Here is a 56,988-nt window from a genome sequence, read left to right as displayed (position 1 = left end):
GCGTCGATCCTGAAGGTCGGGGTGGGGCCCGGCGCGATGTGCACCACCCGCATGATGACGGCCGTCGGCCGCCCCCAGTTCTCCGCGGTGCTGGAGACCGCGCAGGCCGCCGCCGAGCTCGGGGCCCACGTCTGGGCCGACGGCGGCGTCCGCTATCCGCGCGATGTCGCGCTCGCCCTGGCGGCGGGGGCGGCATCTGTCATGATCGGCTCGTGGTTCGCCGGCACCATCGAAGCGCCCGGGCAGCTGCAGGTCGATGAGGGGGGCCGCGTCTACAAGGAGTCGTGGGGCATGGCGTCCACGAAGGCGGTCCAGGGGCGGTTCGGTCGGCTGGACGCCTACGAGCGTGCGCGCAAGGAGGTGTTCGCCGAGGGGATCTCGTCGTCGAAGATCTACCTCGATCCGCTGCGGCCGTCGGTCGAGGACCTCGTCGACATGATCACCTCGGGCGTGCGCTCGTCGTTCACCTACGCGGGGGCGTCGACCGTCCCCGAATTCCACGAGCGTGCCACGGTGGGACTGCAATCCGCGGCCGGCTACGAAGAGGGAAAGGCCCTGCCTGTCAGCTGGTGACAGCCCGCGGCATCCATTCCCGCTCGCGCGGCCGAAATCGGCTCGCGCTGCGTTGATTTGAGGAGCCGATGCCGATACCGGCAGCGCGAGCGCGGTCAGCGCAACACCGGATCGCGGGAATGGGGCCGCGGCTTGGTGCTGCACAGGCCGTCGGCGGTGAGGATGTCGTAGACGCGTTGCGGGCGGTCGGCGTCGGTGGCTTCGAGGCGCGAGAACCCGCGCACCTCGCGGCGGATCTCGTTCTCACGGTTCTTCTCGTCGATGACGATGGCCGCAGGCGTCCGCCCCGCCGTGTACTCGGGACTGAGATACTTCCCGCGCCCGTCGATCTCGAGCCAATGATCGGCATCCGGGAAGTACAGATCGCCGTACACCAGCCGACCGCTGCGCAGCACGCGCCGCTCCTGCAACCGCGTCGGCGGAAACCCGAGCGCCGCCACCAGCAGCCGCACGTGGGTCTCGCGGACGTTTGCCGACAGCGGTGCCGACGATGCGAGCGCACGGCGCGCACGAGCATCGCCCCGCACGGGCCTCTTGTCGTCGAGGAGCGCTTCGATCTCGGCCGCTGTCGTGAGCGCTCCTCCGGCGCGTCCGGTCCACAACGCCTGATCGATCGCCGTCACTGCGCGCAGGAACGGCAGCAGACGGGCGATATCCAGCGCGGTCTGGGCGGGAGTGGTGATCCGGTGGCGCCCGAACGGCACCGACATCCGTCCATCGCGCCCGAGCGCTCGCCGAGTGATCGCTCCTCCAGAGCGACCGCCTGTGGCGCGGTCCACCGTCACCTCGACCCGCGTCGGCCAGGCGCCGAGCACATCGATGCCCCACACGGCCGCCGCCGCGAAATGCGAGACGAGCGCGGGAGTGCGTACCCGCGCCATCACCTCCTGGACCCGAAGGCAGTGCTGCGCCACGGGGGACAGCTGCCGCCAGTCGGCGCCCATGACGAATGCTCCCGGCGCGACGCGCACCCAGGTGCCGTCCGCCAGCATCCGCCGTGCGTGCCGATCGTCCAGCGGTTCGCGCAGTTCACGTCGGCGCAGAACCGCGATGCCCACTGAAGCCGTCATGTGTCGACCCTCGCAGGCGCCGACGCCCCGGCATCCACGCCGACCGGACCCCGTGGACACCCGCGCCCGCAGCCCTGCCGGGGGAGGAGGCTGTGTGCTCCCTTTCGCGCGGTCGAAATCGGCTCGCGTGGCGTCGATTTCGGGCGCCGATGCCGATTTCGGCAGCGACTGCCCGGTGGATGCCGAGCCGCGGCATCCAGCCCCGACACGGGCCGGGTGCCGTAAACTTCTTCGCACCATGGACGACCCTCCCAGTTGCAGACGATCGCCCCACCGACCCTCCCCGAGCATGATCGGGGGTGACGTGTGATGGAACTCGTCATGCTGGGCGTGGGGCTCCTGCTCACCATCGGAACCGGCCTTTTCGTCGCGAGCGAGTTCGCGCTCGTCAACCTCGACCGCGCTGACCTCGAGGCCCGCCAGGCGGCCGGGGAATCGCGGTTGTCGCTGACCATCAGCGCGTTGCGGATCACCTCGACGCACCTGTCCAGCGCGCAGCTCGGCATCACGCTGACCACGCTGCTCACCGGCTACACGATGGAACCGGCTCTCACCACCCTGCTCAGCCCCGTGCTGACCGCGTGGGGCGTTCCCGACGCGGTGGTTCGCGTCGTCGCCACGACCGTCGCCATCGCCGTCGCCACGACGTTCTCCATGATCCTGGGTGAGCTCGTGCCGAAGAACTTCGCGCTGGCCATCCCGCGTCAGACCGCGAAACTCGTCATGCCGTTCCAGGTCGCGTTCACCACGGTGTTCCGTCCCGCGATCACCGTCCTGAACGGCTCGGCCAACGGCATCCTGCGGGGGATGGGGATCGAACCCAAGGAGGAGCTCTCCGGAGCACGCACGGCAGAAGAGCTCTCCAGCCTGGTGCGACGCTCGGCCAGTGCCGGTGTGCTGGAGGAGGACACCGCCTCGCTGCTGGATCGCACGCTCACCTTCGCACGACTGACGACCGCGGATGTCATGACGCCGCGTCCCAGCATCCATGCGGTCGCCGCCGGCGACAGTGTCGAGGACGTCATCCAGCTGGCCCGCCGCACGGGTCACAGTCGCTTCCCGGTGTTCGACGAGTCGATGGACGACATCACCGGGATCGTCCACCTCAAACAGGCCGTCAGCGTGCCGCGCGAGCGTCGTGGCGACGTTCCCGCGGCCGCCATCGCGGAAGAGCCGCTGCGCGTGCCCGAAGCCGTCCACCTGGATGCCGTCATGTCGGAGCTGCGCTCGCGCGGCTACCAGATGGCCATCGTCGTCGACGAGTACGGGGGCACCGCGGGTGTCGTTACCCTGGAGGATCTGGTCGAGGAGATCGTCGGCGAGGTGCTCGACGAGCACGACCGCTCGCGCGCGGGCGTCGTGCGGGTCGCCGGCGCCGTGACGTTCCCGGCGGAGCTGCGTCCCGACGAGGTGCTCGATCGCACCGGCATCCGAGTGCCCGAGGGCGACGTGTACGACACCGTCGGCGGCTTCTTCATGTCGATGCTGGAGCGCATTCCCGTCGTCGGCGACCGCATCGATCTGGAGGACGGCACGCTGGAGGTGCAGCGCATGGACGGCCGGCGCGTCGACCGCGTCAAATTCACGCCGCACCCGCTGCCCCACGCGGCGCTCGACGGTGCCGATGCGTCCGACGCGGCGAACGAGGCAGGTGAGGGTCGATGAGCGACTGGGCCGGAATCGCGTGGCTGGTGGTGCTGCTCGCGTTCAACGCGTTCTTCGTCGGTGCCGAGTTCGCCGTCATCTCCGCGCGCCGATCGCAGATCGAGCCGCTCGCCGAGAAGGGCTCCAAGACCGCGGTGACCGCGCTGTACGCGATGGAGCACGCCACGCTCATGCTCGCCACGAGCCAGCTCGGCATCACGATCTGCTCGCTGCTGATCCTGAACGTGTCGGAGCCGGCGATCCATCACCTGCTCGAAGTGCCCCTGGGACTGACGGGCTGGAACGAGGCGGTCATCGGCGGCGTCGCGTTCGCGATCGCCTTGATCCTGGTGTCGTACCTGCACGTGGTGTTCGGCGAGATGGTGCCGAAGAACCTCGCGTTCTCGCTCCCGGACCGGGCCGTGCTTCTGCTGGCGACACCGCTGGTGTGGACCTCGAAGCTCTTCTACCCGATCATCGTCGCGCTCAACTGGCTGGCCAACCACATCGTGCGCCTGTTCCGCGTCGAACCGAAGAACGAGGCGGCGTCGACGTTCACCCTCGACGAGGTGGCCACGATCGTGAACCAGTCGCGGATCGAGGGTGTGCTCGATGACGCCTCCGGCGCCGTGACGGCCGCGCTGGAGTTCACCGACAAGAAGGCGGGCGACGTCGCCGTGCCCCTGTCGGAGCTCGTGACGCTTCCCGAGTCGACGACGCCCGAAGAGATCGAGCGCGCGGTCGCCAAGCACGGATTCTCGCGCTACGTGATCGTGGATGCCGAGGGCATCCCGCTCGGCTACGTCCACCTCAAGGACGTGCTGCGGGCTGCCGAGGGCGCCGGCGCCGAGGAGAAGGTCGCTGCGCCGATCAAACCGAAGCGCATCCACCACATGGTGCCGGTCGCCGAAACGACCGACCTCGAGGATGCACTGGCCCTGATGCGCCGCAGCAGCCGGCACCTCGCTCAGGTGCGCAACGCCCGGGGCGAGACGACGGCGGTGCTCTTCCTGGAGGACATCATCGAAGAGCTCGTCGGCGAGGTACACGACGCGACGCGCCGGGGCTACTGAGCCCGTTGCCGCCGCAGGGCCGGGTGTGTGGACCCGGCCCTGCGGCGCTCGCTCACCGAACGGGAGCGATACGGGGGCGTCCGCGCTCGTACTGCGGGGGCCACAGCGCGGTGTCGGCGCCGCCGAGCTCGACCTCGGCACGCAGCGCGAAGTGCGGGTCACGCAGCCATTCACGACCGGCCAGGATCACGTCGGCGGCTCCGGACGCCAAGATCTCCTCCGCCTGCACACCCGAGGTGATCTCCCCCACGGCACCGACCGCGACGTCGGCGACGCGGCGCACCTCGGCGGCGAGCGGGACCTGATAGCCGGGGCCGGTGGTGATGCGCTGGTGGGCGACGAGTCCGCCGCTGGAGATGTCGAAGACGTCGGCACCGCGCGCGGCAGCCCATCCGGCCACGGTCGACGTCTGCCCGACGTCCCACCCGCCGTCGGCCCAGTCGGATGCCGAGAAGCGCACGAGAAGCGCGGCGTCCGGCGCCGCACCGCGCACCGCGTCGACGACCTCGAGTAGCAGCCGGGCACGGTTTTCCAGGGTGCCGCCGTACTCGTCGCCTCGCTGGTTGGACAGCGGCGACAGGAACTGGTGCAGCAGATAGCCGTGGGCGGCATGGATCTCGAGCACCTCGAATCCGGCCGCGACCGCCCGCACCGCGGCAGCGGCGAAGGCATCGACGATACGGCGGATGCCCGCGGCATCCAGCGCCTCCGGCGCCTCGAAACCGTCGTAGGCGATGGCCGAAGGGGCGAACGTGGTCCATCCACCGTCGGCGATGGGGACGGAGCCGCGGCGTCCGGAGAACGGCGACCACGTCGACGCCTTGCGTCCGGCGTGGGCCAGCTGCACACCGGCGCGCGCCCCACGGGCTCGGATCGCGGCGACGATGGGCGCCCAGGCGTCGCGCTGCTCGTCGTTCCAGAGGCCGACGTCCTCGGGAGAGATGCGTCCCTCCGGAGTCACCGCGGTGGCCTCCGCGATGACGACGCCGGCGCCGCCGGACGCGAACTGGGCGAGGTGCACGTGGTGCCAGTCGTTCGGTACACCGTCGGTCGCCGAGTACTGACACATCGGCGCGACCCACAGGCGGTTGCGGACGGTGCGTCCGGCCAGTTCGTAGGGGGTGAACAGCAGGCTCATCGCGACTCTCCGTAGGGGTGAGGACGTTCCGACGCGCGCCAGCGGCGCGCGCCCGACGACCGGGGGACGGGGACGGGTAGGGTGGCGCGCATGAGCACACCCTCGCCGTGGACGGCACCCGAGACGGCCACCTTCCTCAGGGTGCCAACGGCGAGCGACGACAAGTATTCCCGAGGCGTCGTGGGCATGCGCACCGGATCGGAGGAGTTTCCCGGCGCGGCTGTTCTGGGCGTCGAGGCCGCGTGGCGGACGGGGACGGGAATGGTGCGCTACCTCGGTCCGCGTCGGGCCGCCGACCTCGTGCTCCAGCGTCGCCCGGAGACGGTCACGGCCGAGGGCCGTGTGCAGGCGTGGGTGGTGGGCTCGGGGACGTCGTCAGCGACGCGAACTCCCGCCGAGACCGCGGCCGTCCGGACGATCCTCACCGGAGGGGTGCCGGTCGTCGTCGATGCCGGGGCTCTCGACCTCGTCGTCGCGGCATCCGCCGTCACCGGGGATTGTGCGCCGCTCGTGCTCACCCCCCACGACCGCGAGCACGCCGCGCTGCGGGAGCGTCTGGGGCTGGCCGCGTCGTCCGATCGGGAACGGGCCGCCCTCGAGACGGCTGCCGTCACCGGAGCCGTGCTGCTGCTCAAGGGCGCGACGACGCTGATTGCAACGCCCGAGGGCACGGTGCGCTCGGTGACATCGGGCGTCGCATGGCTGGCGACGGCCGGCACCGGCGACGTGCTCGCCGGCATTCTGGGAGCGCTCGTGGCAGGGGCTCCGGATCGTGTCGCGGATGCCGCCGCGTGCGCGGCCTGGCTGCACGGCAGCGCCGGAGCTGCCGCCTCCGCCCGACACGGCGGAGGGCCGCTGGTCGCTCTCGACGTCGCCCGTGCGGTGTCGAGCATCGTGGGCGAGCTCGTCTCGGAACGCTGAGGTCGCCTCCCTAGGATGGGGGGATGATGAGGCGGAGCGTGCTGTGGGCCGCCTTCGCGATCGTTCACGTCGGTGTCGCCTGGCTCGGCTTCGTCCTGCCCAACGAGCCCATGGGAGACGTCTACCGCGTCTACGAGCCGTGGTCGACGAGCGCGCTGCAGGGGCACGGCATCGTCGGCATCGACCAGTCCTGGGTGTATCCGCAGCTCGCGCTGTTGCCCATGCTGCTGGCGCACGCGTTCGCGTGGATCGCCGGGTACACCGTCGGCTGGGCGATCGTCGTCATCGCCGCGGATGCCGTCGCGTTCGCCATCCTCATCGGGCGCGCCCGCTCGGTGGGACGCGTGACAGCGGGATGGTTCTGGCTCGCCTACGTGGCGCTTCTCGGTCCGGTCGGGTTGTACCGGCTCGACGGGTTCACCGTGGCGCTGGCCGTGCTCGGCTGCCTGTGGCTCGTCGGACGTCCGTGGGCAGCGTCGGTGCTGCTGTCGGTCGCGACATGGATGAAGGTGTGGCCGGCCGCGGTGCTGGCCGCTGCGGTCGTCACGCTGCGTCGCCGCGGCGCGCTCGTGGGAGGTGCGGTGCTGGTGAGCGCGGCGACGCTGCTCGTGATCGCCGCTCTCGGGGGTGGGGCGCACGCTTTCGGCTTCATCGGCGACCAGACGACGCGGGGACTCCAGGTGGAGGCGCCGGTCAGCATGCCCTACCTCTGGGGCGCTCTGCTCGGCATCCCGGGGTTCTGGGTGTACTACGACCAGCATCTGCTGACGTTCCAGGTCACCGGCACTCAGATCGATCCCGTGATCGCCGCGATGACTCCCGCGCTCGTCGTGGCGATGCTCGTGGTCGCCGCTCTCGGGGTGTGGGCCGTGACGCGCGGCGTGCGGTACGCGACGCTGTTCCCGACGCTCTCGCTCGCCTTCGTTCTCGGGTTCATCGTCTTCAACAAGGTGGGCTCGCCGCAGTACCTCTGCTGGCTGGTGCCGTCGGTGGTGCTCGGGCTCGTCATCGATCGCCGCCGCTGGATGGCCCCGGCGTCGACGGCGCTGTTCGCCGCGCTGCTCACGCAGCTCGTCTACCCCCTGACCTACAACGGCGTCCTCTACCCGCAGCTCGTGCCGGTGAGCCTTCTGACCCTTCGTAACCTCGTTCTCTGCGCGATGTTCGTGTGGATGATCGTGCGCCTCGTCTCCGTCGCCCGCCATGCCCCCGCCTCGACCCTTTCGACGCGGGCGCTCCCCGAGAACGCCGCGACGGGACTCGTTCCCTGATCCCGTTCCCGCCGACCCGAACCCGCCGACCCGAACCCGCCGACCCGAACCCGCCGACCCGAAGGAGCCCCATGCTCGTCGCTTTCTCCGTCGCTCCGAGCGGCACCGCCACTCCCGCCGGGGCCGCCGCCGACGGCTCTGTGCACGACGCGGTCGCCGCGGCCGTGAAGGTCGTCCGTGACTCGGGACTACCGCACCGCACGACCTCGATGTTCACCGAGATCGAGGGGGAGTGGGACGAGGTCTTCGCGGTCGTGAAGGCCGCGACCGATGCCGTCATGCCCTTCGGCTCACGCGTCTCGCTGGTGCTCAAGGCCGACATCCGCCCCGGCCGTGTCGGAGAGCTCGACGGCAAGATCGAGCGGTTGGAAACCGCGATCGCGGCCCTGGAAGCCGACACTGATGGCGGCCCGGAGGCTGCCGGCGACCGGTAGCATGAGCCGGTGATCTCCTCGACCCCGTCGAGGGGTGCGGCGATGGGGGCGCTCCTCTCCCTCGCCATCGGCTCGTTCGGCATCGGCATGACCGAGTTCGTCGTCATGGGCCTGCTCCCGAACATCTCCGCCGACCTGCTGCCGGCGACGTGGGCCTCCTCTCCCGAGGATGCCGTCGCGCAGGCGGGGTGGCTCATCACGCTGTACGCGCTCGGCGTCGTCATCGGCGCACCGACGATCGCGGGTGTCGTCGCGAAGTATCCACGCCACCGTGTGATGCTGGCGCTGGCGGCGGCCCTGACGCTCGGCAACACGCTGACGCTGCTGGCTCCGACCTTCGAACTGGTCGCGGCATCCCGCGTGCTGGCCGGGCTGCCGCACGGCGCATACTTCGGTATCGGCGCCCTTGTCGCCGCCGACGTCATGGGGCCGGGAAACCGCGCCAAGGGCGTCGCCTTCGTGCTCACGGGCCTCACGGTCGCCAACGTCGTCGGTGTGCCGTTCGGCACCTTCCTCGGCCAGCGCTTCGGGTGGCGCATCGCATTCCTCGTCGTCGCCCTCATCTTCGCCCTCGCCGCAGTGATGATCGCGCTGACCGTGCCGGCCCATGCGGGCGATCCCGGACGGACGCTCCGCGCGGAGCTGCGCGCGCTGCGGATCGGCCAGGTATGGCTGACCCTGGGGGTCGGTGCGATCGGGTTCGGCGGGTTCTTCGCGGCCTACAGCTACGTCGCGTCGATCGTCACCGATGTCGCGGGAGCTCCCGCCGCGGTGGTGCCGGTGATCCTCATCGTCATGGGCATCGGCATGACGATCGGAAATCTCGTCGGCGGCCACCTTGCCGATCGCGACCTGAAACGCACGATGCTGGCGGGCCTCGGCGCTCTCATCGTGGTGCAGGTGCTCCTCGCCCTCACGGCGGGCGCGCTGATCGCGCTCGGGCTGTTCATCTTCTTGGTCGGCTTCGTGTCGTCGGTGTTGAGCCCGTCGATTCAGACACGGCTGATGGACGTCGCGGGCGACAACCAGTCCATCGCCGCGGCGCTGAACCACTCCGCGCTGAACATCGGCAACGCCACCGGCGCGTTCCTCGGTGGCGTGGTGATCGCGGCCGGCTTCGGCTTCGTCGCACCGGTCTGGGTGGGAGCCCTGCTCGCGGCATCGGGTCTCGTGCTCGCCCTCGTGAGCTTCGGGCTCGAGTCGCGCTCCGCGCGAGCCACCGCCGCGGCAGCTCACACGATCTGATCAGCTGTGGGATCGCTCCCGTCGGCGACCCGGAAAGTCAGGCGTGACACCTGTCGAGAGTGAGCGCTAACATTACGAAGCCGACATCGATGTCGGAAGCAGCAATGACGCTCGTTCGAGAGGATCACCCCACCGTGTCGAACCCGCACACGCAGGCGGCCCCACGCCGCCGCACCACGTGGCTCGCCCTCGCGGCGGCAGCAGCCCTCATCGCTGGCCCGCTGGCGGGGCCGGCCGTCGCCGCCGCGGACCCTGGCACGGGATTGGTCGCGCACTACGAACTCGATGAGACGGGCGCCGCCACGGTGGCCGTGGACTCGTCGGGCAACCAGCGCGACGCCACGTACGTCGGAGGCCCCACGCTGACCGGAGGCGAAGGCGTCCGCCTCGACGGCGCCGACGACTACGTCAAGCTGCCCGACAACATCATGGCCGGGCTGAGCTCGATCACTGTCAGTGCCGAGGCTCTCGTGCGGCCCGAACAAGGGGGCTCCTACTTCATCTGGGGCTTCGGCAACACTGGAGGCGACGGCGTCGGCAACGGCTACCTGTTCACGACCGGCAACGACTACCGGGCATCGATCTCCGACCGCAACTGGATCGGCGAGCAGGGCGTCAACAGCGGCACGGCGCTGCCGCGCGGAGTGTGGAAAACCCTGACCTACACACTGGACTCGGCATCCAAGACGAGCCGTCTGTACCTCGACGGCGTCGAGGTGGCGAAGAACACCAACACGACGCTGACGCCCGCCGCCATCGGCAACGGCGTCACGACCGCCGACTACATCGGGCGATCGGTGTACAACGCCGACGCGCGGCTGGCGGGCAGTGTTCGCGACTTCCGCATCTACGACCGTGCCCTGAGCGCCGGCGATGTCGCGGCCCTCGTGCCCACGGCATCGGAACGGGTGACCCGCGACGCCGCCCAGCTCGACCTGGGCGCGCGGGACGCGGTGACGACGAACCTCACCCTTCCGACCTCCGCGCCGAACGGCTCGACCATCTCGTGGGCGACCTCCGACGCCGGTGTCATCTCCACCGCCGGCGTCGTGACACGCCCCACGGCAGGGCAGAACGACGCGACCGTCGTCCTGACGGCGACGCTGTCGCTGAACGGCGCGACGGAGCAGAAGAGCTTCGACGTCACCGTGAAGGCCATGCCGGATGACGCGAGAGCGGTCGACGCCGCCCTCGGCGCGGTCTCGATCCCGAGTGCAGATGACGTGCGCGGCAACATCACACTGCCGGCCTCCGCGGGCGATGTCGCTCTCAGCTGGGTATCCAGCGACCCGTCGGTGATCTCCACCGACGGTGTCGTCGTGCGCGGCGAGGCCGACACCACCGTCACCCTCACGGTGACGGCCACGCGCGGTTCCGTCAGCCGCACCCGCGACATCGTGCTCACCGTGCGCGCGGCCGCGCACATCGGCCCCTTCGCGGGCTACACGTTCTCGTACTTCACCGGAAACAGCGTGGCGGGGGAGAACATCTACTTCGCCGCGAGCAACGGCAACAATGCGCTGTCGTGGACCGACCTCAATGGGGGCCGTCCGGCGCTGACGTCGACCTACGGCGAGAAGGGCCTTCGTGACCCGTTCATCCTCCGCTCGCCCGAGGGTGACACGTTCTACCTGATCGCGACCGACCTCTCGATCGGGCGCAATGGCGACTGGGGGCGCGCGCAGCGCCAGGGCTCGAAGTACATCGAGGTGTGGGAATCGCACGACCTCGTGAACTGGAGCGCGCAGCGCCACGTCAAGATCGGTCCGGACAACGCCGGCAACACGTGGGCACCTGAGGCCTACTACGACGACCAGCTCGGCGCCTACGTGGTCTTCTGGGCGGCCTCGCTGTTCGGGGAGAACGACCCGAAGCACGAGGGCGGCTTCTACCAGACCATGATGTACGCGACGACGCGCGACTTCGTGACCTTCAGCGAGCCCAAGGTCTGGCAGGACCTCGGAGCGTCGCGCATCGACTCGACCGTGCTGAAGGTGGGCGACACCTACCAGCGCTTCACGAAGGATGAGGGCAGCGTCACCGGGTGCGCGGACATCATCCAGGAGTCGTCGAAGAGCCTCACCGCCGTCGATGACCGTTCCCAGCCCGGCTGGAGCGCCACGAACCGCAACTGGAAGCTCGTCGACAGCTGCATCGGCCGCGACGCCGGTGTGCGCGGCGCGGTCGAGGGTCCGACGATCTTCGCCGCCAATCCGGGTGACACCTCGCCGTACAAGTACTACCTCTTCGTCGACGAGTACGGCGGCCAGGGGTACATCCCGCTGGGTACCAACGACATCACCGCTCCGGACTGGAAAATTGCCGGGGGTGCCAACCTGCCGCCCAGCCCGCGCCACGGCACCGTCATGCCGGTGACGGCCAGCGAACTGGAGGCGCTGCGTGCGAACCTGCCCGCAGGCCCCGACCCGGTGACGGCGAACGAGAAGGGTGAAGTGCTGCGCTACGACTTCACCGACGGCTCGGGTGCCACGCTCCACGATCGCTCCGGCGCGGGTCGCGACGCGCAGATCATGGGGGATGCCGTGTGGTCCAACGGCAGCCTGACCTTCGACGGTGCCAACGACTACGTCCAGATGCCCGACAACGTGCTCGCCGGCGTCACCGACGTCACGGTGGATGCCGAGCTGCGCATCGATTCCGCCCAGGCGAACCCGTACTTCCTGTACGGCTTCGGCAACACCGCGGGCAACGAAGGCAACGGCTACCTGTTCGCGACCGGCGACGGCACCTACCGCGGCGCCATCGCTCGCGGCAACTACACGACGGAGCAGAACGCGCAGTCCGGCTCGGCCCTACCGCGCAATCGCTGGGTGCACCTCACCTACACCCTCAGTGGGGGCACGGCGCGTCTGTACCTGGACGGCGTGCAGGTCGCGGTGAACACCGACGTGACCGTCACGCCCGCCGACCTCGGCAACGGCTCCACGGTGGCGAACGTCATCGGCAAGTCGCTCTACGCCCCCGACAACCTCTTCCGCGGGCAGTACCGGGAGTTCGCGCTCTACAACCGCGCACTCTCGCCGCAGGAAGTGCTCGACCAGTCGGGTAACCAGGATGTGCTCGGCGCGGTGAGCCTCGCCGACGAGAGTGCGCTGAAGATGGCGCCGATCGTCGACGCGGACACGCGTACCGTGACCTTCCCGGTCGTTCGCGGCACCGACCTGTCGACGCTGCAGCCGGTGTACGCCACGGCATCCGGCGTCACGGCCTCGCCCGCATCGGGGGTCGCCCGTGATCTGCGCTCACCCTCGACCGTCGCGCTGAAGCGCGACGGCAAGGACGACGTGGTCTGGACGCTGAAGGCCGTCGAGGTGAAGAGCCCGGTTCTTCCCGGTCTCTACGCCGACCCGAACATCGCGGTGTTCGGCGACACCTACTACATCTACGCGACGAGCGACGGTGTGCCGGGCTGGGGTGGGAACACCTTCTACGTCTGGAGCTCCAAGAACCTCGTGGACTGGAAGCGCTCGGAGCAGCCGTTCCTCACGCTCGACGGGGCCGACGGGAACGTGCCGTGGGCCAGCGGCAACGCGTGGGCGCCGACGATCACCGAACGCGGTGGGAAGTACTACTTCTACTTCAGCGGTCACTCTCCGGAGCTCGACCGCAAGGTGATCGGTGTCGCGGTCGCCGACAGCCCGATCGGGCCGTTCGTCGCCCAGCCGCAGCCGATGATCCGCAACGACGAGTCGGTCGCCAGCGGCCAGGCGATCGACCCGGCCGCGTTCCAGGACCCGAAGACGGGGAAGTACTACCTGTTCTGGGGCAACGGCAGCCCGCTGTACGCCCAGCTGTCGGACGACATGACGAGCGTTGTCCCCGGCACGATCCGTCGCATCGACGGACTGTCGGACTTCCGCGAGGGCATCTTCATGAACTACCGCGACGGGCTCTACCACCTGACCTACTCGATCGATGACACGGGGTCACCGGACTACCGGGTGGGATACGCGACGTCGACGAGCATCGACGGGCCATGGCAGTACCGCGGTGTGATCCTGCAGAAGAACGCGTCGCTCGGCATCCTCGGCACGGGGCACAGCTCGATCATCAACGTGCCGGGCACCGACGACTGGTACATCGCCTACCATCGTTTCGCCATTCCCGGCGGCGACGGCACCCACCGCGAGACGACCATCGATCGTCTGACGATCGGTCCCGACGGCTCGTTCCAGCCGGTGACGCCGACGCTGTCGAGCGTCGCCCCGGAGGCCGTTCCGTCGGGTCCGACGCCGACGCCGACGCCGACCCCGAGCCCGACGGGAAGCCCGACGGCATCCCCGTCGCCGTCCGCGACGGTGTCGCCCAGCGCGTCTCCGTCTGCGTCCCCGTCGCCGCGTGTCGAGGTGTCGGCCTCGACGGTCGAGCGCGGTGGTTCGGTGCGGATCACGGTCTCGGGCCTGCATCCGGGGGAGCAGGTGACGGCCGAGTTGCACAGCGATCCGATCCGGATCGGCGGCATCCCCGTCGCCGATGCCTCGGGCCGCGTGGCGTTCGACGTGCAGGTGCCGTCGTCGCTGCCGGTGGGTGCGCACACGGTGTTCGTCTGGGACGGTGCCGGTGTGTTGATCGCGCAGGTGCCGCTGCAGGTGCTGCCCGCGGGACAGCTGGCCGTGACCGGTGCGCAGGCTCCGTGGGCGTTCGCCCTCCTCGCGGCGCTGCTGCTGATGGGAGGCGTCGGCCTGCGGGTCGTGCGTCCCGCTCGGGGCCGCACGTCGGCCTGACCCGACGAGATGCGGGTGGTGGTGCGATCTGCGCCGCCACCCGCATCTCCATGTGCAGGTCCGCGGACACCGCGACGGCGGGTGACCGACCGGCGCAGGACGGCAGGGATTCGCGAGCCACCGCCGCGGCGGCCTGAGGCCGGATCAGCTCTGCAGCAAGCGGCGCAGGTGCGCTCCGACGGCGGCCGTCTCGATGAGGAAGCCGTCGTGGCCGAAGTCGCTGGAGAGCACGACCGCGCCGTCGTCGATCGTCGAGCGGATGCCGCGCGCGATGCGGTGCTGTCCATCGATCGGGAACAGGCGGTCGCTATCGGTGCCGAGCACGAGCGTCGTCGCGGTGACACGCGCGAGGGCATCCTCGACCCCGCCTCGGTCGCGTCCCACGTCGTGGGAGTTCATGGCCTCGACCAGCGTGATGTAGGTGTTCGCGTCGAAGCGGCGCGTGAACTTGTTGCCGTGGAAGTCGAGATAGCTCTCCACGGCGAAGCGGCCCCCGTGACCGAGCGGGCTCTTTCCCGACTGCCACGAGCGCTGGAAGCGTTGGTTGAGTTCGGTGGGGCTCCGGTAGTTCAGCAGGGCCATGCGGCGGGCGAGCGCGAGGCCGCGGTGCGGTCCCTCGCCGTCGGGAGCGTCGTAGTACTCGCCGTCGGCGAAGCGCGGATCGATCTGGATGGCTTCCAGCTGCACGCCGTTGAGCGCGATCTGGTCGGCCGTCGTCGTCGGCGGAGAGGAGAGTACGGCGAGCCGCGCGACGCGCTCGGGCTGGCCCACACCCCACTCGAGCGCGTGCATGCCGCCCATCGAGCCGCCGACGACCGCGGCCCACACGTCGATGCCGAGCGCATCCGCAAGGCGCACCTGGGCGGCGACCTGGTCGCGGATGGTCAGGTACGGAAAGCGTCCCGCCCATTCGTACCCGTCGGGGGCGATCGATGACGGCCCCGTCGAGCCCTGGCATCCACCGAGCATGTTCGGGGCGACGACGAACCAGCGGTCGGTGTCGATGGGGGCGCCCGGGCCCACGATGTCGTCCCACCAGCCCGCGGTGGGATGACCGGGTCCCGCGGCGCCGCGTACGTGACTGTCGCCGGTGAGGGCATGAAGCACGAGCACCGCGTTGTCACGGGCGGGCGACAGCTCGCCCCAGGTCTCGTAGGCCAGGCGGATGCCGGGAAGCTCCCGACCGCCCTCGGTCGTGAAGGCGCCGAACGCGGCGAAGCGGCGGTCGCCGGCGGGATCGCCGTCGCGCCAGGCGCCCGTCGCCGGCGGGCGGCCGCGCAGCAGGCGCGCGTCGGCCTCCGTGATCGGTGCGCTCGGCACCGTGTCTTCGGAGGTCTGCCAGTCCATGCTCTCCCGCTACCTTTCGCCAGCTTCCAGGCTAGGTGGTCGTGTGCCCTCGGAGAGGACTGTTACGACTCGTCGGCGGCATGAGGCTCTTGCCGGCACGGATGAGCAAGCCGACTCAGAGCCCACGCGGACTGCGGGCCCGGCACCGCCCACAGCAGCCGCGCAGACGGCGTGGCGACGGAGTAGATCTGCGAGTCGGTGTGAACCTGGAGCCACTCGCCGACCGCGGGGCTTCTCGCGGCGTCGGACACGCTGAGGACACGGATCTCATGGCCGCGAAACTCAAGAAAGCCGGGACGGATACGGACGTTGCCGCGTCGCCAGGCTGTCGTCAGACCGTCGTGCGATCCCCACTCCACACGCAAGGCTGCGCGCATCTTGCCACGGCTCTGCTTGGCGCGAATGAAGGGTGCCTTGATGACGTGACCGATGACATCGCCGATGGCTCCTCCGAGGAGGGTGCCGAGCACGTCGTCAAGCAATCTGTCACTCCGCGTCCATGAACGATCGATCGATCCTACGGCCGGGTGGCGCACGCGCTCATCGTGCGCTCACGACCACCACCTCCGCAGAAACGCGCGAACTCCGCAGCGGGAAGCGTTTCCGGCTGCGGAGTTCGCGGCATCCTGCGGAGTTCGTGCACCCGTCGGGGACGGGTGTGCTGCTCCGCGGCGGGGCAGGGCTCAGGCGCGGGCGGCCTCGGAGACCTTGCGCGCGGCGGCGAGGGCCTGCTCGAGGTCGGCCTTGAGATCCTCGACGTTCTCCAGACCCACCGACAAGCGGACCAGGCCCGGGGTCACACCGGTCGTGAGCTGCTGCTCCGGCGTCAGCTGCGAGTGCGTCGTGGATGCCGGGTGGATGACGAGCGAGCGGACATCGCCGATGTTCGCGAGGTGGCTGAAGAGCTCGAGCGCATTCACGAACTCGCGACCGGCCTGGACGCCGCCCTTGAGCTCGAACGACAGCACCGCGCCCACGCCCTTCGGGGCGTAGCGGTTCGCGGCCGCGTACCAGGGCGAGGTCGGCAGGCCGGAGTAGTTGACCGAGGCGATGTCGTCGTGGTTCTCCAGCCACTCGGCGATCTCCTGCGCGTTCTGCACGTGACGCTCGATGCGCAGCGACAGGGTCTCGATGCCCTGGATGAGCAGCCAGGCGCTCTGCGGCGAGATGGCGGCGCCGAGGTCGCGCAGCAGCTGCACGCGTGCCTTGATGACGTACGCCAGGCCGTCGCCGACAGCCTGCGTGTAGATCGCGCCGTGGTAAGAGGGGTCGGGGGTGGTCAGGCCCGGGAAGCGGTCGGCGTGCTCGGACCACGGGAACGTGCCGCCGTCGACGATGGCGCCGCCGATGACGGTGCCGTGGCCGCCGAGGAACTTGGTGGCCGAGTGCACGACGATGTCGGCGCCGTGCTCGAACGGGCGGATGAGGTAGGGCGTTGCGATCGTGTTGTCGACGATGAGCGGCACACCGGCCTCGTGGGCGACGTCGGCGACGGTGCGGATGTCGAGCACGTTGATCTGCGGGTTGCCGATCGTCTCGGCGAAGAACAGCTTCGTGTTGGGGCGGACCGCGCGGCGCCACTCCTCCGGGTCGTCCTGGTTCTCGACGAACGTGACCTCGATGCCGAGCTTGCCCAGCGTGTACTTGAAGAGGTTGTAGGTGCCGCCGTAGATCGAGCTCGACGACACGAAGTGGTCGCCGGCCTCCGCGATGTTGAGGATCGCGAACGTCTCCGCCGCCTGGCCCGATGCGACGAGGAGGGCGCCGGTGCCCCCCTCGAGGGCCGCGATGCGCTGTTCGACGACGTCCTGCGTGGGGTTCTGGATGCGGGTGTAGATGTTGCCGAACTCCGCCAGCGCGAACAGGTTCGCGGCGTGGTCGGCGTTGTCGAACACGTAGGAGGTGGTCTGGTAGATCGGCGTGGCTCGCGCCTTGGTCACGGGGTCGGGCTGCGCGCCCGCGTGGATCTGCGTGGTCTCGAAGCGCCAGTTCTCGGATGCGGACATGTCGGGCTCCATCGGGTGAATCGGAAGTGGTGGGGAGCCGGGGTCGGATGCCGCGGCCACCACCGACAGTAGAGTTCGCGCCCGTTGTCAACAACGGTCGGGAAATGTGACGTAATGAACGCACTCGCCTCGGCATCCGATGCCGTGACGTAGCGTGGGGGCATGACTTCGCCGCAGGAGAGTTCTCAGGGCCATCGTCGTCGCGCCGTGGTGACGGGAGCGAGCTCCGGCATCGGTGCGGCGACCGTACGCGCCCTGCGGGCGTCGGGCTGGGACGTGGTGGGCGTGGCTCGCCGCGCGGAGCGGCTGGTCGCGCTGGATCGCGAAACCGGGTCGGCATCGTTCGCCGCCGACCTGTCGAACGAGGCCGACGTGGCGGCGCTGGCCGAGCACCTGGCGCGCACCGGGGCGGTGCACGCCCTCGTGCACGTCGCCGGCGGCGCGCGGGGCACCGACCGGGTCGAAGACGGCGACCCGGCGGACTGGCGCTGGATGTTCGAGGCGAACGTGCTGTCGGCGCAGCTGGTCACGGCGGCCCTGCTGCCGTTGCTGCGGGCAGGGATCGACGACGGCGGTCACGCCGACACGCTGTATGTCACCTCGACCGCGGCGCAGACGGCGTATCCCGGAGGAGCCGGCTACAACGCGGCGAAGGCGGGCGAGGCGATGCTCGTGCACGCCCTGCGTCTGGAGCTGAACGGCGAGCCGATCCGCGTGACCGAGGTCGCGCCGGGCATGGTCTACACCGAGGAGTTCACCCTCAACCGACTGGGTGGCGACCGCGCCACGGCCGAGAAGGTCTACGAGGGCGTCGAGCACCCGCTCACCGCGGACGATGTCGCGGATGTCATCGCGTACGCCCTTCATGCTCCCGGCCACGTCAACCTCGACCTGGTGACGATGCGCCCGGTCGCCCAGTCCGCGCAGCACCTGCTCGCGCGCGGTCGCCTCCGCCCGCGCGCCTGACCCCGCGGAAGAGGCCCGCGGCGTCAGGACGCGGGGGCGTCGGCGAACGCGACCTTCGGAACGAACACGAGCAGCAGGGCGGCGAGGAATCCGCCGCCGGCGCAGATCGCCCACACCGTCAGGTAGCCACCGAGGGAAGCCGCGGTCTGGCTGGCCACGGCGCCGGCGCCGGCCGCGAGCACCACGCCGAACACGGCTGAGGAGAACGACCCGCCGATCGTCTTGGTCGTGTTGGTCAGTGCCGTCGCGATGCCGGTCTGCCCGCGCGGGGCGGCGGCGGCCGCGGCGGCGGGAAGCGCACCGACCAGCGCGCCGCAGCCGAGCCCGGCGATCGAGAGGTTGAGCAGCACCTGCCACAGCTCCACGTGGAACGGCAGGAAGAGCAGATAGCCGATACCCACGAGCAGGGATGCCGCGATCAGTACGACCCGTGGGCTCGCCCGCCGCGAGGTCACGGCGAACAGCACGGCGCCCACGATGAGTGAGACGAGGTAGACCCCGATGATGTTCGAGCGCTCCGTGGCATCCAACCCGAGCCCGTAGCCGAGCGAGGGATCGGTGCCGGCGTACGTCGACAACGGTCCCTGCGCGCCGAGCAGGCTGATCCCGATGAGGAAGGCCGTCGCCTGCACCGGCCACATCTCGGGTCGGCGCAGCACCCGGATGTCCACCGCCGGGTCGTCCTGGCGCAGTTCGAAGCGCACGAACCACACGAACACCGCGACCCCGGCCAGCAGCAGGGCAACGACCCAGATCCAGGCGGCGGCGCCGAGCGCCAGCTCACCGATCATCCGCATCCAGGCCAGACCGCCCGTCACGAGCAGCAGTGCCCACGCGAGGAGCACGAAGCCCCTCGTGTCGAGGCGTCGTCCACCCTCCGGGGCGGATTCGGGAACACCGATCCAGATGACGAGTGCGACGAGCGTCACGGCGATCGCCGGCACGATGAGCGTCGCGGTGAGGTTCTGGCCGCTTGCGGCGAAGATCCGTCCGGCGGCGAGAGCGCCGACGATCGCGCCGACCTCCAGCCCGACGACCAGCAGACCCGCCGCGCGGCGGGTCGTCGACACTCCGCGCTGCTGCACCCGGCCGCGCTCGAAGATGAGGGCGATCTCCAACGGCAGCCAGACGACGTAGAAGCCCTGCAACGCCCAGGCGATCAGAAAGCTCCAGAACGAGGTCGCGAACGCCAGCCACCACGTCGCCCCGGCCGTGAGGACCGCGGCGATGAGCAGGATGCGCTTGTGGCCGTACATGTCGCCGAGTTTCGCGAGCACCGGGACGACGAGCGCCGACAGCAGCAGCTGCGCCGCCTCGAACCAGTTGACGTCCGAGTCGTGGATGCCGAGGGAGACGACGATGTCGCTGAACAGCGGCACGTAGTACCCCTGCAGGATACCGCTGACGATCTCGACCAGGATGAACCATCCGATGAGGCCGGCGGTGATGCCGAGGCCCCGGGGAAGGCGGGCCGAGCGGGTGCGGGGGCTCTTCGCCGTCGAGGAGCCTGCGGAGGAGGAGGTCACGGCGTTCACTCTAGCCACGCGTGTGTGTCGCGCACCGCAGTGGCGCCTAGGCTGATTGCCGTGACGAGCGAGCGCGAAGTACTGACATGGGACGGTTTCGGCGAGGCGACCCGGGCGCTGTCCCGATCGATCGTGGCGGACGGGTTCGTTCCCGACGTCGTGGTGGCGATCGCCCGCGGGGGTCTGCTGCCCGCCGGCGCGATCGCCTACGGCCTGGGGGTCAAGAGCTGCGGTGCCCTGAACGTGGAGTTCTACACCGGCATCGGCACCGTGCTGGAGGCTCCGGCGCTCCTGCCCCCCGACCTCGACCTCGGCTACCTTCCCGGCAAGCGCGTCCTGCTCGTCGACGACGTCGCCGACAGCGGTCGCACACTCGCCCTCGCGGTGAAGATGCTGCGCGACGCCGATGCCGACGTGCGATCGGTGTGCATCTACACGAAGCCCGGCAGTGTCGCCCAGCCCGACTTCTCCTGGCGCGAGACCGACCGTTGGATCGATTTCCCCTGGTCGGCAGCCGGTTCTGTGATCGAGGAGGATGCGGGCGCGGAGGCGAGCGCCTGATGGCGATGGCCCTCGACGAGCTGGCCGATGCCGGACTCATCGACGCCGATTGGGCGCACGCGCTCGCTTCGGTGGCGCCCGACATCGCGGCGCTCGGCGAACGCCTGCGCGCCGAGACCGCGGCAGGGCGGCCGTATCTCCCCGCGGGCGACAAGGTGCTCCGCGCCTTCGCGAGACCGCTCGCGGACGTCAAGGTCCTCATCGTCGGGCAGGACCCCTACCCGACCCCGGGCCACCCGATCGGGCTCTCGTTCGCCGTGGACGCGCACGTGAGGCCCCTGCCGCGAAGCCTCGCCAACATCTACCAGGAGCTGGAAACCGACCTCGGCATCGCACGGGCACCGCACGGCGACCTCTCCGCATGGAGCGACCAGGGCGTCATGCTGCTCAACCGCGTGCTGACGGTGGCCCCCGGCGCCCCCGCGTCCCACCGCGGGTGGGGATGGGAGAAGGTCACCGAACACGCCATTCGCACCCTCGTCGCCCGCGACCGACCGCTCGTCGCGGTGCTCTGGGGGCGGGATGCCGCGAACCTGCGGCCCCTTCTCGCGGGGACCCCGACCGTGGAGTCCGCCCACCCTTCGCCGCTGTCGGCCAGTCGGGGCTTCTTCGGCTCGCGTCCCTTCTCGCGTGTCAATGAGCTGCTCGTCCAGCAGGGTGCGACGCCGGTCGACTGGCGTTTAGGCTGAGCCACATGCTGGAGGAGGAGTACGACAAGAGTCGGCGGCGGCTGCCCGTGCACCTGCGCCGCAGCGAGCAGGAGCGCCCCTTCTCCTACGAGATCCGGCCCGTGCGGGACGGCGATATTCCGGACATCCGCGAGATCTACAACTACTACGTCACCAACTCGGTGGTGACCTTCGACGAGAAGAAGTGGTCGCTCGCCCAGTGGCGCGAGAAGCTCGAGCATCTCTCCAAGCTCGGCATGCCGTTCCTCGTGGCGCAGTCGCCCAGCGGGCAGATCCTCGGCTATGCACTCGTGCAGCCGATGTCGGCCAAGTCGGCGTACCGCTACAGCGTGGAGAACTCGATCTACCTCGGCCAGGCGGCGACGGGAAAGGGCCTCGGCCGCGCGCTCCTGGAGGCGCTGATCGCAGCCAGTGAGGCGGCCGGCATCCATCAGATGGTCGCGGTGATCAGCGACAAGGGGGCCGAGTCCTCCATCGCCCTGCACGAGAAGCTCGGCTTCGTCGAGGTCGGACGCATGGGACGCGTCGGCTTCAAGTTCGGCCGCTGGCTCGGCACGATCTACCTGCAGAAGCAGCTGTCGCCGGTGAAGAAGAAGCGTTCGCTGTTCTCGCGCTCGGAGCGCTCAGAGGGGTGAGGGCGCGGCGTCGCGGACCGCGTCGATCAAGGTGCGCCAGGCGCCCTCGGCGCCCGCCTCGCTGACGATCGCACGGTGGGAACGACCGTCGACGTGAGCTTCGATGGTCCAGGTGAATCGGTCGGCGCCCTGCGCGGTGGGGGCAGCGGCCGAGCTCGGGAGATGCTCGCCGCTGTCCTCGGCGTCCCAGGGGCAACGTTCCACGAGCTGCTTCCAGCGCGCACTCTCGTAGGGAGGTACCGAGAGGTGCCAGCGGCGCGTGAATCCCGCGACGCCGCCGGAGCGGACCATGCTCACGGTCAGGGCGTGCGCATCGGCGTCATTCGCGGTCTCCGGCAGATCGCGCGGATCGGGATGGTTCGTCACGGGCGGTCACACCGACGGCGTTCCACGCGGTGCGGACGGCGTCGGCTTCCTCCGATCTCTCACCGTACTCCCGCTGCGCGACCGCCGCGGTCGCCGCCGCGAACGCCGAGAAATCCGCCGTCGGCGGCACGTCGCCCTGCGTCACCGTGAGGTACCAGATGCGGCCCGCTCGTTCCCACGCGTGACCGCCGAGCGCGGTGGCGACGAGGTGGAAGGCCTTGTTCGGGATGCCGGAGTTGATGTGCACGCCGCCGTTGTCCTCGCTCGTGCGGACGTAGTCGCGCATGTGGGCGGGCTGAGGGTCTTTGCCGAGAACATCGTCGTCGTAGGCCGTGCCGGGTGCCTTCATCGAGCGCAGCGCCACGCCCTGAACGGCGTCGGTGAAGATGCCGGCCCCGATCAGCCACGACGCCTCCGCGGCTCTCTCGCCGGCGCGATGCTGCTCTGTCAGCGCGCCGAAGACGTCGGCGACGGACTCGTTGAGCGCTCCCGACTGTCCCTGGTACTCGAGACCGCCGCCGTGCTCGATCACGCCGTGGCCGAGCTCGTGCCCGATGACGCTGATCGAAGAGGTGAAGCCCCGGAACACCTCGCCGTCGCCGTCGCCGAAGACCATCCGCTCGCCGTTCCAGAACGCGTTGTCATAGCGGTCGCCGTAGTGCACGCTCGCCGCGAGGGTTCCGCCGGCGCCGTCGATCGAGCGGCGTGCGAACGCGTCCCAGAACAGCTCGAAGCTCGCGCCCAGCCCCTCGAAGGCCTCGTTCACGGCGACGTCGGCGACGGCCGGGTCGTCTTCGCCGCGCACGCGCACGCCGGGAAGCGTTTCGCGGTGCTGCGCGTCGGAGATGACGCGGTCGGGCGCCGGCTCTCCCTGCAGGATGAGGGCGTCGCCGTCGACCGACAGATCGAGCCGTGCCCGACCGCGCGCGGGCGCTGGGTGGGAAGGCCGTGCGATCGCCAGGGTCGCGCGGGCGGCCTCTGCGGCGTTCGCGAGGTGCGGCGCGTCGGTGGCGGCCAGGCGAGACAGCAGGTACGGCGGAACGATGGCGAACATGGCGTCACCCTACGCCCGGCATCCGACGTGCGCGCCTGTCCGATGCCTCGCCCACGCAACGATCAGTCCCGCGGTGGGTCGATCACCGGGATGGAGGCGAGCAGCCGACGCGTGTAGGCGACCTGCGGCGCGAGCAGGACCTTCTCCGTCGGGCCCTCCTCGACGATGCGGCCGTCCTTCATGACGATCACCTCGTCGCAGAGGTTCTGCACCACGCCGATGTCGTGCGACACCATCACGAGGGTGAGCTGTTCGCGCTGGCGCAGCTCGCGCAGCAGCTCGAGGATCTGCGCGCGTACGGTGACATCGAGCGCCGAGAGCGGCTCGTCGCCGACGAGGATGCGCGGCCGGTGCACGATCGCGCGCGCCAGGGCGATGCGCTGGCGCTGCCCGCCCGAGAACTCGTGCGGGTAGCGGTCGGCCATCGCCGCCTCGAGGCCGACCGCCTCGAGCACCTCGCGCACGCGCGCACGACGATCGCCCGGGATCTCCAGCGCCCAGAGCGGCTCGCCGATGATCCTTCCGACGCTCATCCGGGGATCGAGCGAGGCATAGGGGTCCTGGAACACGACGCCGGTCTCGCGTCGCAGCCAGTGCAGCGAGCGCGCAGAGGCCCTCGCATCCACCGTGCGTCCGGCCACCGTCACCGTGCCGGTCGTGGGCGTGTCCAGCCCCAGCAGCACACGCACGAGCGTGGACTTGCCCGAGCCCGACTCGCCGATGATGCCGACGGCGGAGCCCTCGAAGACGTCGATGTCGGCGTCCTCGAGCGCCGTGGTCCATCGTGCCCGCTCGAACAGTCCGGTTCCGCGTTGGCGGAAGCGACGGCTGACGGCCCGCGCGCTCAGCAGGGCGTCCGCACTCATGCCGCACCCCCCGGTCGCCACAGTGTCGCGGTGGCATCGCGCAGCAACCCCTGGGTCACCGGTGATGCCGGCGCGGTCAGCAGACGTGAGAGCGGACCGTGCTCGACCACGCGCCCGTGTTCGAGTACGACGGCGTGCGTGGCGATCTGGGAGAGCACCGCCAGGTCGTGCGTGATGAACACCAGCGACATGCCGTCCCTCGCGACGAGGCCGGCGAGCAGCTCGAGCACCTCGGCCTGGATCGTGACGTCGAGCGCCGTCGTCGGCTCGTCCGCGATCAGCAGGCGAGGACGGCAGGCGAGGGCCATGGCGATGGCCACCCTCTGGCGCTGACCGCCGGAGAGCTGGTGCGGGTAGCGGCGGACGATCTGGGCGGGTTCGGGAAGCCGAACCCGCTCGGCCTCTGCGATGGCGCGGGCCGCGGCATCCCTGCGTCCGAGGCCCTCGTGGATGCGCACGGACTCGGCGATCTGGCGGCCGACGGTGCGGATCGGATTGAGGGCGGTGCGCGGCTCCTGGAAGACGATGCCGATCTCATCGCCGCGCAGTCGGGCGAGCTCGCGGTCGGGCAGACCGATCAGCTCGCGTTCGTTCCATCGGATGCTGCCCGTGGCCGTGGCGGCATCCGGCAGCAGGCCGAGGATCGCGAGGGCGGTGAGTGACTTGCCCGACCCCGACTCTCCGATCAGGCCCACGCGCGCGCCGTCGGGGACGTCGAAGGAGATGTCGTCCACGACGCGGCGACCGTCGATCTCGATCGACAGATTGCGCACCACCAGGCTCACGAGATCACCGCCGTCGTGTGGGTCTGCGCCGCCGTGCGCCGACGCGTGAGGGTGGGGTCGGTCGCCTCGCGCAGTGCGTCCCCGAGGAGGTTGAGCCCCAGCACCGTGATCGTGATCGCCAGTCCCGGCCAGACGACGCTCAACGGGTGCACCGAGATGTACTGCTGCAGGTCTTTCAGCAGTAGCCCCCAGCTGGGTTCGGTGAGGGGGGCGCCGAACCCGAGGTAGCTGAGCCCGGCTTCGGCGAGGACGGCGACGGCCATGCCCCACGACAGCTGCACGATGAAGACCGGCGCGACGTTGGGCAACAGGTGCCGGTACAGGTTCTGGAAGGGAGTGAGACCGGCGGCTCGACCGGCGAGGACGAAGTCGCTGTGCAGCACGCGGCGGAGTTCCGGGCGCGTGACGCGCGCGATGTTGACGCCGAAGCCGATGCCGACCGAGACGATCACCACCCACAGCGAACCACCCCACACCGACGAGATCATCATGGCGATCAGAAGAACGGGGAACGCGATGAGGATGTCGACGAGCACGGCGACGCTCTCGCGCAGCCACCGCGCGGTGAGTGCGCCGAGGGCCGCGAGGGCGACACCGATCACCGTCGCCACGAGACCGGCGCCGAGCGCCACCCAGACCGTCGTGCGAGCGCCGGCCATCAGCAGACTCAGGATGTCGCGGCCCGCGCCGTCCGTGCCGAGCAGATGCGGCCACCCCGGCAGAGCCCACCGGCCGTCGACGTCGACCGCCTGCGGATCGAACGGCAACCAGAACCGTGCGACGAGTGCGACGACGCCGATCGTCAGCACGACGAGGAGACCGAAGCGTCCCGTCGACAGCGCCCACAGTCGACGCAGCCAGGCGAACCTGCTCATTCCGCCTCCCGCTGCCGAGGGTCGATCAGCCGGTGGACGAGGTCGACGGCGAAGCCGACGACGAGCACGAACCCGGTGAGCGCGAGCAGTTCGCCCTGAACCTTGAGCAGGTCACGCTTGCCGACGTCCTCCACGAGCATGCGTCCGATGCCGGGCAGGCTGAACAGCTGCTCGATGACGACGGCGCCGACGATGATGCCGGCCACCTGCAGCCCCAGAACCGTGATGATCGACAGACCCACCGTGGGAAGTCCGTGCCGGATGAGGGCCTGCGTGCGGGTGAGGCCTTTCGCCGCCGCGGTGCGGACGAAGTCCTCTCCCGTCGCCTGGAGGGTCGCCGAACGGACGAACCGCATGAGCATCGCACCCTCGACGACGCCGATCGTGATCGCCGGCAGCAGCAGCGCCCGCACGGCGGATGCCGGGTCGCTCCACCCCGCGCGGGGAAAGCCCTGGGCGGGCAGCCACCCGAGCCAGACGGCGAACACCAGCACCAGCATCATGCCGGCCCACACCACGGGGACCGCGGCCACGGCCTGGGCGCCGACGGAGAGGGCGGTGCCGTCGGGACGGCCGCGGCGAACGGCGGAGAGCACTCCGAACGGCAGTGCGATCAGCAGGGCGACGGTCATCGCCATCAGTCCGAGCGGAACCGTCACCTGAGCCTTCTCGGCGAGCTGGGCCGCCACGGGGGCGCCGGTCAGCAACGACTGGCCGAGGTCTCCGCGGAAGACACCGCCGATCCACGACAGGTACTGCGCCGCAAGGGGCTCTCCGAGCCCGAGGCGCTCACGGATTGCGGCGACCTGCGCCGGGCTCGCGTCGATCCCGGCAATGAGCTGAGCGACATCGCCGGGAAGGACCCGGAGCGTCAGGAAGATGAGCGCACTGGCGACGAACAGGCCCAGCGCGAGCAGGGCCAGTCGACGCGCTAGATATCTAGACAACGACCAACCATAGACGGCGCACAGCCGCCCTCAACTGAGACTCGAGCTAGGGCTGGCAGGTCTTGCTGCTGTAGTAGGCGCCCGTCGATGGAGAGACTGTCTTCACGGAGTACTTGTACTTGGATCCTGCCCACCCCGTAAAAGTGTAGTAAACGGTAACTGAAGGAAAAGCAGGATCGACGACGACTTGGTCTGCTGGAACGCATTGGAACGAGTTTGACGCGGCATTCGCGGGAGCCGCGACGCCGACCAAAGCGGCAGCCAAGAGCGCGGTCGCAAGCGATACTCCTGCAGTCTTCCGGGACAGTTTCATAGCTTCTCCAATAGCGCCTGATGGCAAGCGTGCTTATCGCGCTGCCTCCTCAAGCGCACTGAGGTTCATGCGCTCGTTGACATTCACAATAGGGAAGCCAGCTACGCCATGTCGAGTGGCCACAACCGACGCTCCGTTATAGAGCCAATCGGCGGCCTGATCTTCGGCGACGATCTTCGCAGCCTGCTTTAGCAGGCCCGCCGACGTCTGGTCGTCCGTCGCGCTGCGCGACTGCTGATAGAGCTTCTGCACCTCGGGGTTGTTGTAGGTGAAGTAGTAGTCCGGATTCGCCCAGTTCTCGAAGTCGCGCGCCTCGGTGTGCAACACGAAGCTGAGCTCATAGTTCTTGTTGGTGTAAACGTCGTTGACCCACGTCGGAAACTCAACCTGCTTGACTTTGAGAGTGATTCCGACGTCGTTGAGGTTCGATACGAGGATCTGAGAAACTGTCGTTCCGTACCAGGACGGGATGGTGAGCGTCAGCGTCAGGTCCTGTACACCGGCCTCCGAAAGAAGCTTCTTCGCAGCGGTCGGGTCGAACGGAGCGGTGGAGGACAGATCCTCGTAGCCGGGGTCCAACTCAGGGATCGGGCCGTACAAGGTCTGCCCGGCTCCGAGCGCCTTGACGATCGCGTCGTGGTCGATGGCCTCGCGGATCGCCTGGCGCACCCGCTTGTCGGACAGAGGGGCCTTCGTCGAGTTCATCGCCAGCGTGCCCTTGTCGGTCGACTTTCCGACCTCGACAGTGAACTCGCCGCTTGCCTTGATCTGATCGCTGAGGTTTGCGTCGAAGCCAGTGACGACGTCGAGTTCTCCTGCTAGGGCGCCGTTGAGCGCTGCCTGGTTGTCGGGGATGTAGCTGAACACCACCTCTTTGACCTTCGCCTTGTCGCCCCAGTACCCGTCGTTGCGGTCGAAGGTGATCGAGTCGCCCTGCTTCCAGTTCGTCAGCTTGTACGGCCCGGTGCCGTTCGCCTTCGTCTTGCGATCGGTGGGGTCGTCCTTCTTAAGCACGAGACCGGCGCGCCCGGTGAGGTTCCACAGCAGCCCCGAATCGGGCTGGCTGAGGGTCAGCACGACGTCCTTGCCGTTCGCGGCGATGCTCTGCACGCGAGAGAGCGTGTCGGAGTCGCGGTACGAAGCGTTGGCCTTCACCTGCTGCAGAGACCACACGACGTCGTCGACCGTCAGGGGCGACCCATCGTGGAAAGTCACGCCGTCACGCAGGGTGAACGTATAGGTGAGCTTGTCGGACGAGACGGTGTGGCTGGATGCGAGCGTGTCGACGATCTGCTGGTCGGGCGTGCGCGAAACGAGACCCTGGTAGACGTTGTCGATGAGGATCTGGTCGAGAGCCGAGCCCGCCGTGGTCCTGATGTCGAGGTTGCCGGGTTCCGCGACAAGACGTACGTTCACGACCGCGTCGGGGTCGGGCGTGACCGCGGTCGGGGACGCATCGGGCGTGGAGCCGCCGGAGCAGGCGGTCAGCAGCAGGGCGCCGGCGGCGAGGAGCGCGGCGGCGGCGACGGTGGTGCGGCGAAGCATGTGAGAGGTGTCCTTTCGGCAGCGCGGGCGTGCGCGTGTGCTGTGCGCAGCGGCCCGCGGACTCGGGTGCGCGTTACAGCCTAGGCTTTGCGGCGGTCGGTGCGGTCATCGGTCTTCGCTGGGGTGACACCGAGCGTCATGCGACCGGTCGACTCAGCCGCGCGCGACCTGTGCGATGAGGCGGGCCAGTTCCACCGGCTGCTCCTCCTGCACGTTGTGGCCCGAGTCGACCTCGACGACGGATGCCGTCGGGAGGCGGTGCTGGAAGTCGTCGGCATCCGTTGGCGTCACGAACCCGCGACGTCCGCGCACGAGCGTGATCGGAGCGGTGGTGGCGGCGAGATGATCCCATCCCTCGGTGGTGAGGGCGCCGCGGATCGCGTGCCGTTGTGCCTGCGCGCTCGCCGCGGCATCCGCGTCGCCGGCCATCGCGTTGGCGAGGTGCGCGAAGTGGTGCTTCCACTCGACGCGGCCGTCCCCGCGCACGCGCGAGTTGAGGGTGACACCGCGCGTCGCAGCCCCACGGGATCCGCCGAGGCCGAACGAGAGCGCCCGTTCGACGAGCTCGTCGCGGCTGGCCCAGTCGGTGGGGCCGGCGAAGAAAGCGGCGATCTGTGCGGCATCGCCGTCCGGGTCGATGCCGGGGGTGATGTCGACGACGATCAGCTCGCGCACCAGCTCCGGGTGCGCAGCGGCAAGCGCGGCTGCTGTCAGGCCCCCGAGCGATTGGCCGACGAGCACCTGCGGCGTGTCCCGGGTCCACGCGGCGACAGCGGGCGCGATGTCGGCCGCGAGGGCGCCTCCGGTGTACGCGGCATCCGCCCGCCATGACGAGTCGCCGTGACCCGGGAGGTCCACGGCAAGGGCGGGGACGCCGAGGGCGAGCACCGTCGTATCCCAGGTGTGGGCATTGAGGCCCGCGCCGTGCAGCAGCGTCACCTGCGGGGCCGTGAAGGCGGCGGTGACCGGATCCCCGTACTGCAGAGCGCTGACGGCGCGGCCGTCGTCGAGGAGGTGCGTGAGACGGCGCACGGGCGGGACGGCGTCGATGCCGAGCTCGGCCGCCTGGTCGGCGAGGAAGGAGAACTCATCCATCCGGCCATTGTGCCTCGATCCGCGCTCGCAGCGGTCGTCGCCTACCCGTCCTAGGCTGATCGCATGAGCACCGAGCGTCGCGTCCACCTGTCCCGGTCGGCCCGTCCCGCGTATGACGCCCTCGAGGCGTTCTCCCAGACGGTCGGCACGATCGCCGCCGAGGCGGGCATCGATGCGCGGTTGCGTGAGCTGGTGCTCATCCACGCCTCGCAGCTCAACGGCTGCGCCTACTGCGTGCGCGTGCACGTCGACCGTGCCGCTGCCGCGGGGCTCGGGGTCGACGAGATCGCTCAGCTGGCCACCTGGCGGGAGTCGGGCGTCTTCTCGGCCCGCGAGCGCGCGGCACTCGAACTGGCGGAGTGCTACGTGTTCATCCACGAGGGCGGCGTACCCGACGAGGTCTACGATCGCGTCGGCGGCATCCTCTCCGAGCAGGAGTACGTCGCGATCAGCTGGCTGCTGGTGTCGATCAACGCCTTCAACCGCATCACGATCGCCGGCAAGTACCCCGTCCCCCCGCGCGCGGTCCAGAGCGGCGTGGGAGACGATCCGGCGTGAGCATCGTCTCCGGCGCCCTGAACTTCCGCGACGTCGGCGGCCTCCCGGCGAGCGGCAGCGTGACGCGAGCCGGAGTGCTGTTCCGTTCCGGCAATCTCGCCGGGCTGGACGATGCCGGACGCGACGCGCTCGTCGGTCTCGGCATCCGTCGCGTGGTCGACCTCCGCGCCGACGATGAGGTCGCCGTCGAACCCAGCCGCGTCCGCGGTCTGGACCTCGAGACGATCCGGATCCCCCTCTTCCTCGGCTCCGTCGCTTCCTTCTTCGTCGAGGATCGCTCACTCGCCGACGTCTACCGCGGCCTCGTCGACGAGTCGGCCGATCGCATGGTCGCCGTCGCCCGCGCCGTGATCGCGGGTGCGCCGGCGCTCGTGCACTGCACCGTCGGAAAGGACCGTACGGGCGTCGCCGTTGCGCTGCTGCTGGACGCCGTCGGCGTCGAGCATGACGCGATCGTGGCCGATTACGCGCGCACCGAAGCCATGCTTCCTGCCCGGCGCAACGCTCGCGTGCTGGCCTATCTGCGCAGCGTGCACCCGGACGCCCGCCATCTCGAAGACCTCGCCACGCGCTCGCCGGCACCGGTGATGCACGAGCTGCTCGAGGACGTACGCGAGCGCTTCGGGTCGGGTGCCGGCTATCTCGTCGCGCACGGTCTGCGCGTCGACGAGGTGGACGCGCTCGCGGAGATCCTCATCGAACACTGAGGTAAGGCTCGCCTTAACGAGCGTATGATGGAGCATCATGACCTCATCCGCCCCGCACGCCGTGCACGACAAGTCCGCGTGCAAGGCCTCTCGTCATGCGCGGGTGCAGCAGCTCATCACGGCGGACGAGCACGCCCTCGTCGAACTCGAGGCGCTCCTCGCGACGCTGCCGATCTGTTCGACGGGCCGCGTCTTCATCGAGGTTCCCGACGCGTCGTGGATCACTCCGATCGCGGTCCCGGCGCGGATGGTCGTCACCTGGCTCGATCGCTCGCACCGCAGCGGAGAGCCCGGAACCGGTCGTCCCTGTGCTCCCGGCCAGGCCGTGAGTCGAGCGGTGACCGCGTGGGCGGACGAGATGCTCTGCGCCGACGGCGACGAGTCGGCATGTCAGGACGGCACGCGCATCCACCTTCTCGGCGGCTTCCTCGGCACGGCCGACATCTTCGACCACCTCACCGAGCGCCTCGGCATCTCGCCGGCGGCAGTGCATACACCGGCGCGCTTCGGGCTGCTCAGCTCTCGCTGACCGCGCCCGCCGACGCTCCGTGGGGCACGTAGTTGCCCTCTTCGAGCCCGGCGAGGATCTCGAACCTGTTCGTCAGCGGGTTGCGCCCCGCCAGGGCGTACAGCAGCGGCATCAGAAAGCCGTAACGGCGCCACTGGCGGGCGTGCACCGCTTCATGCCGCAGCACGGCCTCGCTGATGCGGGGTGAGTCGGTCAGGAAGCAGCCGCCGACGCAGACACCTCCGCGGCCGAACGTCCACGACGGCATCCCCGTGAACACCCAGAGGCCCCCGCGACGCTCGATGCGACCCGTCGACCACAGCGACCCCCAGATCCAGCCGACGGCCGTTCCCCACCAGAAACCCACGAGGCTGACGGGGGAGTCGAGCAGGATGCCGGGGATCAGTGCGTCCAGACGGCGTCCGCGCTCCACCGCGCGGGCCGCACGCTGCTGCCAGCCGGGCGGCGGCGACGCGATCACGCGAGAGCTCCGACGACCCGCAGGATGGTCCCCAGATCGTCGACGGCGGCGGCGGGCGAAGCCGGCGCGAAGCCGGCGATGGACGCTCCCACCAGCGGAGCCGTGCGTCGCACGGCGGCGATGGCTGCGGTCAGCTCCCCGAGCGTCGCACCGAACGGCGTCGGCTGGGTCACGCCGGTGAGCTCGGCGGGATCGAGCACGTCGAGGTCGACGTGGATGTAGACGGCGTCGGCGCCCGTCGCCGCCACGGCGGCGGCGACCGCGGCGCCGTCGCCGATCGCGTCGGCCGGGATCCCGCGGATGTCGCTGCCGGCGAGGTACGCAGCCTCAGCGGGGTCGAGGTCACGGGCGCCGACCAGTACCACGCGATCGGCCGTCACGGCACCGCTTCCCGGCACCGGTCCGCTTTCGCACGCCGCCCGCAGCGCCATGCCGCCGAACGCGCCCGACGGTGACGTCGCGGGCGTGTGGAGGTCGCCGTGCGCGTCGAACCAGACCACCGCGAGGTTCCGGTGTCGGGCGGCGGCGTGGGCGATCGCGGGGACGGCGATGCCGCAGTCTCCGCCCACGACCAGCGCCGGCTCACCTCCGGTCGCGAGTTCCGCGGTGAGAGCGTCGGCGACTCGGCTCAGCGCGCTGAAGCGGCGCACGCCGGTCTCCAGCGCCTCGCCGGCCTCGGCGGGCACCTCGACACGGGCAGTCGCCGCGCGGGGCAGATCGCCGGCGATCGCCTCGGCGCCGTCCACGAGCAGCATCGCACGCGCGGCGGGGGAGCCCTGCCATTGCGGAACCACCACGAAGCGGGTCATCTTCCCGTTCCTCCCTGCGCGTTCGCGCGGCGCGAGGCCGGCGTCCCGGCGCCCACGTGCGGGCGGACGCCGGAACGCCGACCGTCCTGTCTACTGCTCGAGCGCTGCCGTGCCGGTGCCGCCGCTCTTCAGGGCGGCCAGGCGCGCCTCGACCTCGGTGAGCTCGCCGACATCCTCGAGCTCGTTGAACTGGGCGTCCAGACTGGATGCCGCGAGCTCCGCCTTGCCGGCGGCGAGAGCCTCCTGGCGGCGCACCTTGTCTTCGAAGCGACCGAGCTCGCTCGTGGGATCGAGCACGTCGATCGACTTGACCGCGTCGTGCACCTTGTTCTGTGCCTCGGCCGTCTTCGCGCGCGCCAGCAGCTCGCTGCGCTTGGCCTTCAGCTGCTCGAGCTTCTGCTTCATGCCGTTGAGGCCGTCCTTGAGCTTGTCGACGACCTCCGTCTGAGACGCGATCGTGGGAGCCACGGCCTTGGCCTCGTTCTCCTCGCTGATCTGGCGCTGCAGGGCGATCTTGGCGAGGTTGTCGAACTTGTCGGCATCCGCCGTGTTGCCGCTCGCGCGCAGCTCATCGGCCTTGCGGCTGGCGGCGAGGGCCTTGTTGCCCCATTCGGCCGCGGCGCGCACGTCTTCCTCGTGGTCGCGCTCGAGCAGACGGAGGTTGCCGATGGTCTCGGCGATCGCCGACTCGGCGTCGGCAATGGAGTTGGTGTAGTCGCGCACCAACTGGTCGAGCATCTTCTGCGGGTCTTCGGCGGCGTCGAGCATCGCGTTGACGTTCGCCTTCACGAGCGTCGAGATGCGACCGAAGATGGACTGCTTTGCCATCGTTTTTCCTTTCCTAACGGGAGAATTCCCAGCGTGCGAGGGGATCGTGCGGTCGGAGGGGGCGAGCGGATGCCGAGCTCAGAAGCGACCTCCGCCGCGTCGCGAGCGGCTGCCGGCGCCGCCGAAACCACCGGGGGAGATGCTGCCGCCCCCGCCGAGGCCGCCGAAACCTCCACCGGAGCGCGAGCGGCCGCCCCCGCCGCCGTTCAGCAGCGAGTTGATGACGATGCCGCCCAGGATGGCTCCCATCATGTCGCCGCCCGTGCCCGTACGCGGCGATCCGCCGGATCCTCCGAACATGCCGCCCTGGAAGACGCCGACGTCGCTCTGCGCCGCCTGCAGGGACTGCGTCGCCAGCTCGTGCGCGCGCTGCGCGGCGGCCAGCGCCTGCGCGGGATCGTTCTGTTGCAGCTGGCGGGCCTGCACGAGTGATGCGCCGGCTTCGGCGAGGCGGGTACGGGCCTCAGCGCCGACCGCACCTCGGCGCGAGGAGATGAAGTCCTCCGCCGCGGAGATCTCGCCCTGCGCCTGTGCGATGAGTCCGCCGAGCTGCGCCGACGCGCGCGCGGCACGCTCCTGCTCGTCGCGGATGCCGGCGAGGACCTCGTCGATCTGTGCGTTGGCGCGGTCCAGGCCCTCGCGGGCGAAGAGGGGGCGCTTCGCGGGGCCGGAGACCAGCGGCCGTGCCGCCTCCACCTGGGCGCGCGTGGCCGCGATCACGGGAGCCAGGCGGCCGTCCCGATCCGGCAGGGCCGTCGCCGCGGCGATGTCGGTCTCGAGGTCGGCGATGAGGGCCGCCGCATCCGTCTCCGCCTGTGCGAGGTCGGCGCGCGTGCGGGCGATGGCGTTCTGCAGCACCTCGGCCTGTGTCACGGCATCCTCCGCGGCGCGGATGCTGACCGCCGCGGCTGCCGCATTGCCGGCGGCGATCTGGGCGGCGGCGGTGCCGAGCAGAGTCTCAGCGAACGCGAGGCGCTGCGATGCCTGCTCGGGGTTGTCGGCGATCGCGGCGAGGGCGAGCGGGTCGTACGCGCCCGTCAAGTCGGTGAGTGTCGCGGCGGCCGCGTCGTGCGCGCCAGCGACGCTCGCCTTCTTCTCGCGGAGGCGCGCAAGCGCGTCGGGCGCGTTCTGCTCGAGCTTGCGCAGTTCGTCGAACGCCGCCGCCTTCTCGTCGAGCTGCGCGTTGGCGGCTTCGCACAGTTCGATAATGCGCGTATTCCAGGCGCGCGCGTCGTCGTCGCTGTCGGGAGTCTCATCGTCGAGCTTCTGCTTGAGGGAGAAGGCCTCGTCGAGCTGAGCCTTCGCACTGGCCAGCGCCGTTTCGAACTCGCGGGAGGCCTCGTCGCCGAACTGCGCCCGGGCGAACCCGAGCTCCTGCTCGCTCGTCTTGACGGCGTCGTCTGTCTGGACGAGGGCCGAGGACGCGCGGCGCGCGAGATCTTCCACGCTCACCGGCGGGGGCGAGGGTGATCCCGGGAACGAGCTCGCGGGCGATCGACGCCTGCGCGAGCGGATCACGATCCAGATGACCAGCCCGGCCAGGGCGACGACGACGATGACGAGCAGGATCGGCGTGATGATGCCGACGGGGTCGACCGCTGCGCCACCGGTGCCGCCGGCGATGGCGTCGGCCAGTCCGTCTGCGGCGGCGGTCGCGGCGCCGACCCAGTTACCCGCTGACAGTGCCGGCTGCACCCGTTCGCGTTCGATCGTGGTGAGCTCATCACCGGTCACGGGGCCAGCGGAGGAGCCCGACAGGTAGTACTGACGGCCGTCGGTCGAAATCGCCAGGAGGTACTGGTGCGGTCCCAGACCGTTGTTCTGCGCCGTCTCGTTCGCCCAGTCCTCGGGCGCCGACGGATCGGTGAACTGGGGGACGTACGCGACCCAGAGATCGACGCCCGACTTTGCGGTGAGGGCGCGCAAGCGCGTATCGACCTCGGAGATCTGCGCACCGGTCAGCACGCCGGACTGATCCACGACGCGCGACGAGCTGAGAGCCACGGGGCCCGTGGCGATCGCCGCGGTCGGGGCGCCCAGGACGATCGACGTGGCGCCCAGGACGATCGCCGCTGCCGCCGTCAGCGCCAACCACAAACGCGCACGCATGCGTGTTCCTCCCCTGCGCGAGGTGCGGGAACCTCGCTCCTCACGCCGATCCTATGTCGCGAACGGCATGACCCGATAGGCGAGCTGCGGGCATGCCGTGGGTCTTGCCCTCCCCGGCCTGTCCCCGCGCCCGCGGCGGCGGGGGCGGGTATGGTGTCGCGTTCGGAGGAACCATGAACAACGACGGATTCGGCCCCGATCGCTATGGCGCAGACGTTCTGGCCGCGGGATGGCGCGACGCGGGGCGCCGCGCGGTGCCCCGCGTGGCGGCCGCGCCGGACCTCGTCGTGGAGATCGCCGGCGACGGCTTCTGCGGCGCTGTCACCGGCATCCAGTCGGGTCATGTCGAGCTGGAGGACCGCCGCGGTCGCCGTCGACTGTTCCCCCTCGGCGGCGGCTTCCTGATCGATGGACAGGCGGTCGTCCTGGAGGCGCCGAAGGCCGCGGCATCCGGACCCCGCCGCACCGCTTCCGGCTCGTTCGCCGCCGACACGACTCGCGCCCGCGTGGCCCGCGCCTCGCGGATCCTCGTCGAAGGCCGCCACGACGCCGAGCTCGTCGAGAAGGTGTGGGGCGACGATCTTCGGGTCGAGGGCGTCGTCGTCGAGTACCTGCAGGGCGTCGACCTGCTCGAAGAGGTGCTGCGCGAGGAGCCGCCCGGACCGGGACGACGCTACGGAGTGCTCGTCGATCACCTCGTGCCCGGGTCGAAGGAGTCGCGCATCGCCGACGCCGTCGCCCGGGGGCCGCACGGTCCTCACGTGCGGATCGTCGGCCACCCCCACATCGATGTGTGGCAGTGCGTGACCCCGCGTGCGCTCGGCATCGCGGCGTGGCCGGACGTGCCCCGCGGCATCGAGTGGAAGGTGGGCGTGAGCCGGGCTCTCGGGTGGCCCGCCCGCGACCAGGCCGACATCGCCCGCACGTGGCAGCGCATCCTCGCAGCGGTGCACAGCTACCGCGACCTCGACCCGGCGCTGCTGGGACGCGTCGAAGAGCTCATCGACTTCGTCACCGCGTGAACCCGTCGTCACCTCTATAACCGGAGTGCTCGCCGGTACCCTGGTCGGATGCCGCACGAGACAGATGCTCCCCGTTTCCGCGACAAGCCCGTCTCATTCGTGCGCCGCAGCGGCCGGATGAGCGACGCGCAGGAGCGCGCCTGGGCGGAGCTGGCCTCGCGGTACGTCATCGACGTGCAGCGCGATGCCGCGGCGACCAGCGTGCTTCCGGGGACCTCGGTCGTGCCCGCCGAGGTGTTCGGCCGCGCCGCGCCCCTGACCGTGGAGGTCGGATCGGGCCAGGGTCATGCGATCGTCAGCGCTGCGGCCGCCGCGCCCGACCGCGACTTTCTTGCGGTGGAGGTGTTCCGCGCGGGGCTGGCCCGTACGATGCTCGACGCCGACCGCGCCGGCATCCGCAACCTCCGCCTCGTCGAGGCGAACGCGCCCGAGGTCCTCGAGCACCTGCTGCCGGCGGCCAGCGTGGACGAGTTGTGGATCTTCTTCCCCGACCCGTGGCACAAGGCCAAGCACAACAAGCGTCGACTGATCGCGCCGCCGTTTCCGCCGCTGGCGGCACGGGCGCTGCGCGACGGCGGACGCCTGCGGCTCGCGACCGACTGGGAGGACTACGCGCGGCAGATGCGTGAGGTCCTGGCCGATGCCGAGGAGTTCGTCCCGGCGTTCGACGGTGAATGGGCCGAGCGGTTCGACGGGCGCGTGATGACGGCGTTCGAGCGCAAGGGTATCGCGAAGGGTCGCGAGATCCGCGACCTGGATTATCGCCGTCTGCCGCGCACGGCGTCGGGCGCGTGAGCGCGCCGCCGCGCGCCCGCGATCGCTGGCGGGCCATGCGGCCTCTGGCCCACCGTGACTTCCGCATCCTCTTCGGCGCGGTCGTGCTGTCGATCTCCGCGGCCGGGATGTGGGCGGTCGTCATGGTCTATGCGGTCATCCGCATCGACGAGGACCCCGTCCAGCTGTCCGTCGTCGCCGCCGCGAACGCGATCGGCCTTCTCGCCTGCGCGATCCCCGGCGGGATCGCTGCCGACCGGCTGCCGCGGCGCCTGATCCTGCGTGCCGTCGAGACGGCGAACGTCTTGGCCGTCGGCTCCGTCGTCGTGGTGGGCCAGTTCGGCACCCTCACGATCGCGCACCTCACGATCGTCTCGCTCGTGCTCGGCGCCGGGGCGGGTTTCTTCTTCCCCTCCTACAGCGCGATCCTTCCGCGCATTCTTCCGGCCGAGCACCTGCTGCCGGCGAACGGCCTCGAAGGAGCGGTGCGTCCCGCCCTCCAGCAGGCCGCCGGCCCCGCGATGGCGGGACTTCTCCTCGCTGCACTGATCCCGAGCCAGGCGGCCGGCGCCGTGCTCCTCGCCCACGCGGCGGCGTTCGTGCTGCTGCTGTTCCTGCGCCCGGAACCGGCCGCCGAAGCCGCCGACGCAGCCGAGGGCGTGTCGAGCCAGAGAATTCGTCACGACCTCGTCGAGGCCGTGCTGTTCACGGTCCGTACCCCGTGGCTGCTGTGGACGCTGCTGTTCGCGACGATCTGGGTGCTCGTGACGATGGGCCCGGAGGAGGTCCTGCTGCCGTTCGTCACCCGCGAGCGCTTCGGCCCCGATCCGCGTCTGTTCGGGTTTCTGCTGGCGTGCTTCGGCGCCGGCGGAGTGGTGGGATCGGTCGTGGTCTCGTCGCTGCGGATGCCGCGGCGCTACCTGAGCGCGATGACTCTCGTGTGGGGTCTCAGCACCCTGCCGTTCGTGGTCATCGGCCTCACGCACGAATACTGGCTCATGGCGGTGAGCGGTTTCGCGTGCGGCTTCGGCTTCAGCTACGGCAACGTCATCTGGGGCACGCTCCTGCAGCGACGTGTCCCGCGCCACATGCTCGGGCGCATCTCGAGCCTGGACTTCTTCGTCTCCCTCGCGCTCATGCCCATCTCCATGGCGCTCGCCGGCCCCCTGTCGACCGTCGTGGAGATCCCCGTGATCTTCGTGGTCGCCGGCCTCGTGCCCTTCGTGCTGTCGCTGCTGGTGCTGTGGATCGCGCGGATGCCGCGGGACGAGATCGCCCACCCCCTCGAGGACGACGGGGAGAACTCACCGTGACCGAGCGCGTCGATGCCGGGCGGCTCGGGGTCGGCGTCCTGCCGGCGGCGGCGGTGTGCCTCGCCGCGCCCGCTTTCTTCGTCCTGCGCCAGCCGCTGCTCGGTATCGCCCTTCTGGTCGTCGGGGTCGCGGGCGCGATCGCCCTCGAGCGGGGCCGGCTCGCGGCATCCACGCCGTCGCTCGCGCGGGATCTGTCGCTCATCGCGATGGGGATGCTCGTGGTGAGCTCGATCTCGTTGGAGGCGAAGCTCGACACTCTGTCGATGCTGCGGTTCACTCTGGCGCTGGGCGGCGCGGTCGCGCTGCCGTATGCCGTGTCGCGATGGGTCTACCGCGATCGCGCGATCCGCTTCCCCTGGCGCGGCGGGGGACGATGGCGCGGCTGGCAGTGGGGGTGGCTCGGGGCCGTGCTGGCGCTCGGCTGGCTGATCCTGCCGTTCTACTTCATCACCTCGGGCGTGTACCGCAACTGGCCGGTGGTGGACAGCCCCGATCTCATCGCCCGGCTCTTCGTCGGCGTCGGCGCCGTGGGCATCTGGGACGAGCTGTTCTTCATCTGCACGGTGTTCGCGCTGCTGCGCCGTCATCTCCCGGATGCCGCGGCCAACGTGCTGCAGGCGATCGTGTTCGTCTCCTTCCTCTGGGAGCTCGGCTACCGCGCCTGGGGGCCGGTGCTCACCATCCCGTTCGCTCTCCTGCAAGCGGTCATCTTCCTCAAGACCCGTTCGCTGGGCTACGTCGTGACGGTGCATCTGCTCTTCGACGCCGTCGTCTTCGCGGTCCTCGTGCACGCACACAATCCGGGGCTGTGGAACGCGGTCTTCCTCGTCGCGCCCGGCTCGTGATCAGGAAGAACCGCTAGTCTGTACGAAGACCCCGACAGGGTCTCCGGACGAGGGATCCCAGTACCCGGTGAGCGACAAGACTGGCCGGAAGGTCACGTCATGTCCTGGGTCATCCTCATCGTCTCCGGCGTTCTCGAAGCGGTCTGGGCGACCGCGCTTGGCAAGTCCGAAGGTTTCAGCCGACTTGTTCCGACGATCGTGTTCGCCGCCTCGCTGACCGCCAGCATGGGCGGTCTGGCGTGGGCCATGCGCGACATCTCCACCGGCACCGCGTACGCCGTGTGGGTCGGTATCGGGGCCTCGCTCACCGTCGCCTACGCCATGATCACCGGCGACGAGCAGTTTTCGCTCGTGCGACTGCTGCTCATCCTCGGCCTCGTCGGGTGCGTCGTCGGACTCAAGCTCGTCGGTCACGACTGAGCGCGCCGCGGCATCCGTCGACGCTCAGCGCTCGCCGCGCAGCAACTCCAGCCCCGCGCTCGCGAACTGCCGCGTCGTCGCGGAGGGCAGGAACGCACGCGTGAGTCCGGCGCCGATCCGCGGCAGGTCGGCCTCGTCGCGGAACAGCAGCGACATGGTCTCGTAGCGCGGGTGGAACTTCTGCTTGAAGCGGTGCAGCGACTGGAACCCGTACACCGGCTCGAGCGCATCGGACAGGCGCGTGCTCAGCGCCGCGAGCCCCTGGGCCTCGGGCGGGTACTCGTGGGTGAGCGGCGCGCCGGACAGCGACATGAACTCGGCACCCTCGTCGCGGAAGGCGACGGCCGAGCTGCCGATGAGGTACTCCATCACCGGCCCGAACCCGTGCTCGCGGCGACGCATCAGGTCGAGGGTCCATCCGCGCACGACGCCCTCGCCGTACACCGGCATCCACGACAAGAAGCCGTGCACGTCGCCCCGTGCGTCGAGGGCGAGCGCGATGCGCACCTCGGGGTCGTCCGCTTCGGCGAGCGTTCCGAGCGTGAAGCGCATCTCGGGCAGTTGCTTCTCGCCGACCCACTGGTTCGAGATCGCCTGCAGCTGTGTACGCACACCCCACGACTCGTCGCGCAGATGCGTCAAGCGGAAGGTCATCTCCTCGCGTCCGGCGCGGTTGAGGGTCGTGCGCACCGAGTTCCACCGCTTGCCGGTGTACGCGAGCCCGGGTAGATCGACGATGGTGTCGTCGGCGACGACGAGTGCGCGCCACCCGCCCGGCACGGCCGCCTGCGTGGCCGCCCCGGCGCTGAAGAAGCAGGGGATGAGCGCCGCCTCCTCGGCTGCCGCGATGAACTCGGCCACCGACGCCGCCCGACCCTCCTCGGGACCCAGGGGATCGGCCAGAGCGATCGCCGCCCCCGCACGGATCTGGTAGGCGACGATGCCGGTGCTCGTGCGCAGGTAGCTGTTGCCGTCCCACGTCGTCATCCACGACAGCGTGCCACCGCCGTGGGCGCGGATCAGGTCGGCCACCTCCCGGGAGTCCGGTTGAGCGTCGGGCGTCCCGAGCTCGCTGCGCCGCGCACCGGAGAAGGCGCCGCGCACCACGATCAGATAGACCAGAAGCACGAGGGCGATGAAGCCGCTGCCGATCTCGATCGCCGTCTCGCCGTCGATCGGCACCCCGAGGTCGAGACGCACGTCCAGCGTGACGATGACCGCGAGCAGCGCCGCGGCGAGGATGTTCAACGCCAGCAGCACGAGAGCGCAGATCCACGCCCAGCGCCGCGCGCGCCGCAGTCCCTGGGCGATCACGAGCACCACGACGACATCGATGGCCGTCGTCGTCCAGTCGCTGGAGAGCGGGTCGGTCGTCCCGAACGGGCCGTAGGTGGGGATCAGCGTCAGGATCACTTCGATGCCGACGAAGGCGAGCATGCCGAGGAAGGCGATCAGTCGCTGCTCGCGGATGGTGGCGCGACGCGGTCGCAGGGTGCGGTCGAACACGAGCACGACGAGCACGGCGATGAGGTGGGAGAGGTCGGCCACGGTCCCCAGGACCAGGACCCCGACGATGACAACCGCGATGAGAACGAGCCACGCCCGCAGACGCCACGGCGAGGCCAGCAGGCCGATCACGGCGGCGATACAGGCGAAGGTACCGCCGCTGGCGCCCACGTCGAGGGTGGTCGCGGTGTCCTGCACCCATTCCCAGCCGGAGAAGACGCTCAGCACGGCCAGGAGCAGTGAGGTCGCCAGGACTGCCACGACCTGCCCGATCCAGAAGTACGCGAGTGCGACGCGGGTGCCGCGGGCGTATTCGAGCAGGCCCATCCCGACGAAGCCGAGCAGGGTCGGCACGAACAGCCACGGCTCGGCGACGAAGAAGGTTCCGGTGAGGGGAGTCCACCACCGTCCGGCCTCCAGCGCCGGCAGGCCGTACGCCCACGTGTCCATGCCTGCGCTCTCGTCGAAGGGCGACCACAGGCCCTGCGAGAGGATGCCGACGACGAGGATCGCCCCGACGGTGAACAGTGTCGCCGGCACGTGGCGCACGATGCGGATGAGAGCGTGTGCACGGCCCGCGGGGTCGGCGGGCGCGGGGGAGGCGGCGGGGACGGTCTCCGTCATCCCTTCACCGTAGCGGCCCGCAGGCGTCGCATCGAGGACGCGACGCCTGCGGGAAGGCTCACAGCCGTTCCAGCAGTGCGGGGCCGAACACGAGCGCTGCGGCGAGAGGGACGACGAGCAGACCGATCGCGATGACGGCGATGGCGAGCATGCTGCCCAGCACCGAGAGGACCGCGGCGCCGGCGGTGGAGGAGGGACGAGCGAAGAGCGAGCTGGCCATGCTTCGACGCTACGAACCGCGGGGTGGGCTCCACATCGTGCCGCGGATGCATCGGCATCCTTCGGGAGGATGATCCTCCCAAGCCTCTCACACCGGGGCGATAGGTTGCCTCTGACACGATCTGTCGGTGTCTCGAACGTCTCGTCCCGTCTCACGCCGCGTGCAGATCCGGCGCCGCCGTGTCACGGTCGGAATACTCGCCGTCCTGGTCGCCGCCGTCATCGCGGTGGTGGCCGTGGTGGTCTCCGACCTCAACGGCATCCACCGCTCCGACATCGCGATGCCGTCGGCCAGCCCCGGCGTCGCGCAGAACACGGGAGAGGTCAACATCCTGGTGATGGGACTGGACAGTCGCGTCGATCAGGACGGCAAGCCCTTCCCGCAGGAGATCTACGACGCGATCCACGCGGAGGATGAGAGCGTCGGCGGCTACAACACGAACGTGCTGATGTTCATCCACATCCCCGCCAACGGCGGCAAGGCGGTCGGCATCTCGATCCCGAGGGACGACTACGTCGACTACGCGAACGCGCCCGACGGAGTCACGAAGGGCAAGATCAAGGAGGACTACGGCCGCACGTTCCAGGCCACGTACGACGAGCTGACCGGCAACGGCACCGACGATGCGACGGCGTATCAGCGAGCCCGCGACGCCGCGCGGCAGGCGCAGATCCAGACCGTCTCGTCGTTTCTCGGCGGCGTGCGCATCGACCACTTCGTCGAAGTGACGATGGCCGCGTTCTATCGCGTCGCACAGGCGGTGCAGCCGATCACGGTGTGCCTGAACCAGGCGACGGCCGACACGTTCTCGGGCGCGAACTTCGCCGCGGGGATGCAACAGATCGATGCCGCGCAGGCGATGGCGTTCGTGCGGCAGCGTCGCGACACGCAGTACGAGAACGTCGATCTCACCGACCTCGACCGCACGCGCCGGCAGCAGGCGTTCATGATCTCCCTCGCCGTCAAGCTGAAGAGCGCCCAGACCTTCACCGACTTCGGGGCGATGCGCTCGCTCATCGACACGGCGAAGCAGTACGTCGCGATCGATCAAGGGTTCGATCTGCTGAGCCTCGCGAGCACCGCGCAGCGTCTGGCGGGCGGGGACATCACTTTCCAGACGCTTCCAGTGGAGCGGTTCGGCACGATCGACGGCGAGAGCGTCAACATCGTCGATCAGGACAAGATCGCCGGCATGGTCAGCGACCTGCTCAACCCGCCGTCGCCGACGTCCGCGCCCACCGATGGCGCCACGGATGCCGCGACCGACGCGCCGAGCTCTCCCTCCGACGGGGCCGACGGGTCATCGCCGTCGCCCTCGGGGTCGCCGACCCCGCAGAGCTACACCAACTCGCAGCAGCCGATGGTCTCGGGTGCGGTGCCCTGCGTGAACTGACGCGGGGCAGATCCATAGCCGCACGCCCTCCCGGTGCCGTCCTGATCGGCGTACCGTCGAGATGACAGCGACGATCCGGCCGCTGCCGTTGCATGCGAAGGAGCAGCCATGGAACAGGCGTCGGGATTCACGGGGCAGACGATCATCGTGACGGGGGCGGGATCGGGCATCGGTCGGGCGACGGCGTTGCGCTTGCATCGTGAGGGCGCTCGCGTGATCGGCGCCGACGTCTCCGCCGAACGGCTCGACGCACTGCGTGCCGAGGCGTCGGACGAGCGCATGGTGACGGTGGCCGGCGACATCGCCGAGGCGGCGACGATCCAGCAGATCATGGATGCCGCGGGCTTGACCGTGGACGGGCTGGCGAATGTCGCCGGCATCATGGACGCGTTCCTTCCGCCGGCCGAGGTCGACGACGAGACGTGGGATCGGGTGTTCCGCGTGAACCTCACGGCGCCGATGCGGCTGACCCGTGCCGTGCTCCCCGGGATGATCGCCCGTGGCGGAGGCGCGATCGTCAACGTCGCGTCGGAGGCGTCACTGCGCGCATCGGCGTCGGGCGTCGCGTACACGTCGTCGAAGCATGCGCTGGCCGGGTTCACGAAGAGCGTGGCCTTCTTCTACGGACCGCAGGGCATCCGCGCCAACGCCGTGGCCCCGGGCGCCGTCGCGACCAACATCGAAGCGCCGATGAGGAGCGCGTACGCGGCCGGTCGGATCGGACCGATCATGCAGGCGCTGATGACCCCCGTCGCGACCGCCGAGCAACTCGCCTCGGCGATCGTGTGGCTGCTGAGTGATCAGTCCGCCAACATCAACGGCGTGATCCTGCCGAGCGACGGCGGCTGGTCGACGATCTGAGGGTTCAAAACGATGCGCGCGGCCGCAGGGCGAGTGCCGTCGACCAGACGATTCCCGCGATCGCACACGCGAGCGAAGCAAGCCACCATGTGAGGGCGAGCTGCAGCGTCCACGACCCGTAGCGGTGGGGCTCTTCTGCGCCCAGCTCGGAGAAGGGCAGATCCCAGGCGACCAGAACGATGAACCACGACGTCGCGATCGCCGCCCAGATCCACACCGACCCACGCAGCAGCGTCATGCGGATCCACGGCTTCGTGCGGATGATGACTCGCGCCCGCACGAGCGCGGCGGCAAGCACACCCATCGCAAAGATGACCCACACCACCGTCGCCGCCACCGTTCTTCCCGTCACGAGCGTGAGCGCGTGGGCCGGGGTGTAGCCGTAGCTTTCGGGAACGCCGACTGTCGCCGCCACCACACCGATAACGATGCTGGCGGTCGCGACCACCGTGAAGACGACGATGATGCGCGTGCGCGCGGTCACCATGGGCGAGATCGTACGCGGGGTGACCTCGGATATGTGGAGTGCCCCCGACAGGAATCGAACCTGCGACCTTTGGTACCGGAAACCAACGCTCTATCCCCTGAGCTACGGAGGCGTACCGATCGAGGGTATCACCGACGGGGCGTCCGCTACGCCGCCGGGCGGCTTGGATCGGCGGTGATCGACGGCCGGCGCCGGCGTGCCTCGGCATCCCTCTGGAGGGTGTCGACACCAGTGTACGCGGACGCCGTCGCGGCGTGCGAGGATACTCCGGTGCAACGCCTCGTGACCGCCGAACTGGACCTCGATCTCGGGGCTTCCGTCGACCTCATCTTCCAGATCGCCGCGGCCCAGCCGGCGCCCGTTCTGCGGGAGGAACTGACGTTCACGCAGGGTGATCGCGTGTACACGCCCACGGAGATCATCGACCAGTCCGGCAGCCGGCTGCACCGTCTGCTCGGCGAGGCCGGACGCCTCGACGTGCGCTACGAAGCGCTGATCGACGGACAGGTCGCTCAGCGCGCCACGAGTGACCTCGAAGCCATCACGTACCTGCGCCCCAGCCGCTACTGCCAGTCGGACGAGGTGTTCTCGCAGGCGCGCCGCCAGTTCCGCGGCCTGCAGGGGCTCGAGCTGATCACGGCCGTCAGCGAGTTCGTCGCCTCGAGCACGACCTACACGCCGGGTCTGAGCCAGGGCACCGACTCCGCCGTCACCACCCTCATGACCGGACAGGGCGTCTGCCGCGACTACGCGCACGTCGTCATCGCGCTGCTGCGGGCCATGGACATGCCTGCCCGCTACGCCGCGTGCTTCGCTCCCGGCCTTCGCCCCATGGACTTCCACGCCGTCGCCGAGGCCTACCTCGACGGCAGCTGGTACGTCATCGACGCGACCCGCCTCGCCAATCGCCGCTCGCTCGTGCGCATCGCCACCGGCCGCGATGCCGCCGACTGCGCCTTCCTCAGCTACCACGGCGGCTACGTGGGCCTGCAGCGCATGCGCGTCGACGCGTGCGTCCTGCCCGATGACGCGGCCGATGTCGAGGCGCAGGATGCCGCCGCCGCGGCATCCGATCCCGCCCTCGACGACTTCGCCGAGCTCGTCCAACTCGTCTGATCCGCACCGGGTGCCGCCGGGCCGGCGTGCGCAACTCCGCCTGAATCGGCCCCGGCCGCGCGGTTGGGCGCCTCGCGCCCTTCTCAGATGGAGTTGTGCACGCGCCCCGGTCCGCGGGCGTGCGGGGGCGGAGCGGGGCGGTCGTGCCGTGGCCGCACCGGGTGCCGCCGGGCCGGCGTGCGCAACTCCGCCTGAATCCGCGCGGACCGCGGGGTTGGGCTCCCTGCGCCGGCCTGAGACGGAGTTATGCACGCCATCGGGGATCCCACAGGCCCGCGCGCCGGCGCGGATGCCGAGGGACGCGCGCAGGCTGCGGACAGCGGGCGCCCGTAGACTTGACGGGCTATGAATCCCGATGCCCTCGCCGCCGCCCTCCTCGCCGCCATCGCCCCGCTCGCCGAGGCGCGACGACCCGGCGCGAGCGCCGGGCTGACTGCGGCCGACTTCCCGCTGGAGCGTCCGCGCAACCGTGATCACGGCGACTGGGCGTCCAACGCCGCATTGAAGCTCGGAAAGGCCGTCGGTGCCAACCCGCGCGAGTTCGCGCAGGAGATCGCCGACGCGCTCGCCGCGACCGACGGCGTCGCCAGTGTCGAGGTCGCCGGGCCGGGGTTCATCAACATCCGCCTCGAGGCGGGAGCCGCCGGCGCCCTGGCGAAGACCATCGTCGTTGCCGGCGCGGCCTACGGCACCAACGACAGCCAGCGCGGACAGAGCATCAACCTCGAGTTCGTCAGCGCCAACCCCACCGGGCCCATGCACATCGGGCACACCCGGTGGGCAGCCCTCGGCGACGCGATCGCCCGCGTGCTGCTGGCCAGCGGTGCGACGCTCGTCCGCGAGTTCTACATCAACGACGCGGGAGCGCAGATGGACCGCTTCGGGCGGTCGGTGCTCGCCGCGATCAAGGGTGAACCGACACCCGAGGACGGCTATCCGGGCTCGTACATCGGCGATCTCGCGAGCCGCGTGCGCGCCGAGCTGCCCGGAATTCTCGATCTGTCCGACGACGAGCAGCTGGTGCAGGCGCGTGACCGTGCCTACGCCCTGCAGCTCGCAGATCTGCAGGCGTCGCTCGAGAAGTTCAACGTGCACTTCGACGTCTTCTTCAGCGAGCGCGCGCTCCACGCCCACGGCCCGAACGGCGAGCCCAGCCTCGTCGACGAGGCCGTCGACCGCCTCCGCGCGCAGGGCCACGTGTTCGAGCAGGACGACGCCATCTGGGTGCGCACGACCGACTTCGGCGACGACAAGGACCGCGTGATCCGTCGTTCCAACGGCGAGTACACGTACTTCGCCTCCGACGCCGCGTACTACCTCAACAAGAGCGACCGCGGCTTTGCGCACAAGATCTACCTGCTCGGCGCCGACCACCACGGCTATGTCCACCGGCTCAAGGCGCTCGCCGGTGCCGCCGGCGACGACCCCGACAAGGACATCGAGGTGCTCATCGGCCAGCTCGTGTCGGTCAACGGTGCCCGCCTGTCCAAGCGCGCCGGCAACATCATCGAGCTGGACGACCTCCGCGACTGGCTCGGCACCGACGCGCTGCGGTACTCGCTGGCGCGCTATCCCGCCGATTCGCCACTGACCCTCGACCCCGAGATCCTCACGAAGCGCACGAACGACAACCCGGTCTTCTACGTGCAGTACGCACACGCCCGGACGCACAACGTCGCCCGCAACGCCGCCGACTCCGGCGTCGATCGCAGTGTCTTCGCGCCCGAGCTGCTCGACCACGAGAGCGAGTCGGCGCTGCTCGGAGCACTGCAGGAGTTCCCGCGCATCGTGGCCTATGCCGCCGAGGTCCGCGAGCCGCACCGCGTCGCCCGCTATCTCGAAGAGCTCGCGAGCCTCTATCACCGCTGGTACGACAACTGCCGCGTCACGCCGCTGGGCGACGAGCCGGTGACCGACCTGCACCGCACCCGCCTGTGGCTCAACGACGCCACCGGCCAGGTGCTGCGCAACGGCTTGGACATGCTCGGAGTGAGCGCCCCGGAACGGATGTGACGTGAGCGACCAGCACCCCACGCAGCCGCTTCCGGACCCGTCGGCGCGGTGGGTGCTGTCGACGGATGCCGCGGCATCCGCCCCGCGACGGCGAGGCCGCCGCTGGCCCTGGCTGATCGCCGTGATCGCCGTCGCGGTGCTCGCGGCGGGCGCGTGGTTCGCGGGGGAGTACATCGCCCGCGGCATCGTCGAGCGAACGATCCGCGATCAGATCCTCTCGCGCCTGGACATCCCCGCCGACCAGCACGTCGACGTGGATGTGCGCGGCGCGGTGATCCCGCAGCTGATCGGCGGTCGTCTCGACGACGTCACGGTCTCGGCCGCCGATGTGAGCCTCGGAGCGCTGACCGGCGACGTCGAGGTCCACGCGGCCGGGGTGCCGATCCACGGCGACGCCGCGCTGCAGAGTGCGGACGCGATGGTGCGCCTCGACCAGGATCAGGTGCGTGCCCTGCTGGGCACCGTCGACGGGTTTCCCGCGGATGCCGTGACGGTGGAGGCGCCCGACATCGTGATGTCGACGGAGCTGAAGGCGTTCTCCCTCTCGGTGCCCGTCGGCGTGAGCCTCACGCCGTCGGCGTCCGGCGGCGATCTCGTTCTCACCCCTCGCACCCTCCGTGTCTCGGGAGCCGAGGTCTCCGCCGATGTGCTGATCGACCAGTTCGGAGCGCTGGCGCGCACCGTGGTGCGCGACTGGAACGTGTGCGTGAGGCAGTACCTGCCGGCCGGGCTCACGCTCACCGCCGTGCGCGTGGACGGCGCGCAGGTGGTCGCCGACATCGCCGTGGACCCGCGGATCACCGTCGATGCCGCCCTGCAGCAGAAGGGCACGTGTAGCTGAGCGAGCGGTGACGGCGGCGCCGGGCGTCTCGACGCGCTGCGCTCGCTCACCGACCGGGGCGCGCTGGCACCGACGGGAGAGCGTCACATACGCGGGCCGGTATGCGGCGGTGCCCTAGACTTCTAGGACTGCCGGGCGTGACGTCACCGACGGCAGCCCGACCCCACACGATTGGTTCCGCACGTGTCCGCCGCCTCCGACCGCCCGCTCGTGCCCGCGTGGCTCGCCGAACCGGCCGACGCCAACGCGCTCGCCCCGCTGGTGTGGCCGTCCTCGGCCGCGCGTGACGACGACGGCCAGCTCGAGATCGCCGGCGTCGGCGTTCGGGACCTGCGCGCGCGGTTCGGCACTCCTGTGTACGTCCTCGACGAGGACGGTGTCCGCTCACGCGCGCGCGAGGTGCGTGACGCCTTCACCGCGGCCGCGGCCCGTCGCGGCGTGCAGGCACGCGTCTACTATGCCGGCAAGGCGTTCCTGTCGACCGAGGTCGTGCGCTGGGTGACCGAAGAGGGCCTCGCGGTCGACGTGGCCACCGGAGGAGAGCTCGCTGTCGCGCTCGCCGCGGGTGCCGATCCGTCCCGCCTGGGTCTGCACGGCAACAACAAGTCGGTCGCCGAACTCGAACGCGCCGTGGAGATCGGCATCGGCTCGATCGTGATCGACTCGCGGATCGAGCTCGAACGACTTGCCGCCATCGTCGAGCGGCGCCTCGCGGACGATGCCGCTCCCCAGGCGGTGCTCGTCCGCGTGAACAGCGGCGTGCACGCGGAGACGCACGATTTCCTGGCGACCGCCCATGAAGACCAGAAGTTCGGCTTCGCTCTGGCCGACGCGCCCGCTGTCGTCGCCCGCATCCGCGAACTGCCGGGCCTGCGCTTCGTCGGCTTGCACTGCCACATCGGCTCCCAGATCTTCGGCACCCGCGGATTCGAGGAGTCCGCTGCGCGTGTGGTCGACCTCCACGCGCAGCTTCTCGCCGGCGGTGAGATCCCGCTGCTCAACCTGGGCGGCGGTTTCGGCATCGCGTACACCTCCGTCGACCAACCCACGCCCATCGCCGACCTCGCCGACGGCATCGTCGAGGCCGTCGCGCGCGAGTGCGAGGTGCGCGGCATCGCGCTGCCGAACCTCGCGTTCGAGCCGGGCCGCAGCATCGTCGGACGCGCCGGTGTCACGCTCTACGAAGTCGGCACGGTCAAGCCCGTCCGCGCCAGCGACGAGGTGACCCGTCTCTACGTGAGCGTCGACGGCGGTATGAGCGACAACGCCCGACCGGCTCTGTACGGCGCGCAGTACTCGGCGCGCCTCGCCTCGCGCACGTCGGATGCCGCGCCCGCCCTGTCGCGCGTCGTGGGCCGTCACTGCGAGTCCGGCGACATCGTCGTCGACGCGGAGTACCTGCCCGGCGACATCACACCCGGCGATCTCCTCGCCGTGCCCGCGACCGGCGCATACTGCTTCTCGCTGTCGAGCAACTACAACTACGTGCCCCGTCCGCCGGTCGTCGCCGTGCGGGGCGGCACCGCCCGCGTGATCGTCCGCGGCGAGAGCATCGATGACCTGCTGGCGCGCGATCTGGGGGTCGCGACCCCCGCATCCGCCGAGACGTCCCCGGCCGAGGAGAAGGAATGACCGACTACCGTCGACTGCGCGTGGCCCTGCTCGGAGCCGGAGCCGTCGGATCCCAGGTGGCCGACCTCCTGCGCAAGCACGCCGACGAGCTCTCCGACCGTGCCGGGGCGGCTCTCGAGCTCGTGGGGATCGCCGTACGCAACCCCGACGCTCCGCGCGACGCCGATCTGCCGCGCGAGCTGTTCACCACCGATTCGGAACAGCTGATCGTCGGCGCCGACATCGTCATCGAGCTGATGGGCGGCATCGAGCCCGCGCGCACCGACATTCTGCTCGCGCTGTCGTCGGGCGCCGATGTCGTCACCGCGAACAAGGCGCTGCTGGCCACACACGGCCCCGAGATCTTCGACGCTGCCGACCAGGTGGGCGCCTCCGTCTATTACGAGGCCGCCGCCGCCGGCGCCATCCCGATCATCCGCCCGCTGCGCGATTCGCTGGCCGGCGACCGCGTGCAGCGCATCATGGGCATCGTCAACGGCACGACGAACTACATCCTCGACCGCATGGACACCGAGGGCAGCGAGTTCGCGGACGTCCTCGCCGACGCGCAGCGGCTGGGCTACGCCGAAGCCGATCCCACGGCCGATGTCGAAGGCTTCGACGCGGCTCAGAAGGCCGCCATCCTCGCGTCGCTCGCGTTCCACACGGCCGTGCCCTTGGAAGCCGTGCACCGCGAGGGCATCACCGCCATCGACCGTCAGACGATGGAAGCGGCCCGCCACGCCGGGTACGTCATCAAGCTGCTCGCGGTGTGCGAGCGGATCACGGATGCCGAGGCGAACTCGCCCACCGGCGAAGCCATCTCGGTGCGGGTGTACCCCGCACTGATTCCACGCGAGCATCCGCTGGCGAGCGTCCACGGCGCCAACAATGCGGTGTTCGTGCAGGCCGAGGCCGCGGGAAACCTCATGTTCTACGGTGCGGGCGCCGGTGGCGTCCAGACCGCTTCCGCTGTTCTTGGCGACGTCGTCTCGGCCGCCCGACGCCACATCGCCGGCGGTGTGGGCGTCGGTGAGTCCACGCGCGCGAACCTTCCGGTCGTGCCGATCGGCCGCGTGACGACGCGCTACCAGATCACCCTCGAGGTCTCCGACGAGCCTGGCGTCCTCGCCACCGTCGCCGGCATCCTCAGCGAGGGGCGGGTCTCGATCGCGACGATCGAGCAGACCATCGAACCGATCGACCCGCAGCAGAACCTCGTTCCGGTCGAACAGGACGTCGCGGGCATCGCGCGTCTGGTCATCGGCACCCATACGGCACGCGAGCAGGACCTCAGCGACACCGTCGACCGTCTCGCCGCCAGCGGCGTGGTCGACCGGGTCGTGTCGGTTCTGCGCGTCGAAGGCAACTGAACTCGCGGTCGCGGCACCGCAAGAAGGAGACATGGAGATGGCACACGTCTGGCAGGGAGTCCTGCGCGAGTACGCCGATCGACTCGGAGTCACCGAGACCTCGACGGTCGTGACGCTCGGCGAGGGCGGTACACCGCTCATTCCGGCGGCGGCGCTGTCGCAGCAGACCGGCGCGAACGTCTTCATCAAGTTCGAGGGCATGAACCCGACGGGCTCCTTCAAAGACCGCGGCATGACGGTGGCCCTCTCTCGCGCCGTCGAGCACGGCGCGAAGGCCGTCATCTGCGCGTCGACCGGCAACACCTCGGCATCCGCTGCCGCCTACGCGGCGCACGCGGGCATCACGGCAGCGGTGCTCGTGCCGGAGGGCAAGATCGCGATGGGCAAGCTCAGCCAGGCGGTCGTCCACGGCGGCCGGCTGATCCAGGTGCGCGGCAACTTCGACGACTGCCTGGAGATCGCGCGAGAGCTGGCGGACAACTACCCCGTCCACCTCGTCAACTCGGTCAACCCCGACCGCATCGAGGGGCAGAAGACGGCCGCCTACGAGGTCGTCTCTCAGCTCGGCGACGCGCCCGACTTCCACCTCATCCCGGTGGGCAACGCCGGCAACTACACGGCGTACTCGCGCGGATACCGCGAAGAGGCCGCACGCGGCGTCGCGACCAAGGTGCCGCGGATGTTCGGCTTCCAGGCAGAAGGTTCGGCGCCGCTCGTGCGCGGCGAGGTCGTCCGCAACCCCGAGACGATCGCCTCGGCCATCCGTATCGGCAACCCGGCGTCGTGGGAACTCGCCCTCGAAGCCCGCGACGCGACGCAGGGCTGGTTCGGCGCGATCGACGACGCGCGCATCCTCGCGGCCCAGAAGCTGCTCGCCAGCACGGCCGGCGTCTTCGTGGAGCCGGCGTCGGCCATCGGTGTTGCGGGCCTGCTCGACCGTGCCGCCGCGGGCGTCATCCCCGCGGGCGCCACGGTCGTCATCACGGTCACCGGACACGGTCTGAAGGACCCCCAGTGGGCCCTGCGCAACGCCGATGGCACCGAGGTCGAGCCCACGGTGGTCGATGCGACCACCAGTGAGGTCGCGTCCGTCCTCGACCTGGCATGACCACCCTCGCTTCCGTGGAACGCTCCGTCGCGGTCCGTGTACCCGCCACGAGTGCCAACCTCGGTCCCGGGTTCGACACTCTGGGCCTCGCTCTGAGCTCGTATGACGAACTCACCGTCACCGCTCTGCCGGAGCGTGGACTGGAGATTCTCGTGTCGGGCGAGGGGGCGGCCGATGTCCCGACCGATGCTTCGCACCTGGTCGTGCGCTCGATGGCCTACGCCTTCGAGGCCGTCGGGCGCGAGATGCCCGGCATCCGTCTGGAGGCGCACAACACGATTCCGCACGGGCGGGGCATGGGATCGTCGGGTGCCGCCGTCGTCGCGGGTCTGCTCGCGGCGAAGGGCCTGCTCGCCGGCGAGGTCGAGATCGGCCCCGATGCGCTGCTGCGCCTCGCGACCGAGCTCGAAGGACATCCCGACAACGTCGCTCCCGCGCTGTTCGGCGGACTGACGATCGCGTGGATGGACGAGAACGGTCCGCAACACAAGAAGCTCCTCGTGCACCGCGGCGTCTCGCCGCTCGTGTTCGTTCCCGATTTCACGATGTCGACCGCCGTCGCCCGAGGTCTCGCACCTCTTCAGGTGCCTCGTGAGGATGCCGTGTTCAACGTCTCTCGCTCTGCGCTGCTGATCGCAGCCCTCACGCAGAGCCCGGAGCTGCTGATGGCTGCCACCGAGGACAAGCTGCACCAGTCGTACCGCGCGCAGGCGATGCCGGCGACCGATCAGCTCGTCCGCGCGCTGCGGGCACGCGGCTTCGCCGCCGTCGTCTCCGGCGCAGGGCCCAGCGTGCTCGTGCTCGCGGACGGCCCGGGTCAGCGTCTGGAGGCGGCGGAGGTCGCGGCATCCGTGACGGAAACCCCGTGGGAGCCGCGCATGCTCGCCGTCGACGTCAAGGGTGGTACAGTGAGGAACCATACGGAGGGTGCCACGGCGTGACCGTGAATCTGGCCTCCGTCGCAATTCTGCGAACCACCGCATAACCCTCACGTTGCACCATCGCGCGTCTGAGCTAAGACGTGCATGCGCGCACGAGAGCGGTAGCGCCTGTCGTGGACGGCGCGATGCGGACGGTATCCGTCCACATGCCTACGAAGGAGAACTCGTGGAGTCCCTCTCCGAGATCCAGACTGAGAACACCGAGAACGTCGAGGGCGCGCAGTCCGCCGGCGCCGAGGAGACCACCGCCGACGAGACCACCGCTGCCGCAGAGGAGTCGGCTGCCGAGGCCGTCCAGACCGAGGCGCCCGACGTGGAGGTGCCTTCGGATGCCGAGGCACCCGCCGCGGCGGAGCCCGAGGCCGCGGCGGAGTCTGAGGCCGCGGCGGAGCCTGCGGCGGTCGAGCCGGCTGCCGCGGAGGTCGAGCCCACCGCCGAGCCCACCGCCCCTGAGGCCGAGCCCGTCGCTGCGGAGGCACCGGCTGTCGCCGAGGAGAAGCCCGCGAAGGCTCCCCGCAAGCGTGCGCCGCGCCGCGCGAAGAGCACCGATGTCCCGCCGGCCGAGCCGGCCGCGGACGAGGCTGCTGCCGACGTGACCGAGGGCTCGACCGCAGAACCCGTCGCCGCGACGCCGACGACCGCCGACGAGGCGCCGGCCGCCGAGACCGCGCCCGAGAGCGCCGAGAGCGCCGAGAGCGACACGAGCGCCGCCGTGGCGGAGACCGCAGACACCGCCGAGACGGCCGAGACCGAGGGCGCCGCCGCCGACGCGTCGGCCACCGCGGAGGGCGCGTCGGAGACCGAAACCCCCAGCCGCAGCCGCTCGCGCAGCCGCAGCCGCAGCCGCAACCGCGGGCAGCGCGGTGAGAACGGCCAGGGCGCGCAGAACGCTCAGGGCAATGCGTCGCCCGCCGCCGCCTCCGACGAGAGCGCCGACAGCGACGACGAGCAGTCCCAGGGCCGCGGCCGCCAGCGCAACAAGCGTCGGGGCCCGGCGCAGAACGGCGACGAGTTCGAGACCGAGATCGGCGAGGACGACGTCCTCATCCCGATCGCCGGCATCCTCGACGTCCTCGACAACTACGCCTTCGTGCGCACGACCGGCTACCTGCCGGGTGCGAGCGACGTCTACGTCTCGCTCGGCCAGGTCAAGAAGTACAACCTGCGCAAGGGCGACGCCGTCGTCGGCGCCATCAAGCAGCCGCGCGAGGGCGAGCAGTCCAGCCGCCAGAAGTACAACGCGCTCGTGAAGGTCGATGCCATCAACGGGCTGTCGGTCGACGACGCCGCCGAGCGTGTCGAGTTCGGCAAGCTCACGCCGCTGTACCCGCAGGAGCGCCTGCGCCTGGAGACGGCGCCCGAGAAGCTCACGCAGCGCATCATCGACCTGGTCGCCCCCATCGGCAAGGGCCAGCGCGGCCTGATCGTCGCGCCCCCCAAGGCCGGCAAGACGATCGTGCTGCAGCAGATCGCGAACGCGATCGCGACGAACAACCCCGAGGTCCACCTCATGGTCGTGCTCGTGGACGAGCGTCCCGAAGAGGTCACCGACATGCAGCGGACGGTCAAGGGCGAAGTCATCGCCTCGACCTTCGACCGTCCCGCCGAAGATCACACCACGGTCGCGGAGCTGGCCATCGAGCGCGCGAAGCGACTCGTCGAGCTCGGCCGCGACGTCGTCGTGCTGCTCGACTCGATCACGCGACTGGGGCGCGCGTACAACATCTCCGCGCCCACCAGCGGTCGCGTGCTCAGCGGCGGCGTGGACGCGTCGGCGCTCTACCCGCCCAAGCGGTTCTTCGGCGCGGCCCGCAACATCGAGAACGGCGGGTCGCTGACCATTCTCGCCACCGCGCTCGTGGAGACCGGCTCCAAGATGGACGAGGTCATCTTCGAGGAGTTCAAGGGCACCGGCAACAGCGAGCTGCGCCTGTCGCGCCAGCTGGCCGACAAGCGGATCTTCCCGGCCGTCGACGTCAACGCGTCCTCGACCCGCCGCGAAGAGATGCTGCTGAACCCGGACGAGGTCAAGATCACCTGGAAGCTGCGTCGCGCCCTCGCCGGCCTCGACCCGCAGCAGGCCCTCGAGGTGGTGCTCGGCAAGCTCAAGGAGACGAGCTCCAACGTCGAGTTCCTCTACCAGATGCAGAACGTGCAGATGAAGTCGGTGTCCACGGCCGGCGGCGGCCACAGCCACGGGCACGAGAACAGCATCCGCTGAGCGGGCTCGCCGTGTTCGAGTCCGTCCAGGCGCTGATCGACGAGCACCGCGCGGTTCAGGAGGAGCTCTCCGACCCCGCGGTGCACGCCGATGCTGCGCGCGCCAAGCGCGTCAATCGTCGCTACGCCGAGCTGTCCCGGATCGTCGCTGCCCACGATGCGTGGCGAGCGGCGGACGACGACCTCGCGGCGGCGCGTGAGCTCGCCCGTGAGGACGACGCCTTCGCCGAGGAGGTTCCGGCGCTCGAAGAGCGGGTCGCTGCAGCGCAGGAGAAGCTGCGGCGCCTGCTCATCCCGCGCGATCCGGACGATGCGCGCGATGTCATCCTCGAGGTCAAGGCGGGGGAGGGCGGAGCCGAGTCGGCGCTGTTCGCGGCCGATCTGCTGCGGATGTATCTGCAGTACGCGGCATCCATGGGCTGGAAGACCGAGCTGCTGGAGCGCAACGAGTCCGACCTCGGGGGCTACAAAGACGTCCAGGTCGCGATCAAGGGTTCCTCCAGCGACCCGGCGCAGGGTGTCTGGGCGCACTTGAAGTACGAGGGAGGGGTGCACCGCGTGCAGCGTGTGCCCGCCACCGAGTCGCAGGGCCGGATCCACACCTCGACGA

General features: G+C 70.1%; 52 protein-coding genes, 1 tRNA gene and 1 riboswitch (2 of these 54 running past the window's edge). Of the genes, 31 read left to right on the top strand and 22 right to left on the bottom strand.

The genetic code is table 11. The features are described from left to right. Positions 1 to 573 carry the end of a GMP reductase gene (gene guaB1 / locus ACT53O_RS01105; RefSeq protein WP_476151017.1) on the top strand. Its footprint begins 885 nt before the window's first position, so the window shows 573 of its 1,458 coding nt (coding positions 886-1,458); the start codon falls outside the window, past its left edge; its stop codon occupies positions 571 to 573. Positions 574 to 668: 95 nt separating this feature from the next. On the opposite strand, the gene ACT53O_RS01100 is transcribed toward guaB1, so the two are convergent. Then, positions 669 to 1,643: a hypothetical protein gene (locus ACT53O_RS01100; protein ID WP_476151016.1), complete on the bottom strand. Its 975-nt coding sequence runs from the start codon at positions 1,641 to 1,643 to the stop codon at positions 669 to 671. Between the two features lie 309 nt (positions 1,644 to 1,952). Here ACT53O_RS01100 and ACT53O_RS01095 point away from each other — a divergent pair, with 309 nt between their 5' ends. Both ACT53O_RS01095 and ACT53O_RS01090 read left to right on the top strand, forming a co-directional pair. Next, positions 1,953 to 3,308 carry a hemolysin family protein gene (locus ACT53O_RS01095; protein WP_112932635.1) on the top strand — a complete coding sequence of 452 codons (1,356 nt, stop codon included), beginning with the start codon at positions 1,953 to 1,955 and terminating at the stop codon, positions 3,306 to 3,308. Further along, positions 3,305 to 4,360: a hemolysin family protein gene (locus ACT53O_RS01090; protein WP_036319769.1), complete on the top strand. Its 1,056-nt coding sequence runs from the start codon at positions 3,305 to 3,307 to the stop codon at positions 4,358 to 4,360. The genes ACT53O_RS01095 and ACT53O_RS01090 overlap by 4 nt, the downstream gene beginning before the upstream one ends. Before the next feature lie 52 nt (positions 4,361 to 4,412). Here the strand turns inward: ACT53O_RS01090 and ACT53O_RS01085 are convergent, their stop codons facing one another. Beyond that, positions 4,413 to 5,498, bottom strand: a complete 1,086-nt coding sequence (locus ACT53O_RS01085; protein WP_476151013.1) for an NADH:flavin oxidoreductase/NADH oxidase — start codon at positions 5,496 to 5,498, stop codon at positions 4,413 to 4,415. A 90-nt stretch (positions 5,499 to 5,588) separates the two neighbouring features. On the opposite strand from ACT53O_RS01085, the gene ACT53O_RS01080 reads away from it, so the two are divergent. The 5 genes from ACT53O_RS01080 (at position 5,589) to ACT53O_RS01060 (ending at position 14,114) form a co-directional block, all read left to right on the top strand. Further along, positions 5,589 to 6,419, top strand: coding sequence for an ADP-dependent NAD(P)H-hydrate dehydratase (locus tag ACT53O_RS01080; RefSeq protein ID WP_476151012.1), 831 nt, complete (start codon positions 5,589 to 5,591; stop codon positions 6,417 to 6,419). 23 nt (positions 6,420 to 6,442) lie between these two features. After that, positions 6,443 to 7,690, top strand: coding sequence for a glycosyltransferase 87 family protein (locus ACT53O_RS01075; protein ID WP_476151010.1), 1,248 nt, complete (start codon positions 6,443 to 6,445; stop codon positions 7,688 to 7,690). A 71-nt stretch (positions 7,691 to 7,761) separates the two neighbouring features. Then, a complete protein-coding gene (locus tag ACT53O_RS01070) occupies positions 7,762 to 8,124 on the top strand; it encodes a thiamine-binding protein (RefSeq protein WP_039414393.1) in 363 nt (120 codons plus the stop codon). A gap of 42 nt (positions 8,125 to 8,166) precedes the next feature. Further along, positions 8,167 to 9,369: an MFS transporter gene (locus tag ACT53O_RS01065; protein WP_476151527.1), complete on the top strand. Its 1,203-nt coding sequence runs from the start codon at positions 8,167 to 8,169 to the stop codon at positions 9,367 to 9,369. Positions 9,370 to 9,458: 89 nt separating this feature from the next. After that, complete coding sequence (locus ACT53O_RS01060) at positions 9,459 to 14,114, top strand: family 43 glycosylhydrolase (RefSeq protein ID WP_476151008.1); 4,656 nt, start codon at positions 9,459 to 9,461, stop codon at positions 14,112 to 14,114. Positions 14,115 to 14,258: 144 nt separating this feature from the next. On the opposite strand, the gene metX is transcribed toward ACT53O_RS01060, so the two are convergent. From metX to ACT53O_RS01045, 3 genes are all read right to left on the bottom strand, one after another. Next, entirely contained in the window at positions 14,259 to 15,461 is a 1,203-nt protein-coding gene (metX, locus tag ACT53O_RS01055) for a homoserine O-acetyltransferase MetX (RefSeq protein WP_378794501.1), read from the bottom strand. A 62-nt stretch (positions 15,462 to 15,523) separates the two neighbouring features. Beyond that, entirely contained in the window at positions 15,524 to 15,931 is a 408-nt protein-coding gene (locus tag ACT53O_RS01050) for a hypothetical protein (protein WP_121190644.1), read from the bottom strand. A gap of 213 nt (positions 15,932 to 16,144) precedes the next feature. Further along, positions 16,145 to 17,467, bottom strand: a complete 1,323-nt coding sequence (locus tag ACT53O_RS01045) for a bifunctional o-acetylhomoserine/o-acetylserine sulfhydrylase (RefSeq protein ID WP_135948414.1) — start codon at positions 17,465 to 17,467, stop codon at positions 16,145 to 16,147. A 162-nt stretch (positions 17,468 to 17,629) separates the two neighbouring features. Between ACT53O_RS01045 and ACT53O_RS01040 the strand changes: the two genes are divergently transcribed. Further along, a complete protein-coding gene (locus tag ACT53O_RS01040; RefSeq protein ID WP_294978584.1) occupies positions 17,630 to 18,433 on the top strand; it encodes an SDR family oxidoreductase in 804 nt (267 codons plus the stop codon). A 23-nt stretch (positions 18,434 to 18,456) separates the two neighbouring features. On the opposite strand, the gene ACT53O_RS01035 is transcribed toward ACT53O_RS01040, so the two are convergent. Continuing rightward, positions 18,457 to 19,959, bottom strand: coding sequence for an MFS transporter (locus tag ACT53O_RS01035; protein WP_294978587.1), 1,503 nt, complete (start codon positions 19,957 to 19,959; stop codon positions 18,457 to 18,459). Between the two features lie 60 nt (positions 19,960 to 20,019). Here ACT53O_RS01035 and ACT53O_RS01030 point away from each other — a divergent pair, with 60 nt between their 5' ends. From ACT53O_RS01030 to ACT53O_RS01020, 3 genes are read left to right on the top strand one after another with little or no spacing between them, the layout of a single operon-like run. Then, positions 20,020 to 20,520 (top strand): phosphoribosyltransferase, encoded by a 501-nt coding sequence (locus ACT53O_RS01030; protein ID WP_016463342.1) that lies wholly within the window; start codon positions 20,020 to 20,022, stop codon positions 20,518 to 20,520. Further along, positions 20,520 to 21,209, top strand: a complete 690-nt coding sequence (locus ACT53O_RS01025; RefSeq protein ID WP_476151003.1) for a uracil-DNA glycosylase — start codon at positions 20,520 to 20,522, stop codon at positions 21,207 to 21,209. The genes ACT53O_RS01030 and ACT53O_RS01025 overlap by 1 nt, the downstream gene beginning before the upstream one ends. A 5-nt stretch (positions 21,210 to 21,214) precedes the next feature. Beyond that, entirely contained in the window at positions 21,215 to 21,844 is a 630-nt protein-coding gene (locus ACT53O_RS01020) for a GNAT family N-acetyltransferase (RefSeq protein ID WP_036320838.1), read from the top strand. On the opposite strand, the gene ACT53O_RS01015 is transcribed toward ACT53O_RS01020, so the two are convergent. The 8 genes from ACT53O_RS01015 to ACT53O_RS00980 all read right to left on the bottom strand — a co-directional run bounded on the left by ACT53O_RS01015 (position 21,833) and on the right by ACT53O_RS00980 (position 29,690). Next, positions 21,833 to 22,135 carry a protealysin inhibitor emfourin gene (locus tag ACT53O_RS01015; RefSeq protein ID WP_476151526.1) on the bottom strand — a complete coding sequence of 101 codons (303 nt, stop codon included), beginning with the start codon at positions 22,133 to 22,135 and terminating at the stop codon, positions 21,833 to 21,835. The genes ACT53O_RS01020 and ACT53O_RS01015 overlap by 12 nt on opposite strands. 28 nt (positions 22,136 to 22,163) lie before the next feature. Continuing rightward, entirely contained in the window at positions 22,164 to 23,264 is a 1,101-nt protein-coding gene (locus ACT53O_RS01010; RefSeq protein ID WP_476151001.1) for a M4 family metallopeptidase, read from the bottom strand. A gap of 62 nt (positions 23,265 to 23,326) precedes the next feature. Continuing rightward, positions 23,327 to 24,130, bottom strand: coding sequence for an ABC transporter ATP-binding protein (locus ACT53O_RS01005; RefSeq protein ID WP_294978600.1), 804 nt, complete (start codon positions 24,128 to 24,130; stop codon positions 23,327 to 23,329). Continuing rightward, entirely contained in the window at positions 24,127 to 24,915 is a 789-nt protein-coding gene (locus ACT53O_RS01000) for an ATP-binding cassette domain-containing protein (protein ID WP_112932646.1), read from the bottom strand. Before ACT53O_RS01000 ends, ACT53O_RS01005 begins: the two co-directional genes overlap by 4 nt. Continuing rightward, on the bottom strand, positions 24,912 to 25,790 hold the full coding sequence (locus tag ACT53O_RS00995) for an ABC transporter permease (RefSeq protein WP_295774965.1): 879 nt from the start codon (positions 25,788 to 25,790) through the stop codon (positions 24,912 to 24,914). The genes ACT53O_RS01000 and ACT53O_RS00995 overlap by 4 nt, the downstream gene beginning before the upstream one ends. Then, positions 25,787 to 26,737 carry an ABC transporter permease gene (locus tag ACT53O_RS00990; RefSeq protein ID WP_476150998.1) on the bottom strand — a complete coding sequence of 317 codons (951 nt, stop codon included), beginning with the start codon at positions 26,735 to 26,737 and terminating at the stop codon, positions 25,787 to 25,789. The genes ACT53O_RS00995 and ACT53O_RS00990 overlap by 4 nt, the downstream gene beginning before the upstream one ends. 346 nt (positions 26,738 to 27,083) lie before the next feature. Then, complete coding sequence (locus ACT53O_RS00985; RefSeq protein ID WP_476150996.1) at positions 27,084 to 28,595, bottom strand: ABC transporter substrate-binding protein; 1,512 nt, start codon at positions 28,593 to 28,595, stop codon at positions 27,084 to 27,086. A 153-nt stretch (positions 28,596 to 28,748) separates the two neighbouring features. Then, complete coding sequence (locus ACT53O_RS00980) at positions 28,749 to 29,690, bottom strand: alpha/beta fold hydrolase (RefSeq protein ID WP_476150994.1); 942 nt, start codon at positions 29,688 to 29,690, stop codon at positions 28,749 to 28,751. A gap of 63 nt (positions 29,691 to 29,753) precedes the next feature. Between ACT53O_RS00980 and ACT53O_RS00975 the strand changes: the two genes are divergently transcribed. The 3 genes from ACT53O_RS00975 to ACT53O_RS00965 are packed head-to-tail and all read left to right on the top strand — an operon-like array spanning position 29,754 to position 31,484. Continuing rightward, the gene (locus ACT53O_RS00975; protein WP_378794518.1) at positions 29,754 to 30,248 is read left to right on the top strand and encodes a carboxymuconolactone decarboxylase family protein; all 495 of its coding nucleotides are present in this window, start codon (positions 29,754 to 29,756) and stop codon (positions 30,246 to 30,248) included. After that, entirely contained in the window at positions 30,245 to 30,955 is a 711-nt protein-coding gene (locus ACT53O_RS00970) for a tyrosine-protein phosphatase (RefSeq protein ID WP_347418483.1), read from the top strand. The genes ACT53O_RS00975 and ACT53O_RS00970 overlap by 4 nt, the downstream gene beginning before the upstream one ends. Before the next feature lie 37 nt (positions 30,956 to 30,992). Continuing rightward, the gene (locus ACT53O_RS00965) at positions 30,993 to 31,484 is read left to right on the top strand and encodes an SIP domain-containing protein (protein ID WP_476150991.1); all 492 of its coding nucleotides are present in this window, start codon (positions 30,993 to 30,995) and stop codon (positions 31,482 to 31,484) included. On the opposite strand, the gene ACT53O_RS00960 is transcribed toward ACT53O_RS00965, so the two are convergent. The 4 genes from ACT53O_RS00960 to ACT53O_RS00945 all read right to left on the bottom strand — a co-directional run bounded on the left by ACT53O_RS00960 (position 31,471) and on the right by ACT53O_RS00945 (position 35,690). Continuing rightward, positions 31,471 to 31,944: a Fe-S oxidoreductase gene (locus ACT53O_RS00960; RefSeq protein WP_294944441.1), complete on the bottom strand. Its 474-nt coding sequence runs from the start codon at positions 31,942 to 31,944 to the stop codon at positions 31,471 to 31,473. The two genes, ACT53O_RS00965 and ACT53O_RS00960, sit on opposite strands and share 14 nt — an antisense overlap. Continuing rightward, entirely contained in the window at positions 31,941 to 32,753 is an 813-nt protein-coding gene (locus tag ACT53O_RS00955) for an arginase family protein (RefSeq protein WP_294978608.1), read from the bottom strand. Before ACT53O_RS00955 ends, ACT53O_RS00960 begins: the two co-directional genes overlap by 4 nt. Positions 32,754 to 32,843: 90 nt before the next feature. Next, positions 32,844 to 33,581 carry a PspA/IM30 family protein gene (locus tag ACT53O_RS00950; RefSeq protein WP_112932654.1) on the bottom strand — a complete coding sequence of 246 codons (738 nt, stop codon included), beginning with the start codon at positions 33,579 to 33,581 and terminating at the stop codon, positions 32,844 to 32,846. A gap of 78 nt (positions 33,582 to 33,659) precedes the next feature. Then, a complete protein-coding gene (locus tag ACT53O_RS00945) occupies positions 33,660 to 35,690 on the bottom strand; it encodes a TPM domain-containing protein (RefSeq protein WP_347418485.1) in 2,031 nt (676 codons plus the stop codon). Between the two features lie 173 nt (positions 35,691 to 35,863). On the opposite strand from ACT53O_RS00945, the gene ACT53O_RS00940 reads away from it, so the two are divergent. From ACT53O_RS00940 to ACT53O_RS00920, 5 genes are all read left to right on the top strand, one after another. After that, positions 35,864 to 36,712: a DUF3097 domain-containing protein gene (locus ACT53O_RS00940; protein WP_039414454.1), complete on the top strand. Its 849-nt coding sequence runs from the start codon at positions 35,864 to 35,866 to the stop codon at positions 36,710 to 36,712. A gap of 48 nt (positions 36,713 to 36,760) precedes the next feature. Further along, the gene (trmB, locus tag ACT53O_RS00935; protein ID WP_476150987.1) at positions 36,761 to 37,507 is read left to right on the top strand and encodes a tRNA (guanosine(46)-N7)-methyltransferase TrmB; all 747 of its coding nucleotides are present in this window, start codon (positions 36,761 to 36,763) and stop codon (positions 37,505 to 37,507) included. 35 nt (positions 37,508 to 37,542) lie between these two features. Then, complete coding sequence (locus tag ACT53O_RS00930; protein WP_476151525.1) at positions 37,543 to 38,799, top strand: MFS transporter; 1,257 nt, start codon at positions 37,543 to 37,545, stop codon at positions 38,797 to 38,799. Then, a complete protein-coding gene (locus ACT53O_RS00925; protein ID WP_476150986.1) occupies positions 38,796 to 39,644 on the top strand; it encodes a CPBP family intramembrane glutamic endopeptidase in 849 nt (282 codons plus the stop codon). Before ACT53O_RS00930 ends, ACT53O_RS00925 begins: the two co-directional genes overlap by 4 nt. Before the next feature lie 22 nt (positions 39,645 to 39,666). Then, a riboswitch (guanidine-III (ykkC-III) riboswitch) is annotated at positions 39,667 to 39,733 on the top strand. 10 nt (positions 39,734 to 39,743) lie between these two features. After that, the gene (locus ACT53O_RS00920; RefSeq protein WP_476150984.1) at positions 39,744 to 40,064 is read left to right on the top strand and encodes a DMT family transporter; all 321 of its coding nucleotides are present in this window, start codon (positions 39,744 to 39,746) and stop codon (positions 40,062 to 40,064) included. A gap of 24 nt (positions 40,065 to 40,088) precedes the next feature. Here ACT53O_RS00920 and ACT53O_RS00915 read toward each other — a convergent pair whose 3' ends face one another. Together ACT53O_RS00915 and ACT53O_RS00910 are read right to left on the bottom strand one after the other, a co-directional pair. Further along, positions 40,089 to 42,194 (bottom strand): bifunctional lysylphosphatidylglycerol flippase/synthetase MprF, encoded by a 2,106-nt coding sequence (locus ACT53O_RS00915; protein WP_476150982.1) that lies wholly within the window; start codon positions 42,192 to 42,194, stop codon positions 40,089 to 40,091. A 58-nt stretch (positions 42,195 to 42,252) separates the two neighbouring features. Then, positions 42,253 to 42,414: a hypothetical protein gene (locus ACT53O_RS00910; RefSeq protein WP_167487053.1), complete on the bottom strand. Its 162-nt coding sequence runs from the start codon at positions 42,412 to 42,414 to the stop codon at positions 42,253 to 42,255. 127 nt (positions 42,415 to 42,541) lie between these two features. On the opposite strand from ACT53O_RS00910, the gene ACT53O_RS00905 reads away from it, so the two are divergent. Continuing rightward, the gene (locus tag ACT53O_RS00905) at positions 42,542 to 43,807 is read left to right on the top strand and encodes an LCP family protein (RefSeq protein WP_476150980.1); all 1,266 of its coding nucleotides are present in this window, start codon (positions 42,542 to 42,544) and stop codon (positions 43,805 to 43,807) included. 108 nt (positions 43,808 to 43,915) lie between these two features. Further along, positions 43,916 to 44,668 carry an SDR family NAD(P)-dependent oxidoreductase gene (locus ACT53O_RS00900; protein WP_347418489.1) on the top strand — a complete coding sequence of 251 codons (753 nt, stop codon included), beginning with the start codon at positions 43,916 to 43,918 and terminating at the stop codon, positions 44,666 to 44,668. Between the two features lie 4 nt (positions 44,669 to 44,672). Here ACT53O_RS00900 and ACT53O_RS00895 read toward each other — a convergent pair whose 3' ends face one another. Continuing rightward, entirely contained in the window at positions 44,673 to 45,155 is a 483-nt protein-coding gene (locus ACT53O_RS00895) for a hypothetical protein (RefSeq protein ID WP_476150978.1), read from the bottom strand. 39 nt (positions 45,156 to 45,194) lie between these two features. Then, positions 45,195 to 45,267, bottom strand: a tRNA-Arg gene (locus ACT53O_RS00890). Positions 45,268 to 45,425: 158 nt separating this feature from the next. Here ACT53O_RS00890 and ACT53O_RS00885 point away from each other — a divergent pair. From ACT53O_RS00885 to prfA, 9 genes are all read left to right on the top strand, one after another. Beyond that, positions 45,426 to 46,271 (top strand): transglutaminase-like domain-containing protein, encoded by an 846-nt coding sequence (locus tag ACT53O_RS00885; protein ID WP_378794534.1) that lies wholly within the window; start codon positions 45,426 to 45,428, stop codon positions 46,269 to 46,271. Between the two features lie 345 nt (positions 46,272 to 46,616). Next, complete coding sequence (argS, locus tag ACT53O_RS00880) at positions 46,617 to 48,284, top strand: arginine--tRNA ligase (RefSeq protein ID WP_476150975.1); 1,668 nt, start codon at positions 46,617 to 46,619, stop codon at positions 48,282 to 48,284. Position 48,285: 1 nt separating this feature from the next. Continuing rightward, positions 48,286 to 49,125, top strand: a complete 840-nt coding sequence (locus ACT53O_RS00875; RefSeq protein ID WP_476150973.1) for an LmeA family phospholipid-binding protein — start codon at positions 48,286 to 48,288, stop codon at positions 49,123 to 49,125. 183 nt (positions 49,126 to 49,308) lie between these two features. Further along, positions 49,309 to 50,757 (top strand): diaminopimelate decarboxylase, encoded by a 1,449-nt coding sequence (lysA, locus tag ACT53O_RS00870; protein WP_476150972.1) that lies wholly within the window; start codon positions 49,309 to 49,311, stop codon positions 50,755 to 50,757. Beyond that, on the top strand, positions 50,754 to 52,109 hold the full coding sequence (locus ACT53O_RS00865; protein ID WP_476150971.1) for a homoserine dehydrogenase: 1,356 nt from the start codon (positions 50,754 to 50,756) through the stop codon (positions 52,107 to 52,109). Before lysA ends, ACT53O_RS00865 begins: the two co-directional genes overlap by 4 nt. Before the next feature lie 37 nt (positions 52,110 to 52,146). After that, entirely contained in the window at positions 52,147 to 53,217 is a 1,071-nt protein-coding gene (gene thrC / locus ACT53O_RS00860; protein WP_135948701.1) for a threonine synthase, read from the top strand. Then, positions 53,214 to 54,158, top strand: a complete 945-nt coding sequence (gene thrB / locus ACT53O_RS00855; RefSeq protein ID WP_476150969.1) for a homoserine kinase — start codon at positions 53,214 to 53,216, stop codon at positions 54,156 to 54,158. Before thrC ends, thrB begins: the two co-directional genes overlap by 4 nt. Positions 54,159 to 54,324: 166 nt before the next feature. Next, entirely contained in the window at positions 54,325 to 56,379 is a 2,055-nt protein-coding gene (rho, locus tag ACT53O_RS00850) for a transcription termination factor Rho (RefSeq protein WP_476150967.1), read from the top strand. A gap of 11 nt (positions 56,380 to 56,390) precedes the next feature. Beyond that, a protein-coding gene (gene prfA / locus ACT53O_RS00845) for a peptide chain release factor 1 (protein ID WP_112932662.1) crosses the window boundary here: on the top strand, positions 56,391 to 56,988 show its 5' portion. 479 nt of this gene lie beyond the right edge of the window; the window shows 598 of its 1,077 coding nt (coding positions 1-598); its start codon is at positions 56,391 to 56,393; its stop codon lies off the right edge, out of view.

The organism is Microbacterium sp. DMC48 (assembly GCF_056313825.1).
The sequence above is the reverse complement of the archived record's forward strand: the minus strand, read 5'-3'. Positions and strand labels throughout refer to the sequence as shown.

Coding starts and splice junctions, on each gene's coding strand:
- ACT53O_RS01100 (WP_476151016.1), bottom strand. CDS start 1,643: ATGACGGCTTCAGTGGGCATCGCGGTTCTGCGCCGACGTGAACTGCGC.
- ACT53O_RS01095 (WP_112932635.1), top strand. CDS start 1,953: ATGGAACTCGTCATGCTGGGCGTGGGGCTCCTGCTCACCATCGGAACC.
- ACT53O_RS01090 (WP_036319769.1), top strand. CDS start 3,305: ATGAGCGACTGGGCCGGAATCGCGTGGCTGGTGGTGCTGCTCGCGTTC.
- ACT53O_RS01085 (WP_476151013.1), bottom strand. CDS start 5,498: ATGAGCCTGCTGTTCACCCCCTACGAACTGGCCGGACGCACCGTCCGC.
- ACT53O_RS01080 (WP_476151012.1), top strand. CDS start 5,589: ATGAGCACACCCTCGCCGTGGACGGCACCCGAGACGGCCACCTTCCTC.
- ACT53O_RS01075 (WP_476151010.1), top strand. CDS start 6,443: ATGATGAGGCGGAGCGTGCTGTGGGCCGCCTTCGCGATCGTTCACGTC.
- ACT53O_RS01070 (WP_039414393.1), top strand. CDS start 7,762: ATGCTCGTCGCTTTCTCCGTCGCTCCGAGCGGCACCGCCACTCCCGCC.
- ACT53O_RS01065 (WP_476151527.1), top strand. CDS start 8,167: ATGGGGGCGCTCCTCTCCCTCGCCATCGGCTCGTTCGGCATCGGCATG.
- ACT53O_RS01060 (WP_476151008.1), top strand. CDS start 9,459: ATGTCGGAAGCAGCAATGACGCTCGTTCGAGAGGATCACCCCACCGTG.
- metX (WP_378794501.1), bottom strand. CDS start 15,461: ATGGACTGGCAGACCTCCGAAGACACGGTGCCGAGCGCACCGATCACG.
- ACT53O_RS01045 (WP_135948414.1), bottom strand. CDS start 17,467: ATGTCCGCATCCGAGAACTGGCGCTTCGAGACCACGCAGATCCACGCG.
- ACT53O_RS01040 (WP_294978584.1), top strand. CDS start 17,630: ATGACTTCGCCGCAGGAGAGTTCTCAGGGCCATCGTCGTCGCGCCGTG.
- ACT53O_RS01025 (WP_476151003.1), top strand. CDS start 20,520: ATGGCGATGGCCCTCGACGAGCTGGCCGATGCCGGACTCATCGACGCC.
- ACT53O_RS01020 (WP_036320838.1), top strand. CDS start 21,215: ATGCTGGAGGAGGAGTACGACAAGAGTCGGCGGCGGCTGCCCGTGCAC.
- ACT53O_RS01015 (WP_476151526.1), bottom strand. CDS start 22,135: ATGGTCCGCTCCGGCGGCGTCGCGGGATTCACGCGCCGCTGGCACCTC.
- ACT53O_RS01010 (WP_476151001.1), bottom strand. CDS start 23,264: ATGTTCGCCATCGTTCCGCCGTACCTGCTGTCTCGCCTGGCCGCCACC.
- ACT53O_RS01005 (WP_294978600.1), bottom strand. CDS start 24,130: ATGAGTGCGGACGCCCTGCTGAGCGCGCGGGCCGTCAGCCGTCGCTTC.
- ACT53O_RS00995 (WP_295774965.1), bottom strand. CDS start 25,790: ATGAGCAGGTTCGCCTGGCTGCGTCGACTGTGGGCGCTGTCGACGGGA.
- ACT53O_RS00985 (WP_476150996.1), bottom strand. CDS start 28,595: ATGCTTCGCCGCACCACCGTCGCCGCCGCCGCGCTCCTCGCCGCCGGC.
- ACT53O_RS00980 (WP_476150994.1), bottom strand. CDS start 29,690: ATGGATGAGTTCTCCTTCCTCGCCGACCAGGCGGCCGAGCTCGGCATC.
- ACT53O_RS00975 (WP_378794518.1), top strand. CDS start 29,754: ATGAGCACCGAGCGTCGCGTCCACCTGTCCCGGTCGGCCCGTCCCGCG.
- ACT53O_RS00965 (WP_476150991.1), top strand. CDS start 30,993: ATGACCTCATCCGCCCCGCACGCCGTGCACGACAAGTCCGCGTGCAAG.
- ACT53O_RS00955 (WP_294978608.1), bottom strand. CDS start 32,753: ATGACCCGCTTCGTGGTGGTTCCGCAATGGCAGGGCTCCCCCGCCGCG.
- ACT53O_RS00950 (WP_112932654.1), bottom strand. CDS start 33,581: ATGGCAAAGCAGTCCATCTTCGGTCGCATCTCGACGCTCGTGAAGGCG.
- ACT53O_RS00945 (WP_347418485.1), bottom strand. CDS start 35,690: ATGCGTGCGCGTTTGTGGTTGGCGCTGACGGCGGCAGCGGCGATCGTC.
- ACT53O_RS00940 (WP_039414454.1), top strand. CDS start 35,864: ATGAACAACGACGGATTCGGCCCCGATCGCTATGGCGCAGACGTTCTG.
- trmB (WP_476150987.1), top strand. CDS start 36,761: ATGCCGCACGAGACAGATGCTCCCCGTTTCCGCGACAAGCCCGTCTCA.
- ACT53O_RS00930 (WP_476151525.1), top strand. CDS start 37,543: ATGCGGCCTCTGGCCCACCGTGACTTCCGCATCCTCTTCGGCGCGGTC.
- ACT53O_RS00920 (WP_476150984.1), top strand. CDS start 39,744: ATGTCCTGGGTCATCCTCATCGTCTCCGGCGTTCTCGAAGCGGTCTGG.
- ACT53O_RS00915 (WP_476150982.1), bottom strand. CDS start 42,194: ATGACGGAGACCGTCCCCGCCGCCTCCCCCGCGCCCGCCGACCCCGCG.
- ACT53O_RS00910 (WP_167487053.1), bottom strand. CDS start 42,414: ATGGCCAGCTCGCTCTTCGCTCGTCCCTCCTCCACCGCCGGCGCCGCG.
- ACT53O_RS00900 (WP_347418489.1), top strand. CDS start 43,916: ATGGAACAGGCGTCGGGATTCACGGGGCAGACGATCATCGTGACGGGG.
- ACT53O_RS00895 (WP_476150978.1), bottom strand. CDS start 45,155: ATGGTGACCGCGCGCACGCGCATCATCGTCGTCTTCACGGTGGTCGCG.
- argS (WP_476150975.1), top strand. CDS start 46,617: ATGAATCCCGATGCCCTCGCCGCCGCCCTCCTCGCCGCCATCGCCCCG.
- ACT53O_RS00865 (WP_476150971.1), top strand. CDS start 50,754: ATGACCGACTACCGTCGACTGCGCGTGGCCCTGCTCGGAGCCGGAGCC.
- thrC (WP_135948701.1), top strand. CDS start 52,147: ATGGCACACGTCTGGCAGGGAGTCCTGCGCGAGTACGCCGATCGACTC.
- thrB (WP_476150969.1), top strand. CDS start 53,214: ATGACCACCCTCGCTTCCGTGGAACGCTCCGTCGCGGTCCGTGTACCC.